The 57553-nt window shown below is 56.7% G+C and carries 53 protein-coding genes (2 of these 53 cut by a window edge); 19 read left to right on the top strand and 34 right to left on the bottom strand.

Annotation, left to right across the window (positions count from 1 at the left end):
* Together arnB and ACL2XN_RS21440 are read right to left on the bottom strand one after the other, a co-directional pair.
* A protein-coding gene (arnB, locus tag ACL2XN_RS21445) for a UDP-4-amino-4-deoxy-L-arabinose aminotransferase (protein ID WP_410013483.1) crosses the window boundary here: on the bottom strand, positions 1-1039 show its 5' portion. Its footprint begins 116 nt before the window's first position; only the first 1039 of its 1155 coding nucleotides appear in the window; the start codon lies at positions 1037-1039; its stop codon lies beyond the left edge, outside the window.
* A gap of 475 nt (positions 1040-1514) precedes the next feature.
* Positions 1515-2351: an SDR family NAD(P)-dependent oxidoreductase gene (locus ACL2XN_RS21440; RefSeq protein WP_410013482.1), complete on the bottom strand. Its 837-nt coding sequence runs from the start codon at positions 2349-2351 to the stop codon at positions 1515-1517.
* A 184-nt stretch (positions 2352-2535) separates the two neighbouring features.
* Between ACL2XN_RS21440 and ACL2XN_RS21435 the strand changes: the two genes are divergently transcribed.
* On the top strand, positions 2536-3150 hold the full coding sequence (locus tag ACL2XN_RS21435; protein ID WP_413729409.1) for a TetR/AcrR family transcriptional regulator: 615 nt from the start codon (positions 2536-2538) through the stop codon (positions 3148-3150).
* Positions 3151-3199: 49 nt separating this feature from the next.
* Here ACL2XN_RS21435 and ACL2XN_RS21430 read toward each other — a convergent pair whose 3' ends face one another.
* Entirely contained in the window at positions 3200-3697 is a 498-nt protein-coding gene (locus ACL2XN_RS21430) for a DUF1003 domain-containing protein (RefSeq protein ID WP_410013480.1), read from the bottom strand.
* A 1023-nt stretch (positions 3698-4720) separates the two neighbouring features.
* Between ACL2XN_RS21430 and ACL2XN_RS21425 the strand changes: the two genes are divergently transcribed.
* Entirely contained in the window at positions 4721-5596 is an 876-nt protein-coding gene (locus ACL2XN_RS21425) for a LysR family transcriptional regulator (protein WP_413729408.1), read from the top strand.
* 73 nt (positions 5597-5669) lie between these two features.
* Here the strand turns inward: ACL2XN_RS21425 and ACL2XN_RS21420 are convergent, their stop codons facing one another.
* The 9 genes from ACL2XN_RS21420 to ACL2XN_RS21380 all read right to left on the bottom strand — a co-directional run bounded on the left by ACL2XN_RS21420 (position 5670) and on the right by ACL2XN_RS21380 (position 16146).
* Positions 5670-6386 carry an ABC transporter ATP-binding protein gene (locus ACL2XN_RS21420; protein WP_410013478.1) on the bottom strand — a complete coding sequence of 239 codons (717 nt, stop codon included), beginning with the start codon at positions 6384-6386 and terminating at the stop codon, positions 5670-5672.
* Complete coding sequence (locus ACL2XN_RS21415) at positions 6383-7258, bottom strand: ABC transporter ATP-binding protein (protein ID WP_410013477.1); 876 nt, start codon at positions 7256-7258, stop codon at positions 6383-6385. Before ACL2XN_RS21415 ends, ACL2XN_RS21420 begins: the two co-directional genes overlap by 4 nt.
* Positions 7255-8625, bottom strand: a complete 1371-nt coding sequence (gene livM, locus ACL2XN_RS21410; protein WP_413721478.1) for a high-affinity branched-chain amino acid ABC transporter permease LivM — start codon at positions 8623-8625, stop codon at positions 7255-7257. The genes ACL2XN_RS21415 and livM overlap by 4 nt, the downstream gene beginning before the upstream one ends.
* An 11-nt stretch (positions 8626-8636) precedes the next feature.
* Positions 8637-9551, bottom strand: a complete 915-nt coding sequence (locus tag ACL2XN_RS21405; protein WP_410013475.1) for an ABC transporter permease subunit — start codon at positions 9549-9551, stop codon at positions 8637-8639.
* A 188-nt stretch (positions 9552-9739) separates the two neighbouring features.
* A complete protein-coding gene (locus tag ACL2XN_RS21400) occupies positions 9740-10861 on the bottom strand; it encodes a branched-chain amino acid ABC transporter substrate-binding protein (protein WP_410016730.1) in 1122 nt (373 codons plus the stop codon).
* Positions 10862-11494: 633 nt separating this feature from the next.
* Positions 11495-12355 carry a D-amino-acid transaminase gene (locus ACL2XN_RS21395; protein ID WP_413729407.1) on the bottom strand — a complete coding sequence of 287 codons (861 nt, stop codon included), beginning with the start codon at positions 12353-12355 and terminating at the stop codon, positions 11495-11497.
* Between the two features lie 17 nt (positions 12356-12372).
* Positions 12373-13365 (bottom strand): N-acetyltransferase DgcN, encoded by a 993-nt coding sequence (gene dgcN, locus ACL2XN_RS21390; RefSeq protein ID WP_413729406.1) that lies wholly within the window; start codon positions 13363-13365, stop codon positions 12373-12375.
* Between the two features lie 668 nt (positions 13366-14033).
* Positions 14034-15422 (bottom strand): bifunctional threonine/serine APC transporter ThrP, encoded by a 1389-nt coding sequence (thrP, locus tag ACL2XN_RS21385; protein ID WP_413731011.1) that lies wholly within the window; start codon positions 15420-15422, stop codon positions 14034-14036.
* Between the two features lie 70 nt (positions 15423-15492).
* Positions 15493-16146 carry an NADPH-dependent F420 reductase gene (locus tag ACL2XN_RS21380; protein WP_413729404.1) on the bottom strand — a complete coding sequence of 218 codons (654 nt, stop codon included), beginning with the start codon at positions 16144-16146 and terminating at the stop codon, positions 15493-15495.
* Positions 16147-16279: 133 nt separating this feature from the next.
* Between ACL2XN_RS21380 and ACL2XN_RS21375 the strand changes: the two genes are divergently transcribed.
* The gene (locus tag ACL2XN_RS21375) at positions 16280-17173 is read left to right on the top strand and encodes a LysR family transcriptional regulator (protein ID WP_413729403.1); all 894 of its coding nucleotides are present in this window, start codon (positions 16280-16282) and stop codon (positions 17171-17173) included.
* Between the two features lie 2 nt (positions 17174-17175).
* On the opposite strand, the gene arsC is transcribed toward ACL2XN_RS21375, so the two are convergent.
* Together arsC and ACL2XN_RS21365 are read right to left on the bottom strand one after the other, a co-directional pair.
* Positions 17176-17535, bottom strand: a complete 360-nt coding sequence (gene arsC, locus ACL2XN_RS21370) for an arsenate reductase (glutaredoxin) (protein WP_410013470.1) — start codon at positions 17533-17535, stop codon at positions 17176-17178.
* 326 nt (positions 17536-17861) lie between these two features.
* Positions 17862-18047, bottom strand: a complete 186-nt coding sequence (locus ACL2XN_RS21365) for a general stress protein (protein ID WP_410013469.1) — start codon at positions 18045-18047, stop codon at positions 17862-17864.
* 643 nt (positions 18048-18690) lie between these two features.
* Here ACL2XN_RS21365 and ACL2XN_RS21360 point away from each other — a divergent pair.
* Positions 18691-18849 carry a hypothetical protein gene (locus ACL2XN_RS21360; RefSeq protein WP_410013468.1) on the top strand — a complete coding sequence of 53 codons (159 nt, stop codon included), beginning with the start codon at positions 18691-18693 and terminating at the stop codon, positions 18847-18849.
* A gap of 39 nt (positions 18850-18888) precedes the next feature.
* Here the strand turns inward: ACL2XN_RS21360 and ACL2XN_RS21355 are convergent, their stop codons facing one another.
* The gene (locus ACL2XN_RS21355) at positions 18889-19953 is read right to left on the bottom strand and encodes a DUF808 domain-containing protein (protein WP_413727648.1); all 1065 of its coding nucleotides are present in this window, start codon (positions 19951-19953) and stop codon (positions 18889-18891) included.
* Positions 19954-20055: 102 nt separating this feature from the next.
* On the opposite strand from ACL2XN_RS21355, the gene ACL2XN_RS21350 reads away from it, so the two are divergent.
* Complete coding sequence (locus ACL2XN_RS21350; protein WP_410013466.1) at positions 20056-20352, top strand: putative quinol monooxygenase; 297 nt, start codon at positions 20056-20058, stop codon at positions 20350-20352.
* A 141-nt stretch (positions 20353-20493) separates the two neighbouring features.
* Here ACL2XN_RS21350 and ACL2XN_RS21345 read toward each other — a convergent pair whose 3' ends face one another.
* The 6 genes from ACL2XN_RS21345 to ACL2XN_RS21320 form a co-directional block, all read right to left on the bottom strand.
* Positions 20494-21369 (bottom strand): alpha/beta hydrolase, encoded by an 876-nt coding sequence (locus ACL2XN_RS21345; protein WP_413727647.1) that lies wholly within the window; start codon positions 21367-21369, stop codon positions 20494-20496.
* 652 nt (positions 21370-22021) lie between these two features.
* On the bottom strand, positions 22022-22981 hold the full coding sequence (locus ACL2XN_RS21340; protein ID WP_410013464.1) for an ABC transporter permease: 960 nt from the start codon (positions 22979-22981) through the stop codon (positions 22022-22024).
* A complete protein-coding gene (locus tag ACL2XN_RS21335; protein WP_410013463.1) occupies positions 22978-23958 on the bottom strand; it encodes an ABC transporter permease in 981 nt (326 codons plus the stop codon). The genes ACL2XN_RS21340 and ACL2XN_RS21335 overlap by 4 nt, the downstream gene beginning before the upstream one ends.
* The gene (locus ACL2XN_RS21330) at positions 23951-25432 is read right to left on the bottom strand and encodes a sugar ABC transporter ATP-binding protein (RefSeq protein WP_410013462.1); all 1482 of its coding nucleotides are present in this window, start codon (positions 25430-25432) and stop codon (positions 23951-23953) included. Before ACL2XN_RS21330 ends, ACL2XN_RS21335 begins: the two co-directional genes overlap by 8 nt.
* Positions 25433-25523: 91 nt before the next feature.
* Entirely contained in the window at positions 25524-26456 is a 933-nt protein-coding gene (locus ACL2XN_RS21325) for an autoinducer 2 ABC transporter substrate-binding protein (RefSeq protein WP_410016728.1), read from the bottom strand.
* Between the two features lie 317 nt (positions 26457-26773).
* On the bottom strand, positions 26774-28366 hold the full coding sequence (locus tag ACL2XN_RS21320; protein ID WP_413729401.1) for an EAL domain-containing protein: 1593 nt from the start codon (positions 28364-28366) through the stop codon (positions 26774-26776).
* A 436-nt stretch (positions 28367-28802) separates the two neighbouring features.
* Here ACL2XN_RS21320 and ACL2XN_RS21315 point away from each other — a divergent pair, with 436 nt between their 5' ends.
* On the top strand, positions 28803-29534 hold the full coding sequence (locus tag ACL2XN_RS21315) for a helix-turn-helix transcriptional regulator (protein ID WP_410013460.1): 732 nt from the start codon (positions 28803-28805) through the stop codon (positions 29532-29534).
* A gap of 202 nt (positions 29535-29736) precedes the next feature.
* Here ACL2XN_RS21315 and ACL2XN_RS21310 read toward each other — a convergent pair whose 3' ends face one another.
* Positions 29737-30366: an acyl-homoserine-lactone synthase gene (locus ACL2XN_RS21310; RefSeq protein ID WP_410013459.1), complete on the bottom strand. Its 630-nt coding sequence runs from the start codon at positions 30364-30366 to the stop codon at positions 29737-29739.
* Between the two features lie 222 nt (positions 30367-30588).
* On the opposite strand from ACL2XN_RS21310, the gene ACL2XN_RS21305 reads away from it, so the two are divergent.
* Positions 30589-31257, top strand: coding sequence for a carbapenam-3-carboxylate synthase domain-containing protein (locus tag ACL2XN_RS21305; protein WP_410013458.1), 669 nt, complete (start codon positions 30589-30591; stop codon positions 31255-31257).
* A gap of 253 nt (positions 31258-31510) precedes the next feature.
* Positions 31511-32410: an SDR family oxidoreductase gene (locus ACL2XN_RS21300; protein ID WP_410013457.1), complete on the top strand. Its 900-nt coding sequence runs from the start codon at positions 31511-31513 to the stop codon at positions 32408-32410.
* Positions 32411-32470: 60 nt separating this feature from the next.
* Here ACL2XN_RS21300 and exbD read toward each other — a convergent pair whose 3' ends face one another.
* Both exbD and exbB read right to left on the bottom strand, forming a co-directional pair.
* Positions 32471-32896, bottom strand: coding sequence for a TonB system transport protein ExbD (gene exbD, locus ACL2XN_RS21295; protein ID WP_410013456.1), 426 nt, complete (start codon positions 32894-32896; stop codon positions 32471-32473).
* A gap of 3 nt (positions 32897-32899) precedes the next feature.
* The gene (exbB, locus tag ACL2XN_RS21290) at positions 32900-33856 is read right to left on the bottom strand and encodes a tol-pal system-associated acyl-CoA thioesterase (protein WP_410013455.1); all 957 of its coding nucleotides are present in this window, start codon (positions 33854-33856) and stop codon (positions 32900-32902) included.
* 426 nt (positions 33857-34282) lie between these two features.
* Between exbB and metC the strand changes: the two genes are divergently transcribed.
* Positions 34283-35509 (top strand): cystathionine beta-lyase, encoded by a 1227-nt coding sequence (gene metC, locus ACL2XN_RS21285; RefSeq protein WP_413729399.1) that lies wholly within the window; start codon positions 34283-34285, stop codon positions 35507-35509.
* A 90-nt stretch (positions 35510-35599) separates the two neighbouring features.
* Entirely contained in the window at positions 35600-36265 is a 666-nt protein-coding gene (locus ACL2XN_RS21280) for a DedA family protein (protein ID WP_410013453.1), read from the top strand.
* 26 nt (positions 36266-36291) lie between these two features.
* On the opposite strand, the gene ACL2XN_RS21275 is transcribed toward ACL2XN_RS21280, so the two are convergent.
* Positions 36292-37161, bottom strand: a complete 870-nt coding sequence (locus ACL2XN_RS21275; protein WP_410016727.1) for an AraC family transcriptional regulator N-terminal domain-containing protein — start codon at positions 37159-37161, stop codon at positions 36292-36294.
* Positions 37162-37452: 291 nt separating this feature from the next.
* On the opposite strand from ACL2XN_RS21275, the gene dkgA reads away from it, so the two are divergent.
* Positions 37453-38283 (top strand): 2,5-didehydrogluconate reductase DkgA, encoded by an 831-nt coding sequence (gene dkgA / locus ACL2XN_RS21270; RefSeq protein WP_410016726.1) that lies wholly within the window; start codon positions 37453-37455, stop codon positions 38281-38283.
* Between the two features lie 111 nt (positions 38284-38394).
* On the opposite strand, the gene ftsP is transcribed toward dkgA, so the two are convergent.
* The 3 genes from ftsP to parC all read right to left on the bottom strand — a co-directional run bounded on the left by ftsP (position 38395) and on the right by parC (position 43016).
* On the bottom strand, positions 38395-39807 hold the full coding sequence (gene ftsP, locus ACL2XN_RS21265; RefSeq protein ID WP_410013452.1) for a cell division protein FtsP: 1413 nt from the start codon (positions 39805-39807) through the stop codon (positions 38395-38397).
* Positions 39808-39812: 5 nt separating this feature from the next.
* On the bottom strand, positions 39813-40565 hold the full coding sequence (locus tag ACL2XN_RS21260; protein ID WP_410013451.1) for a 1-acylglycerol-3-phosphate O-acyltransferase: 753 nt from the start codon (positions 40563-40565) through the stop codon (positions 39813-39815).
* Between the two features lie 162 nt (positions 40566-40727).
* Positions 40728-43016: a DNA topoisomerase IV subunit A gene (gene parC / locus ACL2XN_RS21255; protein ID WP_410013450.1), complete on the bottom strand. Its 2289-nt coding sequence runs from the start codon at positions 43014-43016 to the stop codon at positions 40728-40730.
* A 223-nt stretch (positions 43017-43239) separates the two neighbouring features.
* Here parC and ACL2XN_RS21250 point away from each other — a divergent pair, with 223 nt between their 5' ends.
* From ACL2XN_RS21250 to ACL2XN_RS21220, 7 genes are all read left to right on the top strand, one after another.
* Positions 43240-43821, top strand: coding sequence for an NAD(P)H-dependent oxidoreductase (locus tag ACL2XN_RS21250; protein ID WP_410013449.1), 582 nt, complete (start codon positions 43240-43242; stop codon positions 43819-43821).
* 42 nt (positions 43822-43863) lie between these two features.
* On the top strand, positions 43864-44175 hold the full coding sequence (locus tag ACL2XN_RS21245) for a putative quinol monooxygenase (protein ID WP_162366350.1): 312 nt from the start codon (positions 43864-43866) through the stop codon (positions 44173-44175).
* A 288-nt stretch (positions 44176-44463) separates the two neighbouring features.
* Positions 44464-45984, top strand: coding sequence for a sugar ABC transporter ATP-binding protein (locus tag ACL2XN_RS21240; RefSeq protein ID WP_413729398.1), 1521 nt, complete (start codon positions 44464-44466; stop codon positions 45982-45984).
* An 8-nt stretch (positions 45985-45992) separates the two neighbouring features.
* A complete protein-coding gene (locus tag ACL2XN_RS21235) occupies positions 45993-46979 on the top strand; it encodes an ABC transporter permease (RefSeq protein ID WP_413728854.1) in 987 nt (328 codons plus the stop codon).
* Positions 46980-47208: 229 nt separating this feature from the next.
* On the top strand, positions 47209-48564 hold the full coding sequence (gene glpT, locus ACL2XN_RS21230) for a glycerol-3-phosphate transporter (RefSeq protein ID WP_410013447.1): 1356 nt from the start codon (positions 47209-47211) through the stop codon (positions 48562-48564).
* Between the two features lie 254 nt (positions 48565-48818).
* Positions 48819-49889 (top strand): sugar ABC transporter substrate-binding protein, encoded by a 1071-nt coding sequence (locus ACL2XN_RS21225; protein ID WP_413729397.1) that lies wholly within the window; start codon positions 48819-48821, stop codon positions 49887-49889.
* Between the two features lie 10 nt (positions 49890-49899).
* A complete protein-coding gene (locus tag ACL2XN_RS21220) occupies positions 49900-51150 on the top strand; it encodes an LVIVD repeat-containing protein (RefSeq protein ID WP_413729396.1) in 1251 nt (416 codons plus the stop codon).
* Between the two features lie 293 nt (positions 51151-51443).
* Here ACL2XN_RS21220 and mtnK read toward each other — a convergent pair whose 3' ends face one another.
* Positions 51444-52643 carry an S-methyl-5-thioribose kinase gene (gene mtnK, locus ACL2XN_RS21215; RefSeq protein ID WP_413729394.1) on the bottom strand — a complete coding sequence of 400 codons (1200 nt, stop codon included), beginning with the start codon at positions 52641-52643 and terminating at the stop codon, positions 51444-51446.
* Between the two features lie 127 nt (positions 52644-52770).
* On the opposite strand from mtnK, the gene mtnA reads away from it, so the two are divergent.
* Positions 52771-53802 (top strand): S-methyl-5-thioribose-1-phosphate isomerase, encoded by a 1032-nt coding sequence (mtnA, locus tag ACL2XN_RS21210; protein ID WP_410013443.1) that lies wholly within the window; start codon positions 52771-52773, stop codon positions 53800-53802.
* Positions 53803-53925: 123 nt separating this feature from the next.
* On the opposite strand, the gene ACL2XN_RS21205 is transcribed toward mtnA, so the two are convergent.
* The 5 genes from ACL2XN_RS21205 to ACL2XN_RS21185 all read right to left on the bottom strand — a co-directional run.
* A complete protein-coding gene (locus ACL2XN_RS21205) occupies positions 53926-54471 on the bottom strand; it encodes a 1,2-dihydroxy-3-keto-5-methylthiopentene dioxygenase (RefSeq protein WP_413729393.1) in 546 nt (181 codons plus the stop codon).
* The gene (gene mtnC / locus ACL2XN_RS21200) at positions 54468-55157 is read right to left on the bottom strand and encodes an acireductone synthase (RefSeq protein ID WP_410013441.1); all 690 of its coding nucleotides are present in this window, start codon (positions 55155-55157) and stop codon (positions 54468-54470) included. Before mtnC ends, ACL2XN_RS21205 begins: the two co-directional genes overlap by 4 nt.
* Positions 55154-55768, bottom strand: coding sequence for a methylthioribulose 1-phosphate dehydratase (locus ACL2XN_RS21195; protein WP_413729392.1), 615 nt, complete (start codon positions 55766-55768; stop codon positions 55154-55156). The genes mtnC and ACL2XN_RS21195 overlap by 4 nt, the downstream gene beginning before the upstream one ends.
* Positions 55769-55920: 152 nt before the next feature.
* Positions 55921-56793: an NAD(P)-dependent oxidoreductase gene (locus ACL2XN_RS21190; RefSeq protein ID WP_413729391.1), complete on the bottom strand. Its 873-nt coding sequence runs from the start codon at positions 56791-56793 to the stop codon at positions 55921-55923.
* Positions 56794-57012: 219 nt separating this feature from the next.
* Positions 57013-57553, bottom strand: partial view of an MFS transporter gene (locus tag ACL2XN_RS21185; protein ID WP_413721493.1) — the final stretch only. 689 nt of this gene lie beyond the right edge of the window; only the last 541 of its 1230 coding nucleotides appear in the window; its start codon lies beyond the right edge, outside the window; it ends in the stop codon at positions 57013-57015.

The following is a 57553-nucleotide window of genomic DNA, read 5'->3' as shown; positions in this document are numbered from 1 at the left end:
ATTCGGTCGCCGGCAAGGACACCTGTGGATAACGATCACGGTAATATTTTTGCGTATGCGCGGCGCGGAAATGCAGGCCGGTGCCGATGCCCTTCGCCTGTAAACGGTTCATCAGTTCATCGCGGTCCAGCCCGCAGCGCTCGGGATCGATACGCACCATAAACAGATGCCAGGCATGCTGATGATCGTAGGCTGGCAACCCGAGCGGCAGAAACGGGGAACCCGCCAGAGCGTGGAGATAGCGCCCGGCAAGAGACCTGCGGCGCGCGTTTAACGCCGGCAGGCGGGCCAGTTGCACCACGGCGATGGCCGCATGGATATCGGAGAGGTTATATTTGTACCCCGGCTCCACCACTTCGGCCTGCGGCTTGCGCCCCTGCTGACGGCGATCGAAGGCGTCGGCGCCCAGGCCGTGAAATTTCAGCCGCCGCACGCGCTCCGCCAGGGCATCGTCGTCGGTGCCGACCAGGCCGCCTTCGGCGCAGGTCATGTTTTTAATGGCGTGGAAAGAAAAAATCGCCGTACCCGTGGCGCCGATCCAGCGCCCTTTATAACGGGTGCCCACCGCATGGGCCGCATCTTCGATTAGAGGTATGGCGTGGCGGCGAGCCACGGCGCGCAGCGCATCCAAATCCAGCGGCGCGCCGGCGTAGTGCACCGGCACGATGGCCCTGGTGCGCGGGGTAATAGCCGCCTCCACCGCCGCCGCCGTGACCATCAGCGTGTCGCGATCGATATCGACCATCACCGGACGCGCGCCCAGCAGCTCGATCATGTTCAGCGTGGAAACCCAGGTCTGGGAAGGGGTAATGACTTCATCACCGGGACCGATGCCCAGCGCCGCAAGGACCAGATGCATGCCGGCGGTGGCGGAGCATACCGCTATGGCGTGTTTACAGCCGAAAGCGGCGCAAAAGTCCGCCTCCAGCCGCTGGTTTTGTGGTCCGGTGGTGATCCAGCCGGAACGGAGAACGTCGCCCACGGCCGCAATTTCGTCCTCACCAATGGAGGGACGGGAAAAAGGTAATAGTTGATCCATAAATAAAATCGAATCCAAAAATGCATTTTGAAAGTACTATACCGACCAATAATTAAACGAAGATTAAATTTAAAAAAGAAAGCCTGATTTAATATTGCCGCCGTAGCCATGGCAAAGAACAAGGCAACGTATTTAGGCAAGGAAAAGTGAGTTATATCATGCTTCAGGCATACCGCGTTTTTCGCCGCAGAATTATTACACCGGTTAAGCAATTGTAAAATTGAATTCTCACGCCTGTGCAATAAAAAAGCGTGACTCAACCTGGGTTTAAATATTTCAACGGCGACGGAACTTTTATGAAAGAACGGAATATGAAAATATTATTAATGTAATGACGTTACCTGTCCGGCTCTATTCTTACAGAATTCAGAGGTCTCCGTTGATATTCCCCGCATCGGTCTCCGGCATACTATAAGGAGGGGGCGCGGCTTATTATCATCCGCGTAGGCCCGCGCGGCATTCCCCCTCCGGGAGGTTATTGCGCCGCGGTCATCGTCACATGATAGCGCGTGGCCGGGCGTCCCCGGTTAACCTTACTGAACAGTTTAAGGCGCGCCTGAGTGTAATCCGCCAGCAGCCCGGCCTCTTCCAGTGAAGGCAGGGTTATGGCCTCGCCCATATCCAGACCCGCCAGCGCGGCGTCCACGCACTGCCCGGCCTGCATTATTGTGTCGGGGTCCAGCGTGGAGAGGGGCACGCCGGAAATATCCCAAATTTCCGTGGCGGTGGTGGCCGGAGCCACTAACTGAATCCTGACATTGGTATCGGCGAATTCCAGTTGGAGCGCCTGGGTGAAGCCGAGCACAAAGGACTTGGTGCCGCTGTAGACGGCGCTGCCGACGATGGAACTGAATCCCAGCACCGAGCCGATATTGATAAGCGTACCGCGGTTTCGCGCTCTGAATCCCGGCAGGACCGCCAGGCTAAGCCGGGTCAGCGCGGTAACATTTAAATTCAGCAGCGCCGCCACCGCCGGCGCGGGGGTCTGCTCGGCCGCCACCATCAGCGAGGTGCCGGCGTTATTGACCAGCAGGGTGATGGACGCATCGGCGGCCAGGATAGCGGCCACCCGGTCCAGATCGGCCGCCACGGCCAGATCCGCCACCAGGGTACGCGCTTCATGGCCGTAACGGGAGCGCAACTCCTCCGCCAGCGCCGACAGGCGATCGCCGCGGCGCGCCACCAGCAATAGATCATAACCGCGCTCCGCCAGCCGGCGGGCATACACTGCGCCGATACCCGACGACGCGCCGGTGATAACCGCGGTGCCACTGGCATCGCTGACAGGGTGAGTATCTGTTGGTTTCATCATCTTCTCCTAATAAGGTCGGTTGCCCTGCGGCCAGGCCGCAGAAGGGTTTTGCCACCAAACATGACAGCCATCATGTTTGGTGGCAAGTAACATGATGATCGTCATGCTTGATGGCGACAAGCATGACCGCTATCATGTATACTTGTCAAGCCATGGCGGCAAACCGACGACAATAGGATGGAAGATGAGATATCCCGCGGCCGAAACGGCAGAAAAACATCAACGTATTCTCCAGGAAGCGGCACGGCTGTTTTGTGAACGCGGTTTCTCGGGCGTGAGCGTCGCCGAGATTATGAAGGCCACCGGCCTGACGCACGGTCCCTTCTATAATCATTTTGCGTCCAAGGAAGCATTAATGCAGGAGAGCTTCGAGTATCGGGCGCAGACGACGCTTGCCGGTATAGATGAGGCCGCCGCCACGCCGGCAGGGCTGCTGGACTACGTTGATCATTACCTGAGCGTTCAGCATCGCGATAACCCGGCCCTCGGTTGCCTGGTGTCGGCGCTGGCAACCGAAATCGCCCGGGAAGAGACCGTCAGGCCGTCCCTGACCCGGCTGGTGGCCGCCACGGTTGAACGGCTGACCCGTTATTTCCCCTGGCGCAGTAATAAACACGCCCGGGGCGACGCCATTCGTCTGCATGCGTCGATGGTGGGGGGCATTATCCTGGCGCGCGCGGTCAACGACGAGGCGTTTTCCCGGGAAATCCTGCGCGAAGTCAACGCCGGGATACAACGGTTTGCGCGCGCGGGGGCCGCCGGCAATGATAATGTCCAGGGCGGACGGGTGGAAAACTAGCGGCAGGCGGCGGGCGCCGCCTCAATAGCGATGTTGCCGGCCGGTTGGGTCAGCCTTGTTTTTGCTTGATCTCTTCAAGCTGCCGGGTGATCTGCGCCAGCTGTTCTTTTATTGACGTGACGATGTCGCCTTCCAGATAATCAATTTTATCGTGCAGCGCATACATTTCCAGATCGGATTTCACATTCACGTTGGACGCGATTTCCGCGCGGTAGCGGTCCACTTCCCCTTCCCGCTTCTGGCTCATCATAATGGCCGGTGCGGTATAGGCGGCTTGAAATGATAAGAAAAGATTCAGTAAAATAAAGGGATAAGGATCGAATCCGCTTTTACCGACGGCCAGGTTATATCCGGTCCAGCCGATGATAATAATGGTTTGGGTAATGATAAAGGTCCAGGTGCCGATAATGGCCGTGATCCTGTCGGCTAAACGTTGGCCCAGGGTCCGGGGCGCAACGGAATCAGATGACGGCATCAGCAGCGTGGCATGCTCGCTTCTGCTGCTGGCGCGTAACTCTTCAAGTTGCTTTTTGGATCTGGCATCCATGGTGCGTTTCCTTAATAAAGACGTTGAATTAACTGACATTATTATATTAGGAAAAATTATAAGTTATCTTTTGTGTTTTACCACTCGCTCCCGGCAGGAAATGTATATTAAATTGTTTCTGGCAATGCCATCAGAGCAAGAGACCGGCAAGCCGGGAACAGAGGTTAACCTTTACGATCTACCGCCGGCTTATACCATCATCCTGCGGTTTACCTCAACTTTTAGAGTAATCCAATGACCAAAATGGCGATACGGACCGGTTTTGCCTTAATCATCATCCTATTTTAAATCATCGCCCGCCCCGTCGCCCCCGTACCTGGCGGCGCTGGAAATCGTAAGCAATTGAAATTGATCAATTTTAAAAACGGCTGAATGCGTTCACATCATTTTCTTAACGTGTCAGCAGGCATAATCTGATATTGATGGCTAATATATTCGCTGGGGAATATATGCTGATAATTAGCATTGCCTTTTGCATGCCATGGCCATTTTCGATACATAGAGTTAACAAGCGTGAGCTGGTTAACATTATTCGCCAATTGTTCTAAAGGATTTCAATGAAGGACTTGTCAAATACTATACTAAAGTCGTAACGTCTATTCACACCACTGATAACAGCGAAGCAACTCCAGCGATTGATGTTGCGTTGCTGGTTAACTGTTTTTTGAATAAATCAGTTGAACAAATAAAACCATCCATAATGATGGTTTTAAGACATTACTGAACATCTCATTTTTTTTCGAGTTAAGAGCGGCATTTCTTAAAAAATATTCTAAATAAGCCTAGCGCTGTTTATTATAGTTCTCAGTAAATTCAGCAATGATTTTTCGGTTGCTGCTGACACCCTTAATATCAATAATATTAATAATAAAATAGCCTGGCAATGTTATTTGAAAAAAAACAAAATAATTTTAATAATTATTCTATTTTTAAAAATATTTTCTTATAAATCTAGTCAAGATAAGCAAAAGCCACCGGGGGCCTAATATGATCTTAATATCTAAAACATTACGGTATTTCATCGTGACCGCACAACAGCAGTCTATTCGGTTGGCGTCGATGATTCTCTGCATCACGCCATCCCCGCTTTGCCGGACAATTAAAATGTTCGAGTTAAGCCTTGGCCATAAACTGTTTTCCCGCACCAGCAATGGCTTAAAACTCACCAGTTACGGTAGCGAACTGTACGCAACGCTGCTACCGCTCTATCAGGAAGTGTGTGAACTGGAAAGCAAAATTTTGAAAAAAAACACCAATAAAAATCATATCGCCACCCAGTATAAACTGGGAATCGATCATCATGACTATTCCTATTTATCTCCTTTGCTTTCTGACTCGCCCTTCAAAAACGAGATTACCCTAGAATACTATGCTCCAGATAGCACGAGTATGGAAGACGTGCTCAAGGAGGGATTGTGCAAGATTTTTTTCTCGGATAAACCGCTACGCTGCCCGCCAGGGGTCATACATCAGCTTTTAGCGGAGGATGCCCTCATGCTGGCAGTCGGCAGCGATGTGAATATCCGCAATGTGCCCATAAATCAACTCTTGTATGATAAAGTCCTGGTGCAATACGAGGCGCAACTTCCTGGAAAGATCAATGAGGAGATAGATGCTCATTTGCAATTTAATAACTTAATGTTGAAACGGCTTCATGTCCCCACGTTTCAGGGACAGCTGTCGACGATTGAAAAGAGCGATGCCATTGGTTTTTTCCCCGCATCGGTAAAAAATATCATTGAAGAACGGCAGTATAAAATAAAATTACTGCCCTTTAAGTTCAGGAATAAAGAACTATTAATCCAGCGTCATATTTATTATTTTAAAGATGACAGCAATTGGGTTGAACAATATATCGCGCCACGCATAGCACCTGTTCCCAATAAGATAGCCTGCTGATAGTCGCGCGCCGGCGGAATGGCTGTTTAGCGCGGTCATTCCGGCCATGGAACGATATTGCGGTATTGCCGGGCTATATACCGCCTAAATAGGCCTTGCGTACCTCTTGGTTGCCCAGGAGTTCGGCCCCGCTGCCGCTAAGCCGGATCTGGCCGTTGACCATGACATAGCCCCGGTCCGATAACTTCAGCGCGTGGTGAGCATTTTGCTCCACCAGAAAGATGGTCATGCCGGTGCGGGCCAGCTCGCGGAGAATCTGGAAAATGTGCTTGACGATGATCGGCGCCAGTCCAAGACTCGGCTCGTCAAGCAGCAGCAGCTTAGGCCGGCTCATCAGCGCGCGCGCAATGGCCAGCATCTGCTGCTCGCCGCCGGAAAGCGTCATGGCGCGCTGGTTGCGGCGCTCACGCAGGCGCGGAAAAAGGTCGAACATCCGGAGCAAATCTTCGGCCTGATGGCGATTGCCGATGGGAATAGTGCCCATCAGCAGGTTTTCCTCCACCGTCATATCCGGGAATACCCGCCGCCCTTCCGGCGACTGGGCAATGCCGTTGGCGGCGATGAAATGAGTCGACTTGCGACTGATATCCTCTCCGCGCAATAGGATCTGCCCCGCGCTGATGCGCGGCTGGCCGAAGATGGACATCAGCAGCGTGGATTTGCCCGCGCCGTTGGCGCCGATCAGCGCCACCGTTTCCCCTTCATGCACCTGGATGGAAACCTGCCGCAGGGCCTGGATCGGACCGTAAAATACGTCTACATCGCGAAATTCCAGTAGAATGTCGGTCATAAGGCCAATTCCTCCTCGTCGGTGCCGAGGTAGGCGGCAATCACGCTGTCGTTATTCTGGATGGCTTGCGGCGTACCGGTGGCGATGACATCGCCATGATCGAGCACGATAATATGATCCGAGATGTCCATCACCATGCCCATATCATGCTCGATCAGCAACACCGTGATGCCATGGCGGTCGCGCAGCAGGCGGATAATTTTACTTAAGGTACGGGTTTCCACCGGATTAAGTCCCGCCGCAGGCTCGTCCAGGCAAATCACTTCCGGGTTGGTGCACATGGCGCGGGCGATCTCCAGCCGCCGCTGCTGGCCGTAGGACATTTCACCCGCCAGTCGGTTGGCGCAATCAACCAGTTCTACCACTTCCAGCCAGTAAAACGCACGATCCAGGGCGCGGTTTTCGGCGCGTTTATAGGCCGGCGTATTGCATATCCCGGCAATCAGGTTGCGGTTGGCCTGCATATGCTGCGCCACCAGCAGGTTCTCCACCACCGACATCTCGCGGAACAGGCGGATATTCTGGAACGTGCGCGCCAGCCCGGCGCGATTGACCAGATGGGTGCCGCCGAACATTTTATAAAAAACGCGCCGGCCCAGCCGGGCCGGATGGATAAAATCGGCGGCGCGAAATTTTTGCCCGAGGATCTGGATAATATTGGTGGGCCGCCCGCGGGTGTTGAGCATAATATTGCCGCCTGTGGCCTGGTAAAAGCCGGTCAGGCAGTTAAATACCGTGGTTTTACCGGCGCCGTTGGGGCCGATAAGCGCCGTTATGGAACCCCTGCGCACCTCGAGATTGACGTCGTTCAGGGCCTTAATGCCGCCGAAATGCATCATCAGGTGCTCGACGCTCAGGATAGTGTCGCTCATGGCGCCACCCCCTTACGGGCGGCGAAACCGGCGCGGCTGATACGGATAAGGCCGCGCGGCCGCCAGATCATCATCACCACCATCAGGATGCCGAACAGCAGCACCCGGTATTCGGCAAAACTGCGCAGCAGTTCGGGGGCCACGGTTAGCACAAAAGCGGCAATCACCACGCCGATGGTCGAACCCATGCCGCCCAGCACCACAATGGCCAGGATCAGCGCCGATTCAAAAAAGGTAAACGACGTGGGATTGACGAAACCCTGGTAAGTGGCGAAAAACACCCCGGCAATGCCGGCGGTGGATGCGCCGAGCGTAAAGGCCGACAGTTTAACCAGTACGTGGTTCAGTCCCATGGCGCGGCAGGCGATTTCATCCTCGCGCAGCGCCTCCCAGGCGCGGCCGATAGGCATGCGCGTCAGGCGGTGCTTGATATACAACACCAGCAGCACCACCAGGATCAGCACGCCGTAGATGAAAATAAACTTCAGGTTGGGATTATAGGGAATATTGAGGAACTCATGAATGGGTACCCCGCCCTCCCTGGCGCGGCGACCGAATTCCAGGCCGAAAAAGGTCGGCGACGGCACCGAGACGCCATTGGGGCCGCCGGTAAAAGCCAGCCAATTGTTTAAAATCAGCCGGATGATCTCGCCAAAACCCAGGGTCACTATCGCCAGGTAATCGCCATGCATGCGCAACACCGGGAAACCCAATAACGCGCCGGCTACGGCCGCCATGATTGCCGCCAGCGGTAGCATGGACCAAAATCCCAGGCCGAGATATTCATACCCCAGCGCCAGTCCGTAGGCGCCGATAGCATAAAACGCCACGTACCCCAGATCGAGCAGTCCGGCCAGGCCGACCACGATATTCAGCCCCAGTCCCAGCAGCACATAAATCAGGCCGAGAATTGCCACGGTCAGCAGGTATTTGGTCGCGACGAAGGGAAACAGCGCCGCGAGTACCAGGATCAACGGGATAATCCAGCGCAGGCGGCTTTTGTAGTCGGCGGGACGGACGTAGACGCCGCCGCTGTCGCCGTTAAAACGCAGTTGGAAACGTTGTCCCGGCCCGGTTTGCAGAAACAGGCTGAGGGCAAAACGCCCCGCCATCACCGCCAGGATAATCCAGGCCAGGCGCGGAGCGTGGAAATTGAAGCTGTAGCCGTCCAGCACCACGCCCACCACCGGGCCAAAAACAATCAGGGCAATAAAACCGGCCAGGACGGCATCAAGCAGGCATTGCCGGATATCCAGCCCTGCGGGCGGAGGCGATCCCGGGGAACGCGGCGCGGAGGTTGGCTTGTCCGGTGATTGAGCCACTGGAGGAGGCGTCCCGGCGGATTGCGGCGCTGTGGGTTGCGACATTATCTCTCCCTTTATACCTTAGCCACCAGTGGCCGGCCCAGCAGACCCTGCGGGCGAAAAATAAGAATGACCACCAGTAAGGAAAATGAAAATACATCTTTGTAATCGGAATTGACCATGCCCGAAAACTGCGCCTCGGCGACGCCCAGGATCAGGCCGCCCAGCATGGCTCCAGGCAGCGAGCCGATACCGCCCAGCACCGCGGCGGTGAATGCCTTAATGCCGATGATAAAACCGGCATAAAAATCAAAGGTGCCGTAGTTCATGGTAATCAATACCCCCGCCAGCCCCGCCATGGCGGCACCGATAACAAATACCCAGGAAATAACCCGGTCGGTATTGATGCCGAGGATCGAGGCCATCTTGCGATCCTGCTGGGTGGCGCGGCACATGCGCCCCAGCCTGGTGTGGCCGATAATATAGGTTAGCGCCAGCATCCCCAGCAGCGACGCCACCAGGATAAAGATCTTGGTATAAGTGAGCTGGACAAAGCTGTCGCCGATGTGGAACCTGAGCACCCCGTCCAGCATAGTGGGAATACCCTGTTGACGTGGCCCCTGGCTGATTTGCGCATAGTTTTGCAAGATAAGCGACATGCCGATGGCGGAGATCAGGGGCGCCAGCCGGGTAGAGTTGCGCAGGGGCCGGTAGGCAATGCGCTCGATAACCCAGCCGTAGACGCCCGTAACCGCGATGGTAAACACCAGGGTGCCGAGGATGAGCAGTGGAAACGAATGCAGGCCGAAAAACGACAGCAGCGCCAGCGCGATGGCGCACAGATAGGCGGAAATCATATAGACTTCGCCGTGGGCGAAGTTGATCATGCCGATAATACCGTACACCATGGTATAGCCGATGGCGATCAAACCGTAGACGGCGCCCAGTGTCAGGCCGTTAAACATTTGCTGCAGGAAGGAAGAATCCATAGTTACACCGTCTCGTCTTGCTTACAGATCGCCCGGCGGCCAGAAAAGCGACCACCGCACGGCGCGCGGGGTATTTTCCCCCGGTGAAACATGGCGTCGGGGCCGGCCCGTCAGCGGCGACGCCCACGGACAACCCCGGCGCCTGGCCCAGGGTCCGCCTGGCGCATTACCTTTAGCCCATGGTGGCTTTAGGGGATTTCGTGATATTTACCCTGGTCGTCCCATTGATAAACCACGTAATCGGATACCTTCAGATCGCCTTTGCTGTCCCAGGCCTTTTTGCCCATCACCGTATCCACGCTGTTGGCTTTCAGCCACGCGCTGGCCTTAGCGGAATCGCTGCCGCCGACGGCGTTAAACGCCGCGGCAATAGCCTGTACCGACGCATAGGAATAGAGAGTGTACCCTTCAGGCTCAAACTTGCCGGCGCGGAACTTCTCAATCACCGCCTTGCCGTCGGGAATGACGCGGGGATCTTTGCCGAAGGTCATTAAAACACCGTTGGTATACTGCGGGCCGCCGGCGGCGGTGACCAGTTCACTGGTGACCACGCAGTCGCCGGAAAAGAATTTAGCGGTGACGCCCTGCTCACGCATCTGGCGCACCAGGGGACCCGCCTCGGGATGGCAGCCGCCGAAATAGACCACGTCCGGATCCAGCGCGCGGATTTTCGTCACCAGCGCGTTGAAATCTTTTTCACCGCGCGACAAGCCTTCATACATCACCTCCTTCACGCCGCGTTTGTTCAGCTCCGCCTTGGTGGCATCCGCCAGGCCCTGGCCGTAGGTGTCCTTATCGTGGATGATGGCCACTTTTTTCGCCTTCAGCTTATCGATAATGTAGTTGCTGGCAATCAGTCCCTGCTGGTCGTCCCGCCCGCACATACGGAACATGGCGGTCTGGCCACGCTCGGTAATCTGCGGATTGGTGGAGCCGGGAGTGATGGCGATAATACCCGCCTCGTCATAGACTTCCGACGCCGGCATGGTGGATGAGGAGCAGAAGTGGCCAATCACCGCCTTCACGTGTTCCTGATCCACCAGCCGGTTGGCCACCGCCACCGCCTGTTTGGGTTCACAGGCGTCATCTCCTTGCACCAGCTTAATTTTTTCCCCCTTGATGCCGCCCGCGGCGTTAATATCCTCGGCCGCCTGGGAAGCGCCGCGCCAGTATTGATCGCCATAGGTGGCATTGGGTCCGGAAAACGGCCCGGCAACGCCGATAACCACATCGGCATGGGCGGAGAAAGCCGCGCCCAGGCAACCGATAAGCAGGGCGGAAAGCGGGGTTCTTATCAATTTCATTGACATCATCTGGTTCCTTTATACAGTTTCAGCAAAACGCCCGAGGCGTGGACCATAAATCCTGAAGCTTAAACGTACAACCCATGAAGACGACGGGTATTTACCCCAACAAAATAAGCAATTATCCGGCCATAATGGCAAATTTCCGGCACATTAGAGGCACAGACCGTTTCGCTCCGGGGAGCTATCATCAGGGCGGGCGCCGCGCCGCCCCCTTTCAGTGCGCTTGTGCCGCCGGAAAACGGCGCCGGCGCCGCGGTTGCACCATTTCGGTGATACCGTCTATTAAAGACTATCTTTTAACGTTAAAGTCTAATTTTAATAACAAATAGGACATGTATCACATTAATTATCGGCGCGCCGCGGCACATGCCGCCTGGCGATTTAGCGTTAAAAAATAGTTGGTAAACACCAACGTATTTCTGAACCTTGAGATAATAAAAAGCGGCGCCTCAACACTTTCGCTGACTAATATTTACTGATAAGAAAAAATTAACCGCCCGCGCCGGTTTTATTGCCATAAAAATCATCAGCAATAAAGAACGGGCCTGAAAATAAAGGACCGGAATACCAAAATAAGGGCGGATACACCGCCCCCGGCCGGCGAAACCGCGGCATTGCCGGCCCGGGGCGTTATTATCAGGCGGTGGCCCGCAGCGCCATATCCACATATATCGCCCGCAGCGCCCGGGTTACCGGACCGGGAACGCCGTCCCCCACCGTCCTGCCGTCGATGCCGATAACCGGCCAGATAAAGGTGGTGGCGGAGCTGATAAACGCCTCCCGCGCGGCATAAGCCTCCTCAACGCTAAATGCCCGTTCCTCAAACGGGATAGCATGGGTTTCGGCCAGCATCAGTAGCGAACGGCGGGTTATGCCGTGCAAAATATCGTTGCTGAGCGGCCGGGTCACCAGGGTGCCGGCAGACGTGACAATCCACGCGTTACAGGCGCTTCCTTCGGTTATCAGCCCGTTCTCCACCAGGAAGGCATCGTCCGCGCCCTGGGCATGGGCATACTCCTTGGCCAGGCAAGGCGCCAGCAGTCCCACCGTTTTGATGTCGCGGCGGTGCCAGCGGATATCCTCCAGCGTCACCACCCGGATGCCGTTGATAGCCTTGGCATTATTGATAACCGGCCGCGCCTGGGTAAACAGCGTAAGCGTAGGCGGAGTGCCGGCCGGCGGAAAATCAAATTCCCGATCGCCGGTAGTGCCGCGACTCAGTTGCAGATAGACCGCGCCTTCCCGCAGTTGATTGCGGGCGATCAGCTCCCGCTGTATGGCGTCCAGTTCAGCGGGCGTAACGGGCAGGGAGAGTTTAAGCTCCCGGCAGGAGCGCACCAGACGGGCGATATGGCCCTCGTTTTCCAACAGCTTACCGTTTAATACCGCGGTGACTTCATAGACGGCGTCGGAGAACAGGAAGCCCCGGTCGAAGATGGAGATCCTGGCGTCCTGCTCCGGCACATAGTCGCCGTTAAGATAGACAATTCTGCTCATGGATTCTTCCGCCGTGGTTAAAGTTGCTCAATAATGCGCGCGACGCCCTGGCGGAACGGATCCACCACCGGCAAACCGTAGCATGTTTCCAACTCCGCCATATAGGCCAACGCGTCCGCCTCCGGCAGCAGGGCGCTGTTAACGGAGATGCCGACAAATCGCGCCTGCGGGTTGGTCAGCCGCGCCGCCCGCAGGTTCAGCGCCATACAATCGGCCAGGTCGGGCAGCGGATAATCGACGCCGCGCATAGTGGTACGCGTCGGCTCATGACACAAAACCAGCGCATCAGGCTGCGCGCCGTGGATAAGCCCGAGGGTGACCCCGGCAAACGACGGATGGAACAGCGACCCCTGCCCTTCGATGATATCCCAATGATTCGGCTCGTTGTCCGGCGCCAGGGTTTCCACCGCGCCGGCGATAAAGTCCGCCACCACCGCGTCGATACTGATTCCCGCGCCGCTGACCAGGATGCCGGTCTGGCCGGTGGCGCGAAACGTGGCTTTTCTGCCCTGTTCCAGCATGGCCTTCTCAATGGCCAACGCGGTATACATTTTACCGCAGGAACAGTCGGTGCCCACCGGCAGCAACCGTTTACCCGCGCGCTTGCGCCCGTTGCCCACCGGCAAAGCGGCGCGGGTGTGGCGCACATCGAACAGCGAGCGGCCAAGCCTTTGCGCCGTGGCTTGCAGTACCGGAACGTCCGACAGGCGATTATGCAGCCCGGCGGCCAGGTCCATGCCGTTTTCCAGCGCGTCGCGCAGCACCTCGACCCAATGCCCGGCAATCACCCCGCCGCGATTGGCCACGCCTATCACCAGCGTTTTGGCGCCCATGGCCCGGGCGGCGGCAATGTCCAGATCGGGCAGGCCGCAATCCACCTGGCAACCGTCCATGCGCAATTGGCCGACGCAGTATTCCGGATGCCAGTGGCGAATGCCGGTGGCGACTTTCGCCGCCAGCCGATCGTGCGCGTCCGCCAGGAACAGCAGATAAGGTTTTTGAATTTCCATCAGCAACGCCTCATTAAACAGTTAGGGTAAAGGGTGCGCCCCACCGATGCTGCGGACCCGTTGCTCCACGGACAGAGGCGGCCAGGGGGTTGGCGCGATACCACTACCTAGCACAGGTTATGCCAAATAGACGCCAATCCTAAATAGCGTTATAGATCAATTAAATAAAATTATCTTCCGCCATCTCGACCGATAAAGCCGCAGTCGCCGTGCTTTTTTGCACCAAATTCAGGCGTTAACGCTGCTTTATTGCTTCACCATGGTGATATTTAATAAAATATTAACAATTAACCAGGTTAAAACCCGGCATATTAGTAAAATAACGGCATAAACCACGGCGCAAAAACGGCGTTGCCACGATAAAATCCGCTGCAAACCGAATCCGCCGCTGTTTGTGCGGTAAAACCGTTATCCGACGCTGAAAAACAACAGAGTATCTTGCCGGCGGGCAGACACGGCGGGGCGTTTTGCCGGCTGGGGGCGAAAAAAAACCTAAACCGCTTGTTTGCCACCGCTGATACAGCGAGAGAAACAAGGAGTTTAGGTTTTACCTGGACGGCGGCGGTGCCGCCGACAACAGTGATTGATAATGCCGCCGGCGCGTTATTTTAACAAGTGCCGCCCGGAGGCAGATGTTAATAATGTGACGCCGTTCAGATTTTAATCAATCACCCGGCGTTCGGCGTCCCCGCCTGCGCCGCGCGATTAAATCCCAGCACGCGGTAAATTACGGCAACCAGGACTAAAAAGGCCGAACCTACCACCAGCGACAGCCGGGTGTCCGGGCTAAAGGCCATACCCGCCAGCACGCAGACTAAAAAGGCCATGGTCAGGTAGTTGGACCAGGGAAACCATACCGAGCGGAACGGATGCGACGCCATGGCCTCCCGGTGGGCCCGGCGAAAGCGCAGCTGGCTTATCAGCACCACAAACCAGGGCACCATGCCAGGCAGAACGCTGGCGCTGTAGACATAAACGAATACCCGCTGCGGATTGGGAATAATATAATTCAGGCACGAGCCCAACAGCAGCACCACGATGGACAGCATCACCCCCACCGCCGGGATGCCGTTGCGCGAGACCCGCCCTACCGCCGCCGGCAGCTGGTGGTTTTGCGCCAGGGCGAAGAGCATGCGGCCGCAGCTGTACATGCCGCTATTGCAGCCGGACAGCGCCGCGGTGAGGATAACAAAATTGATAATGCCCGCCGCCGCGGTAATGCCGATTTTGGCGAAGGTCAGCACAAACGGGCTACCGCCGCCGTCGATTTGATTCCAAGGGTAAATCGTTACGATAACAAATATTGCCCCGACGTAAAAAATCAGAATGCGCCAGAGGATCTTGCTCACCGCGCGCCGCAGGGTCACCTGGGGATTACGGGCCTCGCCGGCGGTGATGCCGACCAGCTCCACGCCCTGATAAGACGCCACCACAATACAAAGCGCAAACAGCAGGCCCTTCCAGCCGCCGGCGAAAAAACCACCGTGGGCGGTAAGATTGCCAAGCCCCACCGCATGGCCGTGGTTGCCGATGCCGAAAAAGATAATACCCAGTCCCACCGCGATCATCACCACGATAGTGGTGATTTTGATCATGGCGAACCAAAACTCGATTTCGCCATACAGCCTGACCGCGGCCAGGTTAGCGAGCGCCACCAGGGCGACGGCGGCCAATGCCGGCAGCCATTGCGGCAGGTCGGGAAACCAGTACTGGACATACACGCCGATGGCGGTGATTTCCGACACCCCCACCGCCATCCACATAAACCAATAGCTCCAGGCGGTAAGGTAGCCGAAAAACGGACTCATATAGCGATGGGCATAGACCGCGAAGGAGCCGGCGATGGGTTCCAGATAAAGCATCTCCCCCATCGAGCGCATAATAAAAAAGACAAATAACCCGGCGATAATATAGGCCAGCAGCACCGACGGCCCGGCCCATTGCAGCGTGCTGGCCGCGCCCATAAATAAACCGACGCCGATGGTGCCGCCCAGGGCAATCAGTTCGATGTGCCGGGCTTTGAGGCCGCGCTGCAACTCCTGCTTTGGTTCCACTATCATCCCTCTGAATCCGTTGGCTCATTTCCGCGCGCGGATTTAACAATGAATATTATCGAGGGCAAGGAGATTACCGCATTTTGCGTGATATAACATGCTCCTCATCGTTTTCGCGCAGCGCTTTTTGCAGCCCGGCGGCATCGAAACGTTCGCAATACATCGGCCTGCCCCGCTGGAAACGCCACCCCTCGGCCAGAGACCCGGCATCCACGACATCAAAGCCGAATTGATCGATAAGCGCGGCGGCCTGCTGCTTTGCCTGCGCGTCGTCGCCGCTGATGGGCAGCGCGCGCCGTCCCGGCGCGCCCGCGGGCATACCGTCGCGTTCCAGATCGTTAACCCGGATGGAATTGAACGCCTTGACGATCTTCGCCCCGACAAGATGACGGGCCAGCAGCTCGCTGGTGGTGATGGATTGATTCTCCAGCTCAGGCATCTGCCCGTCGCGTTCGGGATAATAATTATTGGCGTCCAGCACCACTTTACCGACCAGGGGCGCAACCGGTACTTGCAGGTAATTTCTCAGGGGAATGGCGACTACCACCAGTTCGCCGAAGGCGGCGGCCTGTGCCGCGGTGCCGGTCAAACAGCCTATTGACGCCACCAGGCTCATCAGGGTTTGCGGGCCGCGTGAATTGCTGACCATCACCTCATGCCCTTGCTTCATCGCCAGTTGGGCGATGGCGCGGCCGATAAAACCCGCGCCGATAATGCCTATTTTCATAAGTCAGAACTCCAGTTGGAAGAAAAAAAATACCGAGGACCGACTTTACATTACCAACCGTTTTGCGATAAACAGGCATATCAGAACATATCCCGCAACCTACAGTTGTGAATTATCCGGCAGGAGCGCCGTAATGGACCGACTGACCAGCATGGCGGTATTTGTTAAGGTCGCCGACCGGGGGTCTTTTGCCGCCGCCGCCGAGGCGCTGAATATTTCAGCGCAAATGGTGGGCAAGCATGTGGTATTTCTGGAGGATCGGCTGGGGGCGCGCCTGCTAAACCGCACCACCCGCCGGCAGAGCCTGACCGAAATCGGCGTGGTGTTTTACCAGCGCTGCAAGATAGTGCTGTCCGAAGCGCAGGCGGCCGAGTCCGTAGCCCTTGAACTCAGCGCCGCGCCGCGCGGCCTGCTGCGCGTCAACGCGCCAGTGACGTTTGGCGCCTACGCCCTGACGCCGATGATTAACCGTTATCTGCTGGCCTTTCCGGCGGTGAAGGTGGATTTAACCTTGACCGACCGCTTTGTGGATGTGGTGGATGAGGGTTTTGAGGCGGTCATTCGCCTGGGCGCGCTGAAAGACTCAAGTCTTGCCGCCCGGGAACTCGCACCCTACAGGATGATTGCCTGCGCATCGCCGGGATATCTGGCCCGTTGCGGGTTACCGCGCCAATTAAGCGATCTTGAACGCCATGAATGCCTGGGCTATAGCTTCTGGTCGCGTCCGCCGCTCAGTGAATGGCGCTTTACCCGCGGCGGCGAGGAACAACGGGTTCGGGTGCAAAGCCGGTTACAGATTAACGACAGCTCGGCGCTGTTAACCTCCGCGCTTCACGACGGCGGGATTCTCCTCGGCCCGGAAGTGATACTGCGGCCCTATCTGGCATCCGGCCAGTTGATGCGGGTATTGCCGGACTATGAAGCGCCGTCCCGGCCGCTGCATATCCTGTTCGCCGCCCAACGGCAGCTGACGCCGAAACTACGCAGTTTTATCGACTGCGTGGTGGCGGAATTCGGGGCGCGCTAAGGTCAAACCGGCGGCAGGATCTCGAATACCGCCTCTTTAGGTCGGCATAACCGGGTGCCCAGGGGTGTGACGACGATAGGGCGATTGATCAACACCGGGTATTGCACCATAAAATCGATAAGCTGTTCGTCGGTCCAGCGATCTTCCGCCAGGCCCAGTTGCTGGTAAGGATCGTTTTTGGTGCGAATCAACGCGCGGACCGGCAGGCCCATATCCCTGATCAACGTCTGCAACTGCTGATGATTGGGCGGCGTTTTCAGATATTCGATAACCTTGGGCTCAATGCCCCGTTCGCGCAGCAACGCCAGCGTATTGCGGGAGGTACCGCAGGTGGGGTTGTGATAAAGGGTGACGTCACTCATAGCGTGTCTCTTGTCCTCTGGTAATGACCCACTGGTCCGGCAATCCAAACAGTATCGTCAAAACCCGGTGACGGCGCACGCGGTATTTTTGTATTGTCTCCGACCCGACATCTGGCGCAGGAAGCGCCCAAACCACGATAAGCCCGACCAGAGCGTCGGGCTTATCGTTTATGTCATGGCATAGTATTTGAATTAACGCGCCCGGATCTTGGTTTAGTCCGACCGCCTTTACCTGTTTCTATTACATAATTACTCTGTTGTGAACAGGCATAGCCACCTAACTTACAGATTATAATTATGTAGCGACGAAACAAGCATAGAACCTATTATTTCGACGGTTTTCTGCCGCCGCCATGGCTGTTGCGCCCGCCTTTTTCACCGGCTTCGGATGCGCGCTGGGGGTCGTTTTTGAAGTTGCCGCCGCTCGCCTGGCCGCCTTTCTTGCCGGCGCTGGATGCCTTTGCGCGATCTTCCGCGAAATTGCCCGATCCACCACGATGTTGTTCAGCCATCTTAAACCTCCGGTTGAAATAAAGTGAATTTCAATTATTCTGTATCTTTTCAAAGCGGCATAAAAATAAACTGCGATAATTTAATCCGGTTTACCGCATTTTTACTCCACTTAATTGCTTTCCACCCAATAACAGATAGGCAACTCATATCATGTCATAGGTATATTTAATACTAGCCGACATACTCATACTGGCAAGCGTCATTTACAGATTGATACAAACTCCGCCCAAGGAATCAGCGTAAGCAGGTGCATTAATTTCTTAACTATCTATTATTTAAGGTTTTTTATTAAAAACATTATTTAAAGCCACATTATTTAACCCGTTATTGCATATAATTTAAAAATCGTGGGATACTTGCTGGGAACAACCGAAGCCGCAATTCTCTTTTTGCACCTAAAAATAAGAGACTTATAAGGCCTATAAAGATTATTCTCCCTATTGTCTTGTATGCCAGCCGCTTATCATGATGGAATCAACACCCTATCATTTGTATTTCTGTCTATACTTAATGCGGACACTCATTCTATATTCGCAATCCGTGGTGTCCGACCGGTCCAGCCGCCGGCGGCAAGGTAAACATTAACCGCAACATTTTGCATGTTTGCATGTCGCTGCAAAAAATATTCACGGGAGAAAAACAATGTTCAGCAACCAGACCCGATACCCTGGCAAGCCCGATGGACTGCTGACAGCGCAGGCGCCGCAACCCGTGGCGCCGGCCAAGCCGGCTGATCAAAAAAGTAAGGATGATCCGGCCAACGCGCCGGAATCCGGCGACAAACTGCCCGACCAGCAATAATCAACCTGTATGGTCAGCCAGCAGTCATACGCCGGGCGATTATGCATGGCTTTTTCCGGCAATTTTCATACCCGCCGTCACCAGCGCCACGATAATCCCGCCGGCCACCAGTCCCAGCAGCATATCGGTGGCGCTGGTCATCAGGGTGCCAACGAAACCGCCGTGCCCTTCTTGCATGCGGTCAATCAGGCCATGGGTCCAGGGCAAGCCGTGCGCCAGAATGCTGCCGCCCACCAGGAACATGGCGATGGTGCCGATAACCGACAGGGATTTCATCAGCAGCGGCGCGGCATTGACCACCCCGCGCCCCATGGCGCGCAACAGCTTGCGCGAGCCGCCCTGGCCGGGCAATTCGCTCAGGTAAAGTCCCACATCATCCATTTTGACGATGGCCGCCACGATGCCGTAGACGCCCAGGGTCATGGCGATGGCGATCAGCACCATCACCGCCACCTGGTTCATCAAGGGCGCGCTGGCCACGGTGCCCAATGAAATCACGATAATCTCCGCCGAGAGGATAAAATCGGTACGCACCGCGCCTTTAACCTTTTTATTTTCCAGCGCCAGCACATCTTCCGGGGTGACGCCGGATCCTGACGCCGGCGCATCCGTCTGGCGGGTCTCGTCCGGGGCCACCGAAGCGCCCTGCGCCACACCCGCCGGCGCGGCCTGCGCGGCGGTGGCCGGGACGATCGGCGGCGCATCGGCATTGAGCACCGCCATCGGCGCGGACGGGACCGGCTCAGCATGGTTTTTTTTCTGCTGACGGCGATGCCAGCTTTCGATCAGTTTTTCAACGCCTTCGTAGCACAGATAGGAGCCGCCCAGCATCAGCAACGGCGTAATGGCCCAGGGAATAAATGCGCTGATAACCAGCGCCAGCGGCACCAGTATCGCCTTGTTGATCAGTGAACCCTTAGCGACTTTCCATACCACCGGCAGCTCACGGTCGGCCCTCACGCCGGATACCTGCTGCGCGTTCAGCGCCAGGTCGTCGCTGAGCACGCTGGCGGTTTTACGCGCCGCCACCTTACTCATCGCCGCCACGTCATCCAGTATCGAGGCTATATCATCAAGCAGCGCCAACAGGCTGGTTCCCGCCATATCGAATTCCTTTAATTGTGCTTTTTATCATTAGTATCGTTATGATTAAAGCAGGCTATTCCCATATTGTTAATAATTCATATCAGTTATTTGGAGAATGTTATGTCTGCAGAGGTTCATATCGTGGCGGTTGTCGAAGGTAAACCGGGCAAGGCGGAAGCTATCAAAGCGGTGATAAAACCCTGTATCGAAGCCACCCGCCGGGAAGAAGGCTGTCTGAAGTACCAGTTGCATCAGGATATTGTCCGGCCCGATCATTTTATTTTTGTCGAGCAGTGGGCAAGTGAGGAAATTGTGCAAAAACACAGCAAATCCGCGCATCTCAAAACCATGGTGGACGGGCTGACCGATCTTATCGTCACGCCGTTGGAAGTGTCGCTATTAAAAAGCATTTACTGAGCCGGCGTCTGCGCGCCGTGTTGCATGTCTGGCGGACGACGGCGACCACGGCCGCACCGATAGCATGGATACCGGCGCTTATGGCATAGCCCCGAACATAACCGGGCCGGGCAATGCCGCTGCGGCCCATGTCTGCGCCCTTCACATGTGTTTACGTAGCCAGTCCAGTTGCTGTCCTGCGACGCGATTAAGATGCTCGCCGGCAAAAACCTGGTAATGACGCGCCTTGGGCTGGATATGACAGCGTTTATCCGCGCTAATGGCCTGGTATAAAGCCAGGCCGTATTCCAGCGCGATGACTTTATCATTTTCAGCAAACACCATAAACGTCGGCTGAGTCACCCGCGCCGCAGCTTGCGCCGGATGATAAAGAATGGTTTCCCATACCGCCAGATAAGGGACTTTATTCCCCAGGACCGGGAATTCCTTTTTTTTCTTTTCAAAGAACACGCGCGACTCCTCATCGGTCATGACCTTGATAATGGGCACCAACAGTTCACTGCCGCTCTGCTGCTGCTTACTCGCCATCCTTTTCAGGGTATCCATAAAGCGGGCCTTTTCCTCTCCCCCCATATCGCCGGTCACCAATTGCTCGCCGTCGGCGAAAGCCAGTTGGCTGAGAACGCATTTTATTTCCGGGCGGCGGGCGGCCACCTCGATAACGTGACAGCCGCCAAGCGACGTGCCCCACAGGGCGATACGCCGGGCATCTATCCCGGGTTGGGCTTGGCACCAGTCCAATACCGCCATGATGTCTTCAATCTGCCGTTCCGGCACTACCCTGCCGGCGTCGCCTTCACTGTCGCCGAAGCCACGGTAATCAAAGGTAACAACGCAGTAGCCGGCCGCGGTAAAATGCTTAACAAAGCCCGATAATAATATGTCCTGGATGCAAAAGAATCCGTGGCACATCAATACCGCCGGCAGCGGCGATGTGGTGCTACCGCCTGCACGATGTATCCGTATGGCCAGTTTGTCCCCCGCAAATTCTATAGCGTGTCGCTCAATTTCCATCATATTTTCTCCTTAGGTAACTAATAATTTCGTCGTTTTAATTACAAATTTCGAACGCGCAATGAAAGTGGCGATCATCGCTGTTCACCGACAAATATTTTCATTAAAATATCAAGATAGTTATTTTAATTGATAATAATACAAATGCTAATGATATTAGGAACTCATAAATTGATAATACCGGTAATTATTATCGTTGAGCAAGGTAAATAATTTATTATCAGGCTCGTTTTTTATTATTGAGTGATAAACAGCAGGAAAATATAAAATACTCCAATTGAGCCTTTTTTAAAGACATATTATGTTAACTGCCAGTCAATCTTAACGCTTCTACTAATAGCCAGCCATTGTATAATAACATCTCTATGTTACTCAATCAGTTAAAGAAACAGCAATCAATTGCTTGGCTAATTATTTATTAGATTTACATTTATATACTCATAAAAATGGTTATTTTGACCGATAAAATCCTGCGTTCCTGTGGGCAGTGATTAAAATCAATAAATAACTATTTTATTTGCATTTATATGAAAAGATTCTTTCACCGGCGGGGAGGATAACATGCATAACATTTTTCTGGGCAACGCGGACGGGAACGCAAGTTGCCGGGAACGCCGCACGGTTCGTCCGCCGCGCGGCGTTTTAATCGTCCCGGTTAACGGCTGGGAAAAGGTAGCCGTATGCCCTTCAGGAAGAGAAACGCCAATAACAGGCCGCCCCATAGCGCCATCGTGATATAACTGCTTATTCCCATGATATTCAGGCCGCTTTCCAGCATCTGCAGCAGGATCAGCGCCAGCACCATACCGACAATCTTGCCGAAACCGCCATCGGGATTAATCCCCCCCAGTACCGCCGCCAGGATACTCGTCAGCAGGTAGGACTCGCCGTAGGCGGCCTTGGCGGAATTCAGCTTGGACATCATCAGCAGCGCCGCGACCACGCACAACAGCGAGGAGATGACATAAACCGCCATCAGCGTGCGCGGCGTATTAATGCCGGCATAATGGGCCGCCCGCTGATTGGAGCCGATAAGATAAATACGGCGGCCCAGCGGCGACCGTTCCAGCACGATCCACATGATAAGCGCCACCAGGGCAAAGAGGTACAAGGGTACCGGGATGCCCAGCCAGTTATGGTTGTTCAGCCACAGCACATAGGCGGGAAAATTGGAGATAGCCGTCCCCTTGGATATCAGGATGGTCACCCCCTTCAGCAGGGTCATCATGCCCAGGGTGGCCAATATGGGAGAGACGCGGATGACGGCGATCAGGACCCCGTTCAGCAGGCCGATGAGACCGGCCATAGCGATACCGGCCAGCAGCATCAGCAGGGCGCTGCCTATCGACGGGGCAAAATGGGTGGCAACCCAGGCCATGACCAGGGCGCAGCAGTTGGTGGTGGCGATAATCGACAGGTTGATGCCGCCGGTCAGCATGGTCACCGCCATGGCGAACGCCAGCACGCCTAATACCGGCAATTGTGATCCGATGGACTGGAAATTCGACGCCGACCAAAATACGCCCGGAATCTGCACGCTGAAGGTCACCACCACCACCACCAGCAGCACCATCAGGTACAGCTCCACATGATCTTTTACTTTGGCGCCGCTCATGACAGGATCTCCGATTTACTGCGCTGACTCCAGGCGGTGGAGCTGATACTGACCACAATGACCAGGCCGGTAATCACCATCTGCCAATAGGAAGACACACCGATTAAATTCAAGCCGTTCTGCAGCATGGCCAGCAGTACCACGCCCAACACCGTTCCCAGCAGCGTGCCGCGCCCGCCGATGATACTGGTTCCACCCAGCACCACCGCCGCCAGCACGGTCAGTTCATATCCCAGCAGCGAGTCCGGCGCCACCGTCATCACGGTATAGGATTGCACCACCCCGGCCACGCCCGACAACAGCCCCATGAAACCATAGACAAACAGCTGTAGCTTGAAAATACCGAAGCCCAGCCGGGAAGCCGCCTCGCGATTACCGCCCATGGCATAGATTTTACGCCCGATACTGCTGCGTTTCATCAACAGGCCGGTGATGATCAATACCGCCAGCAGGGTCATAATGGGCAGGTTCAGGCCATAGTCATAGCCGTCGGCGGCGGTAAAAGTAAATAATGTCAGGCCGCCTTCGAACCAGTCGGGATATTTGTACAGCCACACGCCTTTGGAAAAATAGAGCAGTAAGCCATAAAATATATTCAGCGTAGAAATAGTGACAATAATGGAAGGCACTTTCAACCGGTTGACCAGTACAGCGTTGATCAGGCCCAGCACGGTACCGACGCCGCCGGCGATGAGGAACGCCACCAGGAAATTACCCCCGTATCTCAGCAGCGCGGTGACCATGATATATTGCGCGATGATGGTCATCGCGGGAAAAGAAATATCGATGCCGCCCGAGATCAGGACGATAAACAGCCCGCAGGCCAGGATCAGCAGCATGGCGTAATTGTTGATAAGATCGTAAAGATTGCCGAAGGTGAGGAAATCGCTACTGTTCAGGCTGAACACGATCCCCATGATCAGGATGGTCGCGATCAGCAATACTTCATGCCGGTGCAATGCGGCTTTGTTAACCATTGACCACCTCCGCCAGCGCCGCTTCGGTGGTTTGGGACGTAAGGAATTCAGCCACCAGGGTGCCCGCTTTCATCACCAGAATCCGATGGCTGTTAAAATACGCCTCTTCAATTTCATCACAAATCATCAAAACCGCGATGCCCTGGGCGGCCAGCGCGTTAATAATCTGGTAAATCCCCGCCTTATTGGCAATATCGACGCCGACCGTGGGCGAATCCAGGATGAGCAGACGCGGACGGGTTGCCAGCCATTTTGCGATCGCCACCCGCTGGGCATTGCCGCCGGAAAGGGTATTGACCGGCAGCGAGGTATTATCCGACTTGATGGTCAGCCGGCCGATCATCTCATCGACCAGGGCCTGCGCTTTTTGCTTATCGATAAGGTGCCAGCGGTCTTTCACCTGCGCCAGTACCGTTGAGATGATATTGTCCTCAATGGATTGCTCCATGACCAGCCCGGTGCCCAGGCGGTCTTCTGACACATACCCTACGCCTGCGGCAATCGCATCGCGATTGCTGTTGAACGCGACCGGCCGCCCGTCGATTTTAATGCTGCCGCTGTCCGGGCGGTTCAGGCCGAACAGGCTCAGGCAAAGTTCCGTGCGCCCTGCGCCCAAAAGCCCGGTGATGGCGACGATTTCACCTTGGCGCACCTGCAGCGAAATATCGTGGTATTGCCCGCGGCGGCTTAACCGCTCCACCTCCAGCACCACCGGCTTGCCGCCCGCATAAGGGGTCAGTACTCGATAATCGAACGCCAGCCCGGTCATCAGGAACGCCAGCTGTTTACTGCCCATTTCGGCGGCGGGGAAGGTGCCGATGTACTCACCGTCCTGCAACACGGTAATGCGGTCGGATACCTCCATAACCTCATCCAGCCTATGGCTCACAAACACCACGCAGATCCCCCGCGCCTTCAGCTGATGCACCAGCCGCAGCAGGCCTTTGACTTCCGTCATGGTAAGAGAGGCGGTAGGCTCGTCCATGATAATCAGCCGGGCATCCTGCGCCAGCGCCCGGCAAATCGCCACCAGTTGCCGCTGCGCTATCGACAGCGTTTCCAGGGGCGCGTCCAGGTTAAGCTGGATGCCGATATCGTCCAGGGTGCGCTGCGCCAGTTGGTAAAGATGGCGCTTATTCACCCAGAGATGGTGATGATAAAGATTGATGGCGATATTTTCCGCCACGCTCAGGTTGGGAAACAAGGACAGATCCTGGTAGATCACCTGGATGCCGCGTTTAACGGATTCCCCCGGCGTCAAATGGGAGAACTCGCGATCGTCGAGGGTGATTTTCGCCCCGGCATCCGGTTGATAAACGCCGGAAATAATCTTAATCAGCGTAGACTTGCCGCAGCCATTCTGCCCGGCCAGGCAATGCACCTCGCCCGGCAGTAACGTCAGTGCAATATCATTGAGCGCCTTCACCCCATAAAACGTTTTGCTGACATGTTCCATCGCAATTAACGGCTTCATTGCAACCTCATAGTAACGCGTCCGGGTGACCGGCCGGGGCAGTCGCCCTTCCCCGGCCAGAGCCTCGCAGGATGTAAACAGCGGCGAACAATTAATACAGGCTGTCGATGTTGTCCTTGGTAACCCGCAGCACCTTATGGAACTTAATCACTTTCTTGTCGGCATCCACTTCCGCTTTGCCCAGGCCTTTTACTTCATAGCCCGGGCCGATATTTTCGCCTTTCAGCAGGCTGGCCGCCACCGCCGTCAGGGCATACCCGGCGGTAGCCGGATCGTAGGTAATGCCTTCGGTGATATCGCCGCTTTTAATCAGCGACGCCGCCTGGGACGGAATCATCATGCCGTAGACATGGACTTTATTTTTGGCGCGTTTCTCCTTAACCGCGCGTCCCGCGCCGATGGGTCCCTGCGATCCAAACGCCACGATGGTATTCAGATCGGGGTGGGCCTTCATCAGATCAAGGGTGGTACGGCGGGAGTCATCGATGCTTTCCGACACCGGCATGCGGCTGGTCACTTCATGCATATCGGGATAATGCTCTTTCTGGTATTTCACAAACAAATCGGCCCAGAGATTATGCTGGGGCACCGTCAGGCTGCCCACATAGATGACATATCCCCCTTTACCGCCGTTGGCCTTGGCGACCTCCTCCACGTTGTCGGCGGCAAACTGCTGGTTGTCGATGATTTCGACATCCCAATTGGCGCTGGGCTGGCCCGGCGATTCATTGGTTAATACCACGATGCCCGCCGCGCGCGCTTTTTTAAATACCGGCTCCAGCACATCGGCATCATTGGGCACGATGGTTATGGCGCTGACTTTTTTGGCAATCAGGTCTTCAATGATTTTCACCTGTTGGGGAGCATCGGTACTGGACGGTCCGACCTGATAGGCATTGACGGAAAGGTCCTTACCGGCCTGGGTGACGCCTTCGCCCATACGGTTAAACCAGGGCATGCCGGCGATTTTGGAGATATTGACGATTTCGGACTGCGCGGCAAAGGCGCTGGACGCGCTCAGCATCAGGCCCAGGCAACCTGCGGTTAACCAGTTGTGCAGGGTATTTGTTTTCATTTTATTTATCCTCATGAAGCAATAAAGGTAGGAGTAGCTAGAGTTAAAATTTACAAAAAGGCCATGGAGAACAGCGTTAAAATTAAAACGCTTTTTCAAAGCGTTATATTAAAAAAATAGAGACTTATGCGAAGAAAACGATTGAAATATGGAAGGATACGGAAAAATTATCCATATACATATTGGCTGTATATATGGATAAATAAGGCACTATTTTTGTTTGGGATTAAGCTCACAAAACGATTATAAAAAACCAGCAAGCCGGATTATGGTGCTATAGCTGTGGCGGCATGGCGCGCGTGTTCCTCGCGCATATACAGGGAAAATTGCGTCAGCGCCATCGGCCTGGAGAAAAAGTAGCCTTGCTGAAAGAACACCTGTTTATCCAGCAAATACGCCTTTTGCCGCGCGTTTTCCACCCCTTCGGCAATCAGCTTCATATCCAGCTTCACCGCCAGATCGATAACCACGTCCACGATAATCCGGGAAGTGGTCTCCTCTTCAATCATCGCCACGAAGGATTGATCGATCTTCAGGAAATCGATATTCATCTTGCTCAGATAGGACAGGCCGGAATATCCCGTGCCGAAGTCGTCGATGGCAATCGCCACCCCGAGTTGTTGCAGCTCGGCCAGCACGGCCAGCGTCGTATCGTTGACGTCGATAAATTGCCGTTCCGTCAGCTCCAGTACCAGCCGGATATTTTTATCCTGCACCGTCTGCAAAAAAGTCCGGCAATCTTCCACAATCTGCCGGTCGGCAAGATGGTTAGCCGAGATATTGATGGCGACATGCAGCCTCTCCCGCCAATGCACCGCGCTATCGGCAATCACCGTAGCTACCTGCTGCATAAGCTGACGCGTTAAGGGAATGATGAGGCCCGACTCTTCGGCCAGCGGGATAAATACCTCGGGAGAAACAAATCCGTCCGTGGGATGCCGCCAGCGCGTGAGGATCTCCACGCCGGCGCAACGATCGTTGGCCACATTCATCACCGGCTGGAAATAGGGTTCAAACTCATTACGCTTCAGCGCCAGGGCCATATTGGTGCGAATGGACGTGGTAGCCGCCAGCCAGTTGCGGATAAGCAGCGACATGACCAGGCAAACCACCACTGAAAACAGGATTATGACGGCATACGTATCGACCATATAGTCAAAAAACTGACGTTGGGTAATGGCGATGCTCAACGCAAAAGGAAAAACCCGCGAAACCCGGTTGACGGCGATAAACCCGGTTTGCAGCTTGTCAGATGGGATCAGCCGCCCATCAGGCGACAGGGATTGATTCTTTATGCTCAGGAAAATCCGGTTATTGGATCCCACCGCATCCATCATATAATGCATATATTGCGTATCAATGACCACGCTGACGCCGTCATTGCCGCGATGCTTGCGCAACACGATGACGGCAATGCCGGGAAACAGGAGCGTGCCGGCGCGCAGCTCGATTTCCGGCGTCAGATCGCGCATTTCCGCTGCGTATTTGCGCGGCTTCATATTGGGCGGCGCCGGCACCGGGGAGCAATATACCAAGCCTTGATGATCCAGGATAACGGTGCGCACCAGCGAATGGCGCATGTTGATCATGCGTAATCGATCGACGATCTCCGCGCAAGGTCGGTTCAATAACATGATGGCTTCATCGGCCGTTGCGTCGGCGTCGGTTAATAGCGTGTCGACAAAGGCCAGCGTACTGCCTATCTCATGATCGGCGCGGGATTTCAACGTCTGGTAAGCAAAAAAACTAATGAGAGAAACGGAAAAAATAAAAAAGCATAAGGGAATGATTACCCAAAAGAGCATGCGATACTTGTTGGCGATTTTTGCTATGATCCTGCTTTTCAGGCTGATAGGCATTGTGCGTTCCCTACTCCTCGGCACATCCCCGGGGGAGATGCAATCCCGCGTATTCGCCTCTGCGAAACTGTGGTAACTGGTTTGAGTATACACCCAGTTAATTATTTCACTCCTAATGCTTCGGGCAGGGAGGCGATATCACAGGAGCAGCTTGCCAGGGATTATACGGACGGCCAGGCTGGCCGGCAAGCGGACAACGCCGGGCACAAGGCGCAGACAGAAAGTATCTTACACGATGAATAATATAAATTAAAATAATTAGCTTTATGCTTATATATATAATGATTTTTTTAGCGGGACGCATTTTCTCATTGACCGAATCTGTTAACTGATTTACTATCGATTAAAATAATATTATATAATAAAAACCTGCATTTCAATGTATTAAATATATCCCAGATCATTAACTAAACTCAGCTAAAATGATGAGATTCATATGCTTCTTACTGCAAATTCAATCAGGAAAAATGAACACAATCTTATCATTAAAAACATTAGCGATACTATTTTTCGTGAATTTCGCTTTCCGGCGCAAACCCGGTTTGCCTACGCCGTGATTAACAAAAGATACCCGAAGCCGCCGGTTATCTACTCCAACTATCCGGAAAAATGGATAGAAAAATATATCAATATGACATTATATAAATACGATCCCGTTGTCTTATTGGCGCGAAAAAGCATCATGCCCTTCGTGTGGGATGACAAAACGCCATTATTCAATAGTAGCGCCTATAGTAAAATTTTCTCGGCCGCGAAAGAATATAATATCCTCAGCGGTTATACTTTCCCACTGCACGATCATGAAAATAATCTGGCAACCTTAACCCTGTACGCGGAGGAAGAATGCGCGCTTCTCAAACAGCGCATCGAGGAGCATAAAAGAAATATCCAGCTGCTGCTGCTCTCCGTCCATGAGCAATTTATGCTCATACATCCCTATCATGCGCTGCCTGAGAGAGATGAAAGAACGTTAACCACCCGGGAAACCGAAGTCCTTCGCTGGGCAAGCCTCGGGAAAACCTATGGCGAGATTGCCATCATCATGGGCATAACGGAGAGTACCGTTAAATTCCATATCAGTAATGTCATTGTAAAACTTGGCGTAGTGAATGCCAAACACGCCATTAAAAAGGCATCTGACCTGCAACTGTTGAATACCCATGAATAATTGCGGCGGCGTCAAGGCAGCGGGCAATGACTGGCGCCGTCATCATCGGGAAATCGTTATGAATAATGGCGGTGGACATTGTCATGCCATGGTTACAGACCCATCCCGACCGTTACCTATTATCATCTTATTTAATTGAAACGACATTGACAATAAAACACTTAAAATAAACCCTGGCATGACCCATGATGCACCTAAGCGCTCAAAGATAAATAGGCCATTTTTTCAGATAACTTCCCTCACAATAATAATGACGGCGTATATATTTGATCAACGCGTCCTGGCTGTCTTCACCGATGCCGAGACGCAGCAAATATACCGGCTCTTTTTTTTCCGATAATCCGGTACTCTCGATCGCTATATTCCAGCCGCTCCGCTTAAGAATGGTATACATTGATTTACTGCATACCGTCATTATTGCCTGCTTACCAAGCATTCGGGCATAATTCACCATCCCCAGGAACAGCAAATGGCAAAACGGCAGCTTTGTCTCGGCAAGGTCCTTTACCCGCCCTTTATCAACAAAAAAGCGGCTGGACTCAATCAAGGCACCGTCTTCAGGCGCCTGATAATTAAAAAAATCCTTAAAAGGGCCCGTAATCATATTCGGCTGGTCCATGGTTATGAAACGCACGCTGCAGACGATTTCACCGCCATAGCATCCTAATAAATAATGGGTGTGTTCATTATCATAGCCGTCAAATTCCCGGTCGCCGACGCAGGTGACCTGCCAGTCCAGGCGATCCTTGAAGGTTTTTTTACGCAGCAGATATAATTCATCGAGTTTATCATTGATAATATCCTGGTACTTAACACTAATTAAATTAAACATAGTCCACCCTTTTATGATTATATATTAATGCTCTTTGATTTAACTTAATACAAAGTTAATTTATGGTATCAGTTAAGAAAAGCCCTAACAACCTGTACTAAAGTACAGGCAATAACTGTACTTAATACTAGCTTTTTACCCGTATCGATAACGTGTAATGTCTTTGCAACCGGTTATTTTTTATAACAGTAATTAGCATAATTAATAGTTACAAGAGGGTGTATGAGCAATCGTTTTTGTGTCATCCTTAATCAAGGAAATAATATCTTAACCATCACATCACGTCCGCACGGCAAAATACATCGGTTAAGGCAAGGCCAATTATTTATCGGTGACGGAACACCCTATAAGACGTATAATCAGGGAGATGAATCATGGCATATTATCGGCCATATCGACAACCTGCCGCTGCTAAATTACTTATTATTCAATTATTACCCCTCCGGCGCCGATCCGATCAGCGAAGAGATCATCAGCCTGGCGGTGAAGCGCCACGGCATGAGCATCATTGCGCTGCTGAAAGGTGATTTTTGCATTATCCATGAAGACGCGGAAGGTAACCTTACGCTGGTATCAGAAGAGGAAGACGAGTGGTGCGCGCCGGCGGGCGCTGATACCATCGCGGGATCCGCCGCGATAAAAGATGAAGGCCCCTGCACGCCGGCGGGCGCGTATTCGTTCTACAGCGCGAACGGCAACACAAACCATTGCGACGCCGTGCCGGCATGCCTGAGTCCCGCGGGCGAATATTTGGGGCAGCGCCGTATATGCGTCACACGCTGGCGCGAGCACAACTTACATTTTATCCGCAGCTTCCGCAGCCGCGTGGACCCGGGCAGCAGGAGTGTTAATAGCGACAATCCGCCTGATGCCAAGGGTTATTTTTTCTAGACTTTTATCATTATTACTCTCTTATTTTTTTGAATAAAAACCCTGGTAATTTTATTAATTTTAGCATGGTAATTTAGCCAATTGGAACATATCCATTAATTTTGAACAAATATTAATGCACCTGTTGGCATTTTTATGATTATTTATAATTGAGATTAAAATAATCGCTCGAAATTTTAATATTCGACAAATCCGGAAAATCAACTAGGCTTAAGCTTAAATAGGTATGCTTATTATTTAAAAGGAGAGAAAGATGGCTGATTTTGATCAATATACCATGCGTAATCCCGTGACCCAATATACCCGGGAGGACTTTCCTGAACAACGCCAGGACGCGCCGGGACTACAATCCGATATGACCCCGGTTCCTGATTGCGGTGAGCAAACCTATCGCGGCAGCGGCCGCCTGGCCGGACGCAAGGCCTTGGTTACCGGCGCTGATTCCGGCATCGGACGCGCCGTGGCCATCGCCTATGCCCGGGAAGGGGCGGATATCGCCCTGGCATATCATCCCGATGAACATAAAGACGCCGAACAGGTAGCGGAACTGATTAAGGAAGCGGGACGCAAAGTATTTATGCTGCCCGGTGATTTAAGCGACGAGTCGGTAAATGTCAAAGTGGTGGAAGATGCGTACAACCAACTGGGCGGCCTGGATATCCTGGCGCTGGTGGCCGGGAAACAAACGGCGGTGGAGGATATTGCCGATCTGACGACCGAACAGTTCCGCAAAACGTTTGAAACCAATGTCTTTTCACTGTTCTGGATGACCAAGGCGGCGTTGCCGTACCTGCCCGCCGGCGCGTCCATCATTACCACCTCGTCCATCCAGGCCTACCAGCCCAGTCCGTCGTTACTGGATTACGCGGCCACCAAAGCCGCCATCCTGAACTTTACCCGCGGACTGGCTAAACAGGTCGCCGCCAAAGGCATCAGGGTTAACTGCGTGGCGCCCGGCCCCATTTGGACCGTATTGCAGGTGTCCGGCGGACAGCCCACCGAAAAGCTGCCTTCATTCGGCACGCAGACCCCGCTTGGCCGTGCCGGTCAACCCGCCGAACTGGCGCCCATCTATGTCTATCTGGCTTCGCAGGAATCCAGCTACGTCACGGCCGAAGTCCACGGCGTCACCGGCGGCAATCACTTAAGCTAACCGTTCCATGGCGGGCCAGGCCCGCCAGCACCGGCTCAAAGCCGCCGAATTCACAGCAGCCTAGCGCTTGCCGCCGGATTCCGCCCCAACCAACCCCACCTTGAAGTACCCTCCCTGGCGCAGGTTATCCATTACCGACATCAAGGTCTCGTAATCAACGCTTTTATCAGCCTGGAAAAAAATCGTGGTGTCTTTATTGCCCTGGGTCAGCGTATCCAGCGACGTCGCCAGGTTAGCCGGTGTGACGGGTTGATCACCGAGGAACAACTGCTTATCCCCTTTTACCGACAGGTAAACCGGCTTTTCCGGACGCGGCTGCGGGGCCGCGGTGGAGTTGGGCAAATCCACCCGGATATCCACCGTTGCCAGCGGGGCGGCCACCATAAAAATAATCAACAACACCAACATCACGTCGATAAACGGCGTCACGTTGATATCGTGCATCTCCCCGTCGCCGTCAATGTCTTCATTCAAGTGCATTGCCATCGCTTAACCTATCCGAAACTTTGCCACGGCATGCGCGCTTTGACGCCCGGCGCTGGCGGCCAGATCCAAATCACGGCCCAATAACAGGAGAACCTGCGCGGCGCAATCTCCCACCATGGCTTTATAGCCGGCGATAGTGCGCGCAAAAATATTATAGATAACCACGGCGGGGATAGCGGCGAACAGACCGATGGCCGTGGCCAGCAGCGCCTCGGCAATGCCCGGCGCCACCACCGCCAGGTTAGTGGTCTGGGTATGGGCGATGCCGATAAAACTGTTCATGATGCCCCAAACGGTCCCGAATAAACCGATAAACGGCGAAATGGCGCCGATGGTGGCCAGAAAACCGTTGCCTTTACCCATCGCGCGGCTGGTGGCCGCGACGCTGCGTTCCAGCCGGAAGGCGACACGCTCTTTAATGCCGTTGCTGTCGTTAGACTCGGCGGAGAGATCCAGCTCATTTTGCGTCATGGCCAGCAGCCGGCCGGCGACGCTGGCTTCTTTAAATGCCGCCGCGGCCGAAAAAGCCTCGTCCAGGCTCTTCACCTCCGCAAGCGACGCCATCTCGCGGCGCAGTCGGCGTTTCGCCGACGACAGTTCGGCGCTTTTACCAAAAAACAACGCCCAGGTGATGATGGAGGCAATCAGCAGCCCAATCATCACGGTCTTGACCACCACATCGGCATGCTGATACATACCCCATACCGACAGATCCATCTGCGGCAGCAACCGCTGGCCGGAGGCGTCGACAGGTATCGCCTGCGGCAACCTTTGCGGCGCGGCGACGGCGGCGGTTCCCATCGGCGCGGGGGCGGTATCCGGCGCGGCGGCGGCGGCCGGCCCTGTCAGGCCAAATACCATAAGCGTCGCGACGGACATGCCACGCAACACTGCGGATAATGAATAAGCACGTCGCTGCGCCCTTTGGGACAGGACCTGGACCCGTTGTAAAACAGCCATTTTCACGCTGCGCCTCCACCTAAAACTTTGCTAAAAAATAATCCAGCCAGAATGATAGCAAACAGAACGGGAATTGATAGTGGTTCTCATTATTATTTGTATCAACCATTCTTGCGCCACCGACAACCCGCGATAAAATTTATCCTGCGCTCATCAACCTAATAACACCTCGCCGTGGAAAATAACGTTATTAACACTTCGGTTAAAGAACCGTTCAGTTCCCGTACGCGCGGGTTACGGCGGCGGCGGCGCTTATGCCGGATCCCTCTTTTTAAATCAAAATTAATATTATTATAAATCGTTTCAGCCCGGCCAAAACGCCTGCCGCCGCGGCGTATTCATGTTAACGTAGCACAGCGAACACCGGCGTCATTGCGCCGGTGGACCCTTCAGTACAGACAATCAGTTAAAGGCGTAGCGTGGATAATGAAGGCTAAGAAAATCGAGACGGCGTTGATTACCGCCGGCAGGGATAAAAAATATACCCAAGGGTCGGTCAATGCGGTTATCCAGCGGGCCTCGTCGTTGGTCTTTGACTCGGTCCAGGCGAAAAAAAAAGCCACCGCCGGACGTGCCCAGGGCGAGCTGTTCTATGGCCGGCGCGGAACGCTGACCCATTTTTCCCTGCAGCAGGCCATGGTGGAACTGGAAGGCGGGGCGGGATGCGCCCTATACCCCTGCGGCGCGGCGGCAGTGACCAATGCCATTCTCTCGTTCGTCTCGGCGGGCGACCATATCCTGGTTACCGGCTCAGTCTATGAGCCGACCACGGATTTTTGCCGCCATATCCTGGGCAAGCTGAATGTCGCCACCACTTGGTTCGATCCGCTGATAGGCGCCGGGATCGCCGCCTTAATCCAGGAAAACACGCGGGTGGTATTCCTGGAATCGCCGGGGTCCATCACCATGGAAGTACAGGATATCCCGGCGATCGTGAAAGCCGTTCGCGCGATCAACCCCGATATCGTGATTATGCTGGATAATACCTGGGCGGCGGGCATTTTGTTGCCGGCCCTGGAACTGGGCGTGGATATTTCCATCCAGGCCGGCACCAAATATATTATCGGTCACTCCGACGCCATGCTCGGCACGGCGGTCGCCAACGACCGCTGCTGGGATCAGTTGCGCGAACAATCGTATTTGATGGGCCAGATGGTGGATGCCGATAGCGCGTATATGGCCGCGCGCGGCCTGCGCACCCTGGGCGTGCGTCTTAAGCAACACGCCGAGAACGGCATGCGGGTAGCCTCCTGGCTGGCTGGCCGGCCGGAAGTGGCGGTGGTCAACCATCCGGCGTTGCCCAGCTGTAAAGGCCATGAGTTTTTTGTCCGTGATTTTACCGGCGCGAGCGGACTGTTCTCTTTTGTGCTGAAAGCGCGTCTGAGCCAGGCGCAACTGGAGTATTATCTCGATCACTTCATCCATTTCAGCATGGCTTATTCATGGGGTGGTTTTGAATCGCTGATCCTGGCCAACCAGCCCGAGGACATCGCGGCTATCCGCCCCGCCGGCGGAGTCGACTTTACCGGCACCCTGGTCAGGCTACATATCGGCCTGGAAAATACCGATGACCTGATCGCCGATCTCGCCGCCGGTTTCGCCAGGATTGAGGAAGCGTCTCATCGCGCATACCCGGGATCAGGTCTAAAATAGTTAATAAATATTGTCTGATTGCGTACGCGATCGAGGACAGACAGGGATGTTAACGTTAAGCTGCCAATAAAATGAGATAAGCAGGTAGAGATGAGCGTATTACATGAGATTATCCGCGCGCTTTGGCAACAGGATTTCGCCGCCCTGGCAAATCCGCGGGTAATCGGGATAGTTTACTGTGTGATGTTCGCCACCCTATTCCTGGAAAACGGATTGCTGCCGGCCTCGTTTTTACCCGGCGATAGCCTGTTGCTGCTATCGGGCGCCATGGTGGCGAAGGGGGTGATGGCGTTTATACCCACCCTTATCATCCTTACCGTGGCGGCAAGCCTGGGCTGCTGGTTCAGTTATCTGCAGGGCCGCTGGCTCGGGGATACCCGTATTGTCCGCGGCTGGCTGCTGCACCTGCCCGCCCATTACCATCAGCGCGCCTACGCGATGTTCAATCGCCATGGCCTGATGGCGCTGCTGGTCGGCCGTTTCCTGGCGTTTATCCGCACGCTGTTGCCCACCATGGCGGGAATTTCCGGCTTAAGCAGCACCCGTTTCCAGCTGTTTAACTGGTTAAGCGCCCTGATATGGGTCGGCACGCTGCTGACGCTGGGATTCGCCATCAGCCATGTGCCGTTGGTAAAACACCATGAAGACCAGGTGATGATGATCCTGATGGTGCTGCCGCTGGTATTGCTGTGCAGCGGGCTGGTAGGCACGCTGGTGCTGCTGCTGCGCAAACGCAAGGTCAAGGATGCCGCCTAGCCCCCTTTTTCTCCTCCCGGCGGGGGTTATATCTGCAACGCCGGGTTATGTCCCGGCACGCGCACGCGCGCCACGTCTTCCCGGGGCGAGATACCGAAATAACGTTTAAACTCCCGGCTGAACTGCGAGGGGCTTTCATACCCCACCTGCATGGCCGCGGTACCGGCGTTCAGTCCGTCATGCAGCATCAGGATGCGCGCCTTATGCAGCCGGTAGGTTTTCAGGTATTGCAAAGGCGAAGTGCTGGTCACCGCTTTGAAATTATGATGGAACGCCGACAGGCTCATATTGACGTCCGCCGCCAGTTGCTCGATGGTCAGGTTATCGGCAAACTGCCGTTCAATTTTTTTCAGGATCTTGGCGATCTGGTTAAAATGCGATTGCCGGTTCGCCAGGGCGTACAGCGCGTCGCCGCATTCGCCCTGCAGCAGGTAATACAAAATTTCGCGCACCACGGCCTGCCCCAGCACCCGCGCGTCCAACGGCTTATCCATAATATCCAGCAGGCGTTCGGCGGCACAAAATAATTCTTCGGTCAGCGGCGCGGCGTTAATGCCGCTTGACCGGGGGGTAACCGGCCTGAACTGCGCATCGTCCCCCATATCGATAATCAAATCCTGCAGCATCAGGGTATCGACGCCAATAAACAATCCCACCAGCGGCTCTTCCCGCGAGGCGAACGTCTCGCATTCGAACGGCAGCGGCACGCTCAGCAGCAGATATTGGCTGGCGTCGTAAACAAAGGTTTTGCCGCCGAGATAACCGGTTTTACGGCCCTGGAACAGGATAATGATGCCCGGCTCGTACATTACCGGGGTGCGGGCATAATAGGCGTCGGCATGCAGCAGCTTCACATGGGGAATGGTCACGGCCTTGTTCTCCCGCAACAATTGCATGGCGCGCAGCGACAAACGGGTACAGAGGGATTGATTTTGCGTCATGGCAAGGTTCTCTTGTTTGTACGATCCTACAGGTATAGTGCCTTTTTTTACTCCTTTTCTATAGTCTTTTGGAGAAACAGGCAAATAGCGGACAGGAATAAGCATTGAGTCCCAGCCGTGGGATGATCACAATGGAGGGGTACTCACGCCACGCAACACCGCAATTTCTACTAGAATAACTGATCTCGCAACGAGAGATCCCTGCCGGCCTGAACGGGACCGGCGCATGGAAAGTAAGGAGAAATGATGTCGACGCAACCTACAGTAAAATTTCATGATGGACGTACCATGCCACAGCTCGGGCTGGGCGTTTGGCAGGCCAGCAACGAAGAAGTCCTGAAGGCGGTGCAGGAAGCGCTGAAAGTCGGTTACCGCTCTATCGACACCGCGGCCATTTACAAGAACGAGACCGGCGTCGGCGAAGCGCTGCAGGCGGCCGCATTGCCCCGTGAACAGCTGTTTATCACCACCAAGCTGTGGAACGCCGATCAGACGGTGGCGCCTAAGGCGCTGGAAGAAAGCCTGAAGAAGCTACAGCTTGATTATGTCGATCTGTATCTGATGCACTGGCCGGTACCCTCGCAGGATACGTATGTCCAGGCCTGGCGCGATATGGTCAAGCTGAAGGAGGAGGGACTGGCAAAAAGCATTGGCGTTTGTAATTTCCATGCTCCTCATTTGCAGCGCCTGCTGGATGAAACCGGCGTTACGCCGGTGATTAACCAAATCGAACTGCATCCGTTGCTGCAACAGCGCGAACTGCGCCAATGGAACGCCGCCCATGATATCCTGACCGAATCCTGGAGCCCGTTGGCCCAGGGCGGGGAAGGCGTTTTTGACCAGGCAATTATCCGCAAGCTTGCGGAAAAATACGGTAAAAGCCCGGCGCAGATCGTGATCCGCTGGCATCTCGACTCCGGCCTGGTGGTGATACCGAAATCGGTAACGCCGTCGCGTATCAAAGAGAACTTCGCGGTGCTGGACTTCAAGCTGCAGCAGGACGAGTTGGACGCCATTGCCCAACTGGACTGCGGTAAACGACTGGGGCCAAATCCGGATACGTTTGTGAAACCCTGATAAGCGCCGGTGGGCATGACTGGCCTGGTCATATTCTCTCCGGGTCCCGCCGGGATCCGGGGGGGCTTACATTGCCGTGAGCCGCCGCAGTCGTATGGCCGGGCCGGCAATTTAGCCGGGACTGACGGTAAACTGGCCGGCGCAGCCGCGATCGGCCATTTCCAGCGTCTGGCTATAATACAGGAACGGGAAATGGTCGCCGGCCACCTGCGGAAACCAGACCATCAACTCCACATCGCCGTCGACCCATACCGTATCCTTCCAGCCGCGGTCTTCCGGCAAGGGCGAATTGCCATTGACCCGCTTGATCAAAAACGCCACGCCCTGGATATGGAATGACTGCGCCGTCTCGGCGTGGATGATCCAGCGCTCAAAGCTGCCTTGCAGCGCCCGGAAATCGGTGCGGTTCATATCCCACATGGCGCCGTTGATTTCAGGCTGGCTGCCCCCGAGATGAAACTCCCGCGTGCGGGTGATATTGCCGTCGATCACCTGGTCCGACAGCAGCCGCATCGGCAGGTTATCGGTGACCAGCGGCAGCAGGCCGGTGGGTTTGAGCGTCAGCACAATGGTTGAGATCAGGATCGACGAGGGTTCAAAAAAACCGCGCACCCGATCCATAATGCCCGCCGCCGCGCCGGCGGTGATCGCCACTTCTTCGCCTTTCGACATATCAATCAGGATTTCGCGCCGCTCGCCGGGGGCAAGCGAGAGTTGGCTTACCGGCACCGGGGCCGGTAAAAACCCCTGATCGCCGGCCACCACCTGCATGGTGCGTCCGTCGCTCAGCTGCAGCTGGTAGCGCCTGGCGTTCGAGGCGTTAAGCAGCCGCAGGCGCACCCAGCCCCGGGAAACCTCCACGAACGGACTCTGGGCGCCATTGGCCAGCAGGGTGTCGCCGAAAAAACCGCCGTTGGCCGGCGGGTTATAGACTGGGGCGCCAAAGTTATCCAGGCGCTTATCCTGGATGATGACCGGGAAATCGTCCACGCCGTAATGATTAGGCAGAGGTGAGGACTTACTGACTTCATCTTCCACCAGCCAAAGCCCCGCCAGGCCGTTATAGATATGCGGCGCCATGCGGTTGGGGGTGTTGGCGTGATACCAGCAGGTGCCGGCCGGCTGGCGGATGGGGATAACCGGCGACCAGTCGACGCTGGCCGACATCATGCGCGGGGCGCCGCCCATCAGCGAGCCGGGCACTTGCAGGCCGCTGACCGTCATGGAAACCGGTTCGTTAAGACGATTGTTATAGATGAGCTTAACGTCGTCGCCGTTGTATACCCGTACCGTCGGGCCAAGGTAGCCGCCGTTGATACCCCAGGTGGCGGCGCGCCTGCCGGGCATAAACTCCCAGTGCGCCCGTTGCAGCGTCAGGAACAGCGGCTGTCCCCGGCGCGATTCCAGCAACGGCGGAATGGGCAAGGCGGTCGGTTGCCCGGCGGCCCGCGCCCTCAGCGGCAGCGCGCCGGCGCATAACGCAATCCCCGATGCCTGGATAAACTGACGCCTGTTGAATGACATAGCCGTTACCCGGCCTTTTGCGGCGCCGGACGCCCTTCGCGCTGGGCCACTTCCGCATCCAGCTCCGCCAGTTTGGCCGCCATGATATCGCGGCAGTGCGCGGCCAGTTCGCGCACCTGATCGCGCCCATAAGGCGTGATATCCACCGGCGGCAGAATTTCCACGATCACCAGGCCGTTGTTCCAGCGGTTCAGCCTGATCTTACCGTTGGACGTATTGGAGACGCAAATCGGCACCACCGGCACCCCGGCGGCGATAGCCGCGTGGAACGCGCCCATTTTAAACGGCAGCAGCCCGCGGCCCCGGCTGCGGGTGCCCTCCGGGAACATCCAGATGGATATGTTTTTTTTCTTTATCTGCTTAACGATTTCAGCAATGGTGCCGTGGGCGCGCGAACGGTTTTCGCGATCGATAAGCAGATTGCCCGTCAGCCAATAAAGCTGGCCGAAAAAGGGAATCCACAGCAGGCTTTTTTTACCCACCGTCACCGTGCGCGGCTGCACCATGCTCGCGGCGGTCACCATGTCATAATTATTTTGATGATTGGCGATATAGATGCAGTTTTGCCGGGTCACCAGCGTTTGGGGGTAACGCAGTTCGACCTTCAGGCCGAGGATGGGAGCCATTCGCCCGAACATCCGGCCGAAAGTGGCGACATGACGTGGGTTTCTCGGGCTGAACAGACAATAAATCAAGCCAAATACGCAAATACAAATAGAAAGCAGCACCACCACAATGGTACGAATAATCGCTAGCATATTAACCTCTTAACCATCAGCCGCCGCTAGTATACCGGCTTCATGACAAAATACACGGTTATTCCCCGTACGGCGCTGATAACATTTAAGTCAAACCGCGGCCGGCTGACCTCAACGCCGCCGGGGGCCCGGCGGAAAAGCGCGGGCCCAACGGCCGGACCGCTACTGGTCCGGCAGCGCGGCCTGACCAGGATCGGCCGCGGCCAGCGGGTCGTCTATCTCAATGCGGTCGATACGCTGCAGGCCGCGGGGCAGTAGCGTTCCTTTCCGTCCCCGTTCGGCGCGATATTTTTGCAAGTCCTCCGGTCGCAGGGTTAATTTGCGTTTGCCGACATATAGCGTAGCCGATCCCTTGGTGGACAACAGCAGCATCCAGACCAGGCGATCTTTGCCGGCGGCCGCGTCGGCCGCGGCAATCGAGACAATTTTATTGCCTTTGCCCTTGGTAAGCTGCGGGAGATCGCTTACCGGGAACAGCAGCAGCCGTCCCGCCTCGGTAATCACCATCAGCAATTGCTCGATCTCATCATTCACCCAGAGCGGCGGCATGACCCGGGCGTTTTCCGGCAGGGTCAGCATCACCTTGCCGGCGCGGTTGCGGGCCACCAGATCGTCGAAGGTGCAGACGAACCCGTATCCGGCATCGGAGGCCAGCAGCAGTTTCTGCTGGTCGGTGCCGGTCAGCATCTGCTCGACGGTAGCGCCGGGCGGCAGCGTCAGCTTGCCGGTTAACGGCTCTCCCTGCCCTCTGGCCGATGGCAGCACGGACGGCTCCAGCGCGTAGCTGCGCCCCGTGGAATCGATAAACACCACCGGCTGGTTGCTTTTGCCGCGGGCGGCGGAAAGGAAGTTGTCGCCGGATTTATAGTTCAGCGCGCTGGGATCGATATCGTGCCCCTTGGCGCTGCGCACCCATCCCATGGTGGACAGGATGATGGTCACCGGTTCCGACGGCGTCAATTCGTTTTCGCTCAGCGCCCTGGCCTCGCCGCGCTCAACCAGCGGCGAGCGGCGGGGATCGCCGTAGGCGGCGATGTCCGCCTCGATCTCTTTCTTCAGCAGATTGCTCAGCTTGCGCTCGGAGGCCAGGATGCCCTGCAGCTTTTCGCGCTCTTTTTCCAGCTCCGCCTGCTCGCCGCGGATTTTCATCTCTTCGAGTTTAGCCAAATGGCGCAACTTTAATTCCAGGATGGCGTCGGCCTGGGTCTCGCTGAGCGCAAAGCGCTGCATCAATTGCTGTTTCGGCTCATCCTCGGTGCGGATGATATGGATGACCTCATCCAGGTTAAGGTAGGCCACCAGCAGCCCCTGCAGGATATGCAGGCGGCGCAGCACTTTTTCCAGCCGGTAGTTCAGGCGGCGGCGCACCGTGTCGCGGCGATACACCAGCCATTCGGTGAGGATTTCCAGCAGGTTCTTGACCGCCGGACGGGCGTCAAGACCAATCATGTTCATGTTGATGCGGTAGCTGCGCTCCAGATCGGTGGTGGCGAACAGATGATGCATCACCGCCTCCAGGTCGACCCGGTTGGAACGCGGCACCACCACCAGACGGGTGGGATTTTCATGATCCGACTCGTCGCGCAGATCCTCCACCATCGGCAGCTTCTTCGCCCGCATCTGGGCGGCGATTTGTTCCAGCACCTTGGCGCCGGACACCTGGTGCGGCAGCGCGGTAATCACCGCCTCGCCGTCCTCGATTTTCCACAGGGCGCGCATGCGCACCGATCCGCGTCCGCTTTGGTAGATTTTGCGGATATCCTCGCGCGGGGTAATGATTTCCGCCTCGGTGGGATAATCAGGCCCCTTGACATGGTCCAGCAACTGCTCAAGGGTGGTTTTCGGATTGTCCAGCAGCGCGATAATCGCGGCGCCGACCTCGCTGACATTATGCGGCGGGATATCCGTGGCCATGCCGACGGCGATGCCGGTGGTGCCGTTAAGCAGGATATTGGGCAGCCGCGCCGGCAGGGTTTTCGGCTCCTGCAGCGTGCCGTCGAAATTAGGGGCGTAATCCACGGTGCCCTGGCCGAGCTCGCCGAGCAGCAGCTCGGCGTATTTGGACAGCCGGGACTCGGTGTAACGCATGGCGGCGAAAGACTTGGGATCGTCCGGCGCCCCCCAGTTGCCCTGGCCGTCCACCAGCGGATAACGATAGGAAAACGGCTGCGCCATCAGCACCATGGCTTCATAGCAGGCGCTGTCGCCGTGGGGATGATATTTACCCAGCACATCGCCTACGGTACGGGCCGACTTTTTATATTTGGCGTTGGCGTTTAGCCCCAGCTCCGACATGGCATAGACAATACGGCGCTGTACCGGCTTGAGGCCGTCGCCGATAAACGGCAGCGCGCGATCCATGATGACGTACATGGAATAGTTAAGGTAGGCATTCTCGGTAAATGTATGCAGCGCCAGGCTTTCCGCGCCGTCATGAGCCAAATCACTCATTGATTGTTGTTTCCTCTCACCGCGGTATGGTCTGGGTGGCTAGCCATACCCTTTGGTTTGGTGGTAATAGTCCATGATACTACCCTATCCGGCCCCCGGCTGTCACAGGGCTTGATGGCGCGGCTTTATTGCGCCGCGGACAAAAATGTTGTGCGTCAGGCGCCCTGTTTCATTTTGTCCGCGCGGGCTACACTGCCGTTCAATCTATTTAAGGCAGGATAAAATGAAAAACGTCTTTATTATTAACGCAGGTAAAAAATTCGCCCACTCCGAGGGCGCCTTAAACAACACCATGGCCGACGTGGCCGCCACGTTCCTGACGGAGGCTGGCCTGAACACCCGCGTGACGGTGGTGGACCAGGGTTACGACAGTGAACGCGAGGTGGACAATTATCTTTGGGCAGACGCGGTCATTTACCAGATGCCCGGCTGGTGGATGGGACAGCCCTGGATCCTGAAAAAATATATCGACGAGGTTTTTACCGTCGGTTACGGGCGCCTGTATGCCAGTGACGGGCGCACGCGTTCGGACAGCACGAAAAAATACGGGTCCGGCGGCCTGATCCAAGGCAAAGGCTATATGCTGTCGCTGACCTGGAACGCTCCGCTTGAGGCCTTCACGGACCCGGATCAGTTTTTCGAGGGCGTGGGCGTGGACGGGGTTTACCTGCCGTTCCATAAAGCCAACCAGTTCCTCGGCATGTCGATGCTGCCGACCTTTATCTGTAACGATGTCATAAAACAACCGCAAATTGAGCGGGATATCATAAAATATCGCGAGCATCTCGGCCGCGTCTTTGGTTAACTAGTGTCGACCCGAACTACCCATCCAAAAACTGAGGAATCGATGATCACGGTAATTGCAGAAATCAAAGTGAAACCGGGACGAAGAGAAGCGGTTTTAGCCGCCATCCAGGCACTCCGGCCCAACGTTCTGGCGGAAGACGGTTGCAGCGAATATACCTTGCTCACCGACTATAAGGCGCAGGTGCCCTGGCGCAAAACCGCTCCCGACTCCATTTTCATGCTGGAGCAGTGGAAAAGCATCCGTCATCTCGAGCAGCACCAGCAGGCGCAGCATATGGACGATCACCGCGCTCATATCCGCAACGACGTCATGGACGTGACTTTCCATATTCTGGAAAGACGCACCGATTGATTTTTGCCGGGCAGCCCCGCGCGGCTGTCACCGATAATACCAGGCCGGCAGTGACCTGCGATGCGGGGCAACTGCCGGATTATCTCCTCGCCGGTCCATCAATGTTTGCCCTCTGCCCCGCCCATGGGGGATTCAAGGGCGTCAGCGCGTCGGCAGGGATAAAGATCAAGACCGTTTTTATGTAGCTTATGCTTTTTCCGTTATTGCCAAAACACCCCTGTTGATGAAATATTCCGTCATTATGGAATAACGGTCCTTTATGGCGTGTCGGAAAAAATCCCCGTGCTCATGTCTACACCCAGGCCCAAAGAGACGTCCCGCCTGGAAATGCGTCATATTTCCATTGCCTTCGCCGGTTTCAGGGCATTGGACCAGGTCGACTTCACCCTTGAAGGCGGCTCGGTGCACGCGTTGATCGGCGCTAACGGCGCCGGCAAATCCACACTGATGGCCATCCTGTCCGGCACCTACGCCCATTACCAGGGCGAGATCCTGATAGACGGCGAACCGGTGGATCTGCGCTCGCCGCGCCAGGCCAAGCTGCAGGGGATCCATCTGGTGCAGCAGGAAGTGGATGTGGCGCTGGTGCCGACGCTGACGGTGGGGGAAAATATCATGCTGGACAGGCTGGCGGAACGCGGCCAGCTGTGCCACTGGCCCCGGCTCTACCGGCAGGCGCAGGCGCTGCTCACGCAGTTGGAGGTCAATCTTGACGTGCGCCTGCCCGTCGGCCGTTGCACGCTGGCGGAAAAACAGCACATCCTGCTGGCGCGGGCGTTGTCCCACCGCTGCCGTTTCCTGATCCTCGACGAGCCCACCGCGCCGCTCGATCTTGCCGAAAGCGAGCGGCTGTTTGCGGTGACCCGACGTTTGCAGGCGGAAGGCATCGGCGTGGTGTTTATTTCCCACCGCATCCACGAACTGGCGCAAATCTGCGATAGGTTAACGGTACTGCGCGACGGCAGGCGGGTCGGCGACGGCCCCATGGCCGGTTTGACCAGCGCGCATATCATTGAAAAAATGCTCGGCCACCCCCTGGACGCTATTTTCCCGCCGCCGCGTCCGTCCGCCGCCAGCCCGATCCTGCTGCGGGTGGAGGGACTGCACGATGAAAGCCTGCTGCGCGATATTTCCCTTTCGCTTCGCCGGGGTGAAATCCTGGGGATAGCCGGCCTGGCCGGCGCCGGTAAAACCGAGCTGTGCAAGGCATTGTTCGGCGCCTCGGCCGCCGGCGTCGCCCACGGCGAACTGAACGGTAAACCCTGGCGCCCGACGACGCCTTATGACGCGGTAAGGCGGGGGCTGGCCCTGGTGCCGGAGGAACGGCGCAAAGAGGGCATCTTTATCCACGAAAATATCCCCATGAATCTGAGCGTCTGCGCAGACGCTACGTTTACCCGCTGGGGCTGGTTCAGCGCCGGCCGGGCGCGGCGCTTCGCGCAGCAGGTGGTGGATCGCCTGGGCATTCGCGCCAGCGGACTGGATCAACAATTGCTGCGCCTGTCGGGCGGCAACCAGCAAAAAGTGGCCATCGGCAAATGGCTGCGCGGCCACGCCGAGGTGCTGATCTTCGACGAACCGACCAAAGGCGTGGATATCAAGGCCAGGCAGGATCTGTTTGTGCTGATCGACGGCCTGGCGCGCCAGGGCAAGGGCATTATCTATGCCTCGGGCGAGTTTTCCGAACTGCTGGGCCTGTGCGATCGGATTTGCGTGATGTGGGACGGCCGTATCGTGGCGCAGCTGGACGCGCGCGCCACGGATGAGGAAACCCTGTTGTTATATTCAACCGGAGGTACGCTCCCGTGAGCAACGATCTGTTCGTAAAGGCTGGCGCGCTGCCCTGGCGCCACCGTTTGTTTGAATTTTTATACCGTTGGGGGATGCTGCTGACGGTAGTGGCGCTGGTGGCGCTGTTCGGCCTGGCCTCGGATAACTTTCTCGATCCCAATAATATCGTCAATATCCTGCGCTCCATCGCCATTGTCACCGTGATCGCCATCGGCGTCTCCCTGTCGCTGGCGGTGGGTGGTTTCGACCTGTCGGTGGGGTCGACCGCGTCGCTTGCCAACGCGCTGGTGATGTCGATGTTTGTCTGGCATGGCCTGGATACCACGCAGGCGATAGTGCTGACCCTGGCCGCCTGTACGCTGGTGGGACTGTTCAACGCCTTTCTGATCGTGGTGCTGAAAATCCCCGATATGCTGGCGACCCTGGGATCGCTGTTTGTGGTGCAGGGCGTCGCGATGACCTACAGCTTCGGCGGCTCCATCACGCAAAATATGGTGCTGCCGGGGGGCGATATGGCGGAAGGCGAGATACCGGCGGTGTTTTCCACCCTGGGCCAGGTGCCGGTCATCGTGATTATCATGCTGGCGGTCACGGTGGTGGTGCAGCTCGGTTTATCCCTGACCAAGCACGGGCGCCGGATGTACGCCATCGGCGGCAATCCGGAAGCGGCGCGGCTGGCCGGCATCCGTACCGCACGTTACCGCATCCTCGCCTATGTCATCTCGTCGTGGCTTGCCGCGCTGGGCGGTATTTTACTGGCCTCGCGCATCGGGTCTTCCCAGGTAAACGCCGGAGGCGGCTACCTGATGGACGCGGTGGCCGCGGCGTATATTGGCTTTTCCCTGGCGGGGTCCGGCAAACCCAACGCCTTGGGCACGCTGGTGGGCGCGGTGATCCTGGGCGTATTGCAAAACGGCCTGGTCATGATGTCGGTACCCTACTATGCGATGGATATCATCAAGGGCCTGGTGCTGGCCGCGGCGCTGGCCATCACCTATATCCAGCGCCGCTGACGCAAGGTGGTGTTGCCGTCGCGCGCCGGGCGGACCGGCGGCATAACCCTATTAATGTAAGTGTTTCTATCAGATTCCCGCAGCATTCTATCAAAAACGGAATATTCCTCCCGACGCGGGTCGCGTAATACGTGGCCCATGCGCGACTTTGCCCCGCCGCTCCGGCCATACTTCGGTTGCCTGAATAAAAGTATAGGCAGGTCATTTTTTCAACATCACCGGAGACGAAATGCTACGTTTGTTCAAACCCGCCGCCCACCAGCCCCGCGTACCCGATCAACGGGTTGATCCCCTTTACCGCCGCCTGCGCCGGCAGCTGTTTTTAGGTATTTTTTTCGGCTACGCCGCGTATTATCTGGTGCGTAAAAATTTTGCGCTGGCGATGCCTTACCTGGTTGAGCAAGGCTATAGCCATGGCGACCTGGGCGTTGCCTTCTCAGCCATTTCCATTGCCTACGGCATATCCAAATTCGTCATGGGTTCGGTGTCGGATCGGTCCAATCCCCGGGTATTCCTGCCGGCCGGGCTGTTACTGGCCGCCGCGGTGATGCTGTTTATGGGGCTCGTGCCCTGGGCGACCTCCAGCATCGCCATTATGTTCGCGCTGCTGTTTGCCTGCGGCTGGTTCCAGGGCATGGGCTGGCCCCCGTGCGGGCGCGTCATGGTGCATTGGTGGTCCCATAAGGAGCGCGGGACCATCGTCTCGGTATGGAATTGCGCCCACAACGTGGGCGGCGGCATTCCGCCGCTGCTGCTGCTGCTGGGCATGATTTGGTTTAACGACTGGCACAGCGCCCTGTATATGCCGGCCGTGGCCGCCATCGTCGTGGCGGTGGTCGCCTACGCGCTGATGCGCGACACGCCCCAGTCCTGCGGGCTGCCGCCGATAGAGGAATACAAAAACGACTACCCGCCGGAATATGATAAACACGCCGCCGAACAGGAGCTGACCACCCGGCAGATCCTGCAAAAATATGTCTTCCCCAATAAGCTGCTGTGGTATATCGCCCTGGCCAACGTGTTTATTTACCTGCTGCGCTACGGCATTCTCGACTGGTCGCCGACCTACCTTAAGGAGGTAAAGCACTTCACGCTGGATAAATCCTCCTGGACCTATTTCTGTTATGAATATGCCGGTATTCCCGGCACGCTGCTGTGCGGCTGGATGTCCGATAAAGTTTTCAGGGGCAATCGCGGCGCCACCGGGATGTTTTTCATGGTGCTGGTCACGCTCGCAACGGTAGTGTACTGGCTTAATCCGGTGGGCAATCCCGGCGTGGATATGCTGTGCATGCTGATGATTGGCTTCCTGATTTACGGTCCGGTGATGCTGATAGGGCTGCACGCCCTGGAGCTGGCGCCGAAAAAAGCCGCCGGCACCGCCGCCGGTTTTACCGGCCTGTTCGGCTATCTTGGCGGCTCGGTGGCGGCCAGCTCCGTGGTCGGCTATACGGTGGACTATTTCGGCTGGGACGGCGGATTTATGATAATGATCGGCGGCTGCGTCCTGGCCGTGCTGTTGCTGGCGCTGACCATGTTCGGTGAAAAACAGCACCGCCGGCAGCAGGCGGCGGCGAACGCCTGACCGGCATCACTTCTGCGCGGCGTAGTCCGATGATACGCCGCGTTTTTATCCCCTGGGTGGCCCACCGCACGCCAATCATCCCCAAACACACGAAATGGCATAACATCTGCCAAAAAGTCATAACGGAAAACATTTCTTATTACGCGCGCGCTGGCTATGATGCAATGCCGGGCCGAATAGACATCCAGACATACAGGCTTCTATCTTATGCCCCGGCGCCCACGCTTATCCTATTTACCCTCATGGAGCCGTTGATGAAAAAATTATTCTCCCCGCTGCTGGCGCTGGGCCTGCTGGCAGGCCTGCCAGCCTTCGCCGCCGCGCCCGCGCCCGTGCCCGCCGCCATCGCCCAGCATAACGGTCCCATCCGCATCGCGGTCATCCGCAACCTGGGATCGGATGACAATACTACACAGTTTGTCTCGGGGGTCATCGAGGAGGGGAAAAAGCTGGGTTTTAAGGTCAGTACCTTTTTAAGCAACGGCGACGATGCCCGGTTCCAGGATTTTGTTAACCAGGCCATTACCCAGAAATACGACGGCATTATCCTGTCCCAGGGGCGGGACCCTTATTCCACCGAGCTGGTCAAACGCATCGCCGCCAGCGGTATAGCGGTGTCGGTATTCGATACGGCGGTTAACGGCGTGGTGCCGGGCGTAACCGTCACCCAGCAGGATGACGCATCCCTGACCCGGGAATCCTTCGGGCAGTTGATCAAGGACTTCAACGGCAAGGCCAATATCATTAAATTATGGGTGGCCGGCTTCCCGCCCATGGAGCGGCGCCAGGCGGCCTATAAAGCCCTGCTGCAGGACAATCCCGGCATTCATGAGCTGGAATCCCTCGGCGCGGTGTCGTCGGATGTGCAGGGCGATACCGCCAATAAGGTCGGCGCGGTGCTGGCCAAATATCCCAAAGGTAAAATCGACGCTATCTGGGGCACCTGGGACGCCTTTAGCCAGGGAGCCTATAAGGCGCTCAAGGAAAACGGCCGAACCGAAATCAAGCTGTACAGCATCGACATTTCCAACCAGGATCTGCAATTGATGCGTGAATCGGACAGCCCCTGGAAGGTCAGCGTGGCGGTGGACCCAAAGCTTATCGGCAAAATCAACCTGCGCCTGGTGGCCAATAAAATAGCCGGCGCGCCGACGCCCGCGACCTATGAATTCCGCGCCGCCGTTATCCCCCAGGCGCTGCTGGCCAGCCAGCCGGGGGCGGTGAATATGGCGTCGCTGGCGACCATTATCCCCGGCTGGGGCCGGGCGGACGACTTTGTCGCGCCCTGGTTTGCCACCCTTGAAGCCGTTCACGCCAAAAAATAAGGGCATACCGATGGCAGATAAGCAACTCCCCGTCCCGGAATACAGCCGCAATATGCGGCTGCTCAGCCATAGCGACCAAGGGGGTAGACCCGACGGCGTGCAGGTCATGGTGCACCGGGGCTACGCCTACATTGGGCATATGGTGTCGCAAGGCGTATCCATTGTGGATGTGCGCGATGTCAAGCATCCGAAACCCGCCGGTTTTATCGCCGCGCCGCCCGGTACCTGGAACGTGCATTTGCAGGCCCATGACGACCTGCTGCTGGTGATTAATGCGCGCGATTTGTTTGCCGACGCGCGTTTTGCCGATGAAAAAGTCTATTACACCCGCCAGGTCAACGATACCGTGGGCCAAGGCCCGGCGGATCGCGGCTGGAGCGCCGGTTTACGCATTTTTGATATCAGCGTTCCCGACAGGCCGCGGGAAATCAGCTTTTTATCCCTGGACGGCATCGGCATTCACCGCATCTGGTATGCGGGCGGGCGCTGGGCGTATGTGTCGGCCCTGTTGGACGGCTACAGCGATTATATTTTCCTGACCATCGATTTGGCCGATCCCGCCCGTCCCGCGGTAGCGGGAAAATACTGGCTGCCGGGCATGCACACCGCCGGCGGCGAACAGCCGGATTGGCCACAGGGCAAACGCTATGCGCTGCACCATGCCATTGTCAGCGGCGATACCGCCTACGGCAGCTGGCGCGACGGCGGCCTGACACTGCTGGATGTCAGCGATCGCACGCGGCCGGTATTGATAAGCCACCGCAACTGGAGTCCGCCGTTTGGCGGCGGCACCCATACCGCCCTGCCCCTGCCGGACCGGGATCTGCTGATCGTGCTGGACGAAGCGGTGCTGGATAACCAGGAAGACGGCGAGAAACTGATTTGGGTCTTTGATATCCGCGCGCCGGCGAACCCGGTGAGCATCGCCACCTTCCCGCAGCCAAACGAAGCGGATTACGTGCGTAAAGGCGCGCATTTCGGTCCGCATAACCTGCATGAAAACCGTCCGGGCAGTTTTATCAGCTCGACGCTGATTTTCGCCACTTACCAGAATGCCGGGATACGCGCCTATGATATCAGCGATCCCTATCATCCGCGGGAAACCGGCGCGCTGGTGCCCGCGCCGCCGGCGACGCTAATGGATAAACGCCCCGGCAGGCCGAAGGTCATACAGTCCTGCGATGTCTTTGTGGATGCCCAGGGCATTATCTACGCCACGGATTACAACGCCGGGCTGTCGATTATCGAATATTTGGGCTGAGGATAAAGTACCAGCGGGCGTTCGCGGGCTGGGTCCGCGAACGCCGCACAGCAATAGCGGGAAAAAACTCAGAAGATTAATTTGAACACGCCGGTGAGGGTTAACAGACCAACAATAAAGATAATCGCAATAATCCACAGAAAAATTTTCATTCCCTTTTCCTTCTCGTTTGGGTTGTCATCGTTTAGCGCTTAAGTCGATGAAATCGTTATATCAGTATAGAAGAAGAAAACAGGAATGCAGGCCACCCGCAAGAAAAAATACGCATCATTGCGGCGGCCCGGTCCGGCGGCTCAGCCGTTCTGCCTGATGCGGGCCAGCAGCGCGTCGACATCGGGAATATGCGCCGCCGCCAGAATCAGCGTCTTGCCCAGGCTCAGCGCCTGGCGCTGGCATTGATGGCGCATTGCTTCGTCGGTGATGGTATCCAAATCCGCGACATGGGCAAAACCGATAGTGCGCCGGATTAGCTCGGTGCCGCAATATCCCACCGCATCCGTCCAGACCTGCTGCAGGAACCGCCGCGCATAGCCGGGCTCGGCCAGCATGATATCCCGGCTTTTTTCAACAGCCAGGCCCAGGAACCCTTCGGCGAACGCCTGCCACAGCGCGCGCACGTCCCTAAGGCGCTGCTCGCGGGCGCCGGCCGCCTCGCGCAGGGCCAGCAGCCCCGGCAGGCCGCAGTAATTGAGCAGCAGGTTGCCCATGGCGGTGCCGAGATCAAACCCCATCGGGCCGTAATAGCCGAACTCGGCGTCTATTACTTTTAGCCGGCCCGCGGCGACAAAGATCGACCCGCTGTGGACATCGCCGTGCAGCAACGCCTGCGCCTGGCTGAGGAAGCGATGCTTTAAACCCGCCACCGCCGCCTTCAGCGCGCTGTCGCCCTGTATCGCCGCCACCTCGTCCGTAAGCGACGGCGGGAATGCATTGCGCTCATGGGTGATATAAGGATCGGTAAAAAACAGATCTTCGGTGATCTGGCACATCTCCGGATTGGTGAAACGGCTTACCTCCGCTTTTTTGTGCTGGGGACGCTGGTAAAAATCCGAGGTATGGAATAGCGCCTGCGCCAGATATTCGCCCAGCTGGCCGGCGGCCTGGGGATAAACAGCGCCGTTGATCAGTTCACGGCGCCAGATGCTATGGTCGGAGAGATCTTCCTGAATCATCACCGCCAGGTCCGCGTCGTGGTGCAGGATGCGCACCGTGTGCCGCGGGCAGAACGCCCCGTGGATGAGCAGGGTTTCCGCTTCGATCCTGGCGCGATCGAGCGTCAGCGGCCATGATTCGCCGACGCAGCGCACATAAGGCAGCGCCTGCTTGACGATGACCCGGCTGACGCCCTGGCTGTCCAGGATTTTAAATACCAGGTTCAGGTTGCCGTCCCCGACCTCTTCGGCGGCCACCAGGGCATCCGGTTGCTCCACGCCGGCATAATGGCGGGCATAATCCACGGCGTCGGCGGCGGTGAGGGTATGGTAAACAGACAAGGCGCACCTCATACAAAGGGAATTAAGGCCGTAAAGGCGTAAAAGCATGTAGACGTCTATACATCTTCCCGTCATGTTGGCAGAATAGCCATTAAGTTGCAATAACCTAAAAGGGACTTAACGATCGATGCAAAATCTTAACACCGCCAGCATGCGCGTGCGCGACGGCCGTTTGTGGATTCTGGACCAGCAGGCGCTGCCGCAGCGGCAAAACTGGTGCGCCACCGATACCGCGGCGGATCTTATCGATCATATCCGCACGCTCCGGGTACGCGGCGCGCCGCTGATCGGCCTGTCCGCCAGCCTGCTGCTGGCGCTGCTGGCGGAAAGCGGCATGGCGCGCCCGCAGCTGGCGCAATCCCTTGCCGCTTTAGGCGCGGCGCGGCCCACGGCGGTTAACCTGATGAATAATCTGGCGCGAATGCGTCTGGCGCTGGAGCAGGAGGCTTATGCCGCCGCCATGGCGGCGGAGGCGTTGCGCCTGGTGGAAGAGGACCGCTCGCTGTGCGCGGCCATTGCCGGCCACGGCGCGGCGCTGGTGCGCCCCGGCAGCCGCCTGCTGACCCATTGCAATACCGGCGGCCTGGCCACCGCCGGCATCGGCACCGCCCTTGGCGTGATAAGCGTGGCCGCCGCGCAGGGCAAGGTACAAAAGGTCTGGGTGGATGAAACCCGTCCGCTGCTGCAGGGCGCGCGCCTGACCGCCTGGGAGCTGGGAGAACAGGCCATACCCTATACGCTGATTTGCGACGCCATGGCCGCCGGCCTGATGGCGCGGCGGGAAGTGGACGCCGTTTGGGTCGGCGCGGACCGGATTGCCGCCAACGGCGACGTGGCCAATAAAATCGGCACTTATAGCCTGGCGGTGCTGGCGCGCTTCCACGACATCCCCTTTTATGTCGCCGCGCCTCACACTACCCACGATCCCGCGTGCCCCGACGGGGACGCCATTCCCATTGAGCAGCGGGCGGCAAGCGAGGTCACCGGGGTAGCCGGCAGCTTCGGCAGTTGCCAATGGGCGCCGCAAAACGCCGATGTCTATAATCCGGCGTTTGATGTCACTCCCGCCGCGCTTATCAGCGCCTGGGTGCTGGATACCGGCGTGGTGACGCCCGGGCAGGCGCAGGCAGGCATCTTCCGCCGCCCGCTGGCGTGCTAGCACCGGCGCGAAGCCACAGTCTACCGGAACGCCATCGCTCACGCCGGCCGGTAATCAACCGGGCGGCCATAGGGCATCCGGCGCGGGATGCCCCGACCGGATGCCGGGCATTGATGCGGCCGCTTATCTCTCCAGGCGCGGATAACGGTCGGCGATGGCATCGCCGGTAAACCTGGCCACCCATCCTTCCGGGTTGTCAAAAACCCGGATGGCGGTGAAATGCGGGGCGCTTCCCATATCAAACCAATGGGGCGTGCCGGCGGGCACCGAGATAAGATCGTTCTTCTCACACAGGATCTGCCAGATTTTTCCATGCAGATGCAGGCAAAACAAACCGGCGCCCTCGACAAAAAAGCGCACCTCGTCTTCGCCGTGGGTGTGTTCCGCCAGGAATTTTGCCCGCAGCTGCTCGCGCTCCGGATGATCGGCGCGCATGCTGATCACATCCCAGCTCTGATAGCCTTTCTCCGCCACCAGCCGGTCGATGGCCGGCTGATAGGCGGCGATCACCGCCGCCGGAGCCGGATCCCGCTCCAGTTCACGGTCAGCCTGCCAGCGCTCAAAACGAACGCCGATGTCGTTAAGCTGCCGGCGGATGGCCTCGGCGTCGCGGCTTTGCCACACCGGCTGGTCGGCATGGGTATCGCTGAAAATCGTTAACGCGCTCATTGGGCGATCTCCTGTAAGTCAATCTGGTCAAACCGGTTAACCTGGGGGTAATGCTGCTGCGGATCCGCCTCGTCGCGCACCAGCTGGCACACCCGCCAGCCCGCCGCGCGCGCCGCCGCCAGCTCTTGCCCGATATCGGACAGGAACAGCAGCTCGCCGGGCGGCAGCCGCAGCTCGCGGGAAATGGCGCGATAGGACGCCGTCTCCCGTTTGGCGCCGATGCGGGTATCAAAATAGCCATCGAACAGCGGGCGCAGGTCCCCGGCCTCGCTGTGGCCGAACAGTAATTGCTGGGCCTCCACCGAACCGGAGGAGTACACATACAGCCCCAGCCCCTGCCGCCGCCATTCGGCCAGTCTGGGCGCCACATCGGGATAAAGGTGGCCGAGAAAATCGCCCTCCTGGTAGCCCTCGCGCCAGATCATGCCCTGTAGGGTTTTCAAGGCGGTGGACTTGCGGTCTTCATCCATAAAACCGAACAGCGTGGCGATAAGCGCCTCGGTATCGGCCTCGGGCCGGTTGATTTCCCGCCGTAATGCCGCCAATGCCCGCGCCACGTCTTTCCCGGCGGCATGCCGGCGCACATAGCCCGCCAGCCGTTCGCGCGCGTAGGGAAACAGCACCTGATGGACAAAACGGATATCGCTGGTGGTGCCTTCGATATCGGTGACGATGGCCCTGATCATTTTGCCTCCAGCTGGCGGCGCAGCAGCTCGCACTGGAACAAGAACTCCAGCCCTTCCAGATGGCGCCGCGCCTCGAAGACATCGCGCCCCCAGCAGTAGAGGCCGTGGCCGCGCACCAGAAAGCCGTGGCGCAACGGGGTAGCCTCGTGATGGGCCGCCACCCGGGCCGCCAGCGCCGGGATATCCTGATCGTTATCGAAAATCGGCACGGCCACCTGTTCCAGGTGGCTGGCGACGCCGTCGAGGGATTTTTGCATCTCGTAGCCCGTCAGCAGCAGCGCCTGGCCGGCCTCAAGGCGCGACAGCACGGTGGCATTCACCGAATGGGTATGCAAAATGGCCCCGGCCGCCGGAAAACAACGGTACACCAGGGTGTGCAACCCGGTCTCGGCGGAGGGTATGCGCGCGTCCAGCACCTGGTTGGTGGTGATATCCACCGGCAGGAAATCCTGCGCGCGCAGCCGTCCCTTATCCTTGCCGGATTCGCTGATAAGGCACAGCCCCGCCTGCGCGCGCACCGACATATTGCCGCCGGTAGCCGGGCTCCATCCTTTGGCGCCGATCCAATGGCACGCGTCCACCAATGCGGCCAACTGCTGATTCTCTGCCATACCTGTCCGTTCTCCTGCCGCGGGCGATAAGGGTCAACGTGATTTTTAGCCGTTTAACCATCCGCATGTCTTGATAGCTAAATAGTAACATCGGGGTAATGCAACGGCAACATGGCGTGAGCAGACTCTTTCCCCAGGGTATACAACAAGGACTACCGGGGAAAGTCAGGTTCATCCCTTTGTCTGTTGATGGTGAAATCCGCCACCACCGACCAATCCCGCGCCCCATGGCCTGCGGCCACGGCATCGCCCATCTGCCGATGAATGGCGGTAAGCATGGGGAGTTGCCGCCCCAGCTGTTCGGCCGCCTCCCGGGCCAGGCGCAAATCTTTAAGTCCGAGTGAAGCCTTGAAGCCGGGCTCGTAACGTTCTTGCGCGATATTGGCCGCGTACAGCTGGTAGGAACGGCTGCCAAACAGGGTGCCGAGGATCAGCTCGAAAAAGCGATCGCGCGCCAGGCCGTTAGCCTCGGTGAGCACCACCGCCTCCGCCATCGCCTCAATCGCCATGGTGATCATCATATTGCAGGCAATCTTGGCGGCATGCGCGGTGGGCGGCTGTTCGCCCATGTCCCAGACGCGCTTGCCGATAACCGCCAACAGCGGGCGAACGGCGTCGATTGCCGCCGCGGCGCCGGCGACCAGGATATTGAGCTCGCCTTTGGCGGCGACGTCCGGGCGACCCAATACCGGCGCGGCCACATAGGCAATCCCCGCCTGCTGATGATACGTCACCAACTCCTGCGCAAACGCCACCGAAATAGTCGACGCCACCACGTGCACCAGCCCGGGTCTTGCATGCGCAAACGCATTTGTATCCACCAGCACGCTGCGAATGGCGTCATCGTCGGACAGCATCGTCAGCACCACCTCTGATTGCAATACCTCAACCGGCGTCGCCATGATGTCCACCCCTTCGAGATGGCTGCCTGAGCGATTCCAGGCTGTTACCCTATGGCCGGCCGCAACCAGTTTCAATGCTATCGCGCTCCCCATTGCGCCTAATCCGATTAATCCAATGTCCATTGTTGTTCCCCTGTATCAGTGGTTTGGCGCAGCGACGGCGGCATTGAGGAAATCGGCCGTCGGCGGACTGGCGGCGGCGAAGGCCGGGGCCTCTGCCGTCACATAAGAATGGGTAAATCCACCAGTGAGGGCAGCCGCAAGCGCCCTGGGCTCCCATGCCGTACTGCCGCGCGTCGCTGGCCGGCGGTTCAACCCGCAGCGTGCAACGGCATAATTTTTCTAATCGGTAACCAAGGCGCGGTCCTGCCGGCTGCCGGCGGGAAATCCATGCCGGGAGGCGCGGGAGGCGACGGCAAGGCCTGCCAGTAAAAGGGCCAGCAGAACCCAGGGGAATGACCGTACGCCCCCATGGTCAAGCAGCAGTCCGCCGAAAAGCCCGCCAAGGGCAATGGCGCTGTTCCAAACCACGACATTCATTGACAGCGCAACGTCCGCGCCCGCCCCGGCCGCGTCGGCCAGCGCGGTCTGGAGCAGTGTGGCGGCGCCGCCGAACGTCAGTCCCCAAACGGCGACACCGGCATAGATCATCAGGGGTGAGGCGGCATTAAGGCCAAAGAGGAGTGATATCAGCGCAAACACGGATAACGAGATCAGCACCGCCCGGCGCAGATGTTGTTCGACAACGCGTCCCGTAATGGAGATGCCCCCGAGCGCGGCCAGGCCGAAAGCCAGCAATACCCGATCGACGCTGCCGGCCAGACCGGCCGGACCGATAAACGGGGCAACGTACGTATACAGTATGTTATGAGCCAGCATCCAG

It is taken from the genome of Sodalis sp. RH22 (assembly GCF_047324165.1).
Taxonomy (GTDB): domain Bacteria; phylum Pseudomonadota; class Gammaproteobacteria; order Enterobacterales; family Enterobacteriaceae; genus Acerihabitans.
The sequence above is the reverse complement of the archived record's forward strand: the minus strand, read 5'-3'. Positions and strand labels throughout refer to the sequence as shown.

Bases quoted from the DNA above. Each gene is read 5' to 3' on its own strand.
- ACL2XN_RS21440 (WP_410013482.1), bottom strand. From the start codon at position 2,351: ATGATGAAACCAACAGATACTCACCCTGTCAGCGATGCCAGTGGCACC.
- dgcN (WP_413729406.1), bottom strand. From the start codon at position 13,365: ATGGAAATTCAAAAACCTTATCTGCTGTTCCTGGCGGACGCGCACGAT.
- ACL2XN_RS21340 (WP_410013464.1), bottom strand. From the start codon at position 22,981: ATGAGCGGCGCCAAAGTAAAAGATCATGTGGAGCTGTACCTGATGGTG.
- ACL2XN_RS21220 (WP_413729396.1), top strand. From the start codon at position 49,900: ATGGCAGATAAGCAACTCCCCGTCCCGGAATACAGCCGCAATATGCGG.
- ACL2XN_RS21300 (WP_410013457.1), top strand. From the start codon at position 31,511: ATGGCTGATTTTGATCAATATACCATGCGTAATCCCGTGACCCAATAT.
- ACL2XN_RS21430 (WP_410013480.1), bottom strand. From the start codon at position 3,697: ATGGATGCCAGATCCAAAAAGCAACTTGAAGAGTTACGCGCCAGCAGC.
- ACL2XN_RS21415 (WP_410013477.1), bottom strand. From the start codon at position 7,258: ATGAGCGACACTATCCTGAGCGTCGAGCACCTGATGATGCATTTCGGC.
- ACL2XN_RS21275 (WP_410016727.1), bottom strand. From the start codon at position 37,161: ATGCAATTGTTGCGGGAGAACAAGGCCGTGACCATTCCCCATGTGAAG.
- ACL2XN_RS21320 (WP_413729401.1), bottom strand. From the start codon at position 28,366: ATGCCTATCAGCCTGAAAAGCAGGATCATAGCAAAAATCGCCAACAAG.
- ACL2XN_RS21205 (WP_413729393.1), bottom strand. From the start codon at position 54,471: ATGAGCGCGTTAACGATTTTCAGCGATACCCATGCCGACCAGCCGGTG.
- ACL2XN_RS21325 (WP_410016728.1), bottom strand. From the start codon at position 26,456: ATGCTGAGCGCGTCCAGCGCCTTTGCCGCGCAGTCCGAAATCGTCAAT.
- ACL2XN_RS21400 (WP_410016730.1), bottom strand. From the start codon at position 10,861: ATGTCAATGAAATTGATAAGAACCCCGCTTTCCGCCCTGCTTATCGGT.
- ACL2XN_RS21335 (WP_410013463.1), bottom strand. From the start codon at position 23,958: ATGGTTAACAAAGCCGCATTGCACCGGCATGAAGTATTGCTGATCGCG.
- ACL2XN_RS21420 (WP_410013478.1), bottom strand. From the start codon at position 6,386: ATGACCGACATTCTACTGGAATTTCGCGATGTAGACGTATTTTACGGT.
- ACL2XN_RS21345 (WP_413727647.1), bottom strand. From the start codon at position 21,369: ATGATGGAAATTGAGCGACACGCTATAGAATTTGCGGGGGACAAACTG.
- exbB (WP_410013455.1), bottom strand. From the start codon at position 33,856: ATGGCTGTTTTACAACGGGTCCAGGTCCTGTCCCAAAGGGCGCAGCGA.
- ACL2XN_RS21305 (WP_410013458.1), top strand. From the start codon at position 30,589: ATGAGCAATCGTTTTTGTGTCATCCTTAATCAAGGAAATAATATCTTA.
- ACL2XN_RS21380 (WP_413729404.1), bottom strand. From the start codon at position 16,146: ATGAAAATAGGCATTATCGGCGCGGGTTTTATCGGCCGCGCCATCGCC.
- ACL2XN_RS21245 (WP_162366350.1), top strand. From the start codon at position 43,864: ATGATCACGGTAATTGCAGAAATCAAAGTGAAACCGGGACGAAGAGAA.
- ftsP (WP_410013452.1), bottom strand. From the start codon at position 39,807: ATGTCATTCAACAGGCGTCAGTTTATCCAGGCATCGGGGATTGCGTTA.
- ACL2XN_RS21365 (WP_410013469.1), bottom strand. From the start codon at position 18,047: ATGGCTGAACAACATCGTGGTGGATCGGGCAATTTCGCGGAAGATCGC.
- ACL2XN_RS21355 (WP_413727648.1), bottom strand. From the start codon at position 19,953: ATGGCGGGAACCAGCCTGTTGGCGCTGCTTGATGATATAGCCTCGATA.
- ACL2XN_RS21260 (WP_410013451.1), bottom strand. From the start codon at position 40,565: ATGCTAGCGATTATTCGTACCATTGTGGTGGTGCTGCTTTCTATTTGT.
- parC (WP_410013450.1), bottom strand. From the start codon at position 43,016: ATGAGTGATTTGGCTCATGACGGCGCGGAAAGCCTGGCGCTGCATACA.
- ACL2XN_RS21315 (WP_410013460.1), top strand. From the start codon at position 28,803: ATGCTTCTTACTGCAAATTCAATCAGGAAAAATGAACACAATCTTATC.
- mtnA (WP_410013443.1), top strand. From the start codon at position 52,771: ATGCAAAATCTTAACACCGCCAGCATGCGCGTGCGCGACGGCCGTTTG.
- ACL2XN_RS21250 (WP_410013449.1), top strand. From the start codon at position 43,240: ATGAAAAACGTCTTTATTATTAACGCAGGTAAAAAATTCGCCCACTCC.
- livM (WP_413721478.1), bottom strand. From the start codon at position 8,625: ATGTCGCAACCCACAGCGCCGCAATCCGCCGGGACGCCTCCTCCAGTG.
- ACL2XN_RS21405 (WP_410013475.1), bottom strand. From the start codon at position 9,551: ATGGATTCTTCCTTCCTGCAGCAAATGTTTAACGGCCTGACACTGGGC.
- ACL2XN_RS21395 (WP_413729407.1), bottom strand. From the start codon at position 12,355: ATGAGCAGAATTGTCTATCTTAACGGCGACTATGTGCCGGAGCAGGAC.
- ACL2XN_RS21240 (WP_413729398.1), top strand. From the start codon at position 44,464: ATGTCTACACCCAGGCCCAAAGAGACGTCCCGCCTGGAAATGCGTCAT.
- exbD (WP_410013456.1), bottom strand. From the start codon at position 32,896: ATGGCAATGCACTTGAATGAAGACATTGACGGCGACGGGGAGATGCAC.
- ACL2XN_RS21310 (WP_410013459.1), bottom strand. From the start codon at position 30,366: ATGTTTAATTTAATTAGTGTTAAGTACCAGGATATTATCAATGATAAA.
- ACL2XN_RS21360 (WP_410013468.1), top strand. From the start codon at position 18,691: ATGTTCAGCAACCAGACCCGATACCCTGGCAAGCCCGATGGACTGCTG.
- ACL2XN_RS21195 (WP_413729392.1), bottom strand. From the start codon at position 55,768: ATGGCAGAGAATCAGCAGTTGGCCGCATTGGTGGACGCGTGCCATTGG.
- arsC (WP_410013470.1), bottom strand. From the start codon at position 17,535: ATGAGTGACGTCACCCTTTATCACAACCCCACCTGCGGTACCTCCCGC.
- ACL2XN_RS21225 (WP_413729397.1), top strand. From the start codon at position 48,819: ATGAAAAAATTATTCTCCCCGCTGCTGGCGCTGGGCCTGCTGGCAGGC.
- metC (WP_413729399.1), top strand. From the start codon at position 34,283: ATGAAGGCTAAGAAAATCGAGACGGCGTTGATTACCGCCGGCAGGGAT.
- ACL2XN_RS21435 (WP_413729409.1), top strand. From the start codon at position 2,536: ATGAGATATCCCGCGGCCGAAACGGCAGAAAAACATCAACGTATTCTC.
- ACL2XN_RS21350 (WP_410013466.1), top strand. From the start codon at position 20,056: ATGTCTGCAGAGGTTCATATCGTGGCGGTTGTCGAAGGTAAACCGGGC.
- ACL2XN_RS21190 (WP_413729391.1), bottom strand. From the start codon at position 56,793: ATGGACATTGGATTAATCGGATTAGGCGCAATGGGGAGCGCGATAGCA.
- ACL2XN_RS21375 (WP_413729403.1), top strand. From the start codon at position 16,280: ATGGACCGACTGACCAGCATGGCGGTATTTGTTAAGGTCGCCGACCGG.
- dkgA (WP_410016726.1), top strand. From the start codon at position 37,453: ATGTCGACGCAACCTACAGTAAAATTTCATGATGGACGTACCATGCCA.
- mtnC (WP_410013441.1), bottom strand. From the start codon at position 55,157: ATGATCAGGGCCATCGTCACCGATATCGAAGGCACCACCAGCGATATC.
- ACL2XN_RS21280 (WP_410013453.1), top strand. From the start codon at position 35,600: ATGAGCGTATTACATGAGATTATCCGCGCGCTTTGGCAACAGGATTTC.
- ACL2XN_RS21330 (WP_410013462.1), bottom strand. From the start codon at position 25,432: ATGAAGCCGTTAATTGCGATGGAACATGTCAGCAAAACGTTTTATGGG.
- glpT (WP_410013447.1), top strand. From the start codon at position 47,209: ATGCTACGTTTGTTCAAACCCGCCGCCCACCAGCCCCGCGTACCCGAT.